At 39.0% G+C, this 57,671-nt stretch carries 40 protein-coding genes, 5 tRNA genes and 1 rRNA gene (1 of these 46 running past the window's edge); 8 read left to right on the top strand and 38 right to left on the bottom strand.

What is annotated here, in order from left to right; all coding sequences use genetic code 11:
• From mfd to G611_RS0105885, 15 genes are all read right to left on the bottom strand, one after another.
• Window positions 1-3,107 carry the 5' portion of a transcription-repair coupling factor gene (gene mfd, locus G611_RS0105955; protein WP_028242843.1) on the bottom strand. The gene continues 421 nt to the left of window position 1, outside the view, so the window shows 3,107 of its 3,528 coding nt (coding positions 1-3,107); the start codon lies at window positions 3,105-3,107; its stop codon lies beyond the left edge, outside the window.
• Window positions 3,108-3,109: 2 nt separating this feature from the next.
• A complete protein-coding gene (locus tag G611_RS0105950; RefSeq protein WP_028242842.1) occupies window positions 3,110-4,756 on the bottom strand; it encodes a SulP family inorganic anion transporter in 1,647 nt (548 codons plus the stop codon).
• A gap of 4 nt (window positions 4,757-4,760) precedes the next feature.
• Window positions 4,761-5,867, bottom strand: coding sequence for a type IV pilus twitching motility protein PilT (locus G611_RS0105945; protein ID WP_028242841.1), 1,107 nt, complete (start codon window positions 5,865-5,867; stop codon window positions 4,761-4,763).
• A 12-nt stretch (window positions 5,868-5,879) separates the two neighbouring features.
• A complete protein-coding gene (locus G611_RS0105940; RefSeq protein WP_028242840.1) occupies window positions 5,880-6,242 on the bottom strand; it encodes a hypothetical protein in 363 nt (120 codons plus the stop codon).
• Between the two features lie 8 nt (window positions 6,243-6,250).
• Window positions 6,251-6,634, bottom strand: coding sequence for a hypothetical protein (locus tag G611_RS0105935; RefSeq protein ID WP_028242839.1), 384 nt, complete (start codon window positions 6,632-6,634; stop codon window positions 6,251-6,253).
• Window positions 6,624-7,019, bottom strand: coding sequence for a DUF4860 domain-containing protein (locus tag G611_RS0105930; protein WP_028242838.1), 396 nt, complete (start codon window positions 7,017-7,019; stop codon window positions 6,624-6,626). Before G611_RS0105930 ends, G611_RS0105935 begins: the two co-directional genes overlap by 11 nt.
• A 119-nt stretch (window positions 7,020-7,138) precedes the next feature.
• The gene (locus tag G611_RS0105925) at window positions 7,139-7,489 is read right to left on the bottom strand and encodes a hypothetical protein (protein WP_242824260.1); all 351 of its coding nucleotides are present in this window, start codon (window positions 7,487-7,489) and stop codon (window positions 7,139-7,141) included.
• 1 nt (window position 7,490) lies between these two features.
• A complete protein-coding gene (locus G611_RS0105920; protein WP_028242836.1) occupies window positions 7,491-8,540 on the bottom strand; it encodes a type II secretion system F family protein in 1,050 nt (349 codons plus the stop codon).
• A gap of 10 nt (window positions 8,541-8,550) precedes the next feature.
• Window positions 8,551-9,516 (bottom strand): transglutaminase-like domain-containing protein, encoded by a 966-nt coding sequence (locus tag G611_RS0105915; protein ID WP_028242835.1) that lies wholly within the window; start codon window positions 9,514-9,516, stop codon window positions 8,551-8,553.
• 29 nt (window positions 9,517-9,545) lie between these two features.
• Window positions 9,546-9,965, bottom strand: a complete 420-nt coding sequence (locus G611_RS0105910) for a hypothetical protein (protein WP_028242834.1) — start codon at window positions 9,963-9,965, stop codon at window positions 9,546-9,548.
• Complete coding sequence (locus G611_RS0105905; protein WP_028242833.1) at window positions 9,965-11,212, bottom strand: BTAD domain-containing putative transcriptional regulator; 1,248 nt, start codon at window positions 11,210-11,212, stop codon at window positions 9,965-9,967. The genes G611_RS0105910 and G611_RS0105905 overlap by 1 nt, the downstream gene beginning before the upstream one ends.
• Window positions 11,213-11,359: 147 nt before the next feature.
• Window positions 11,360-11,935, bottom strand: coding sequence for an aminoacyl-tRNA hydrolase (gene pth, locus G611_RS0105900; protein ID WP_028242832.1), 576 nt, complete (start codon window positions 11,933-11,935; stop codon window positions 11,360-11,362).
• A 5-nt stretch (window positions 11,936-11,940) separates the two neighbouring features.
• A complete protein-coding gene (gene spoVG, locus G611_RS0105895; protein ID WP_028235339.1) occupies window positions 11,941-12,201 on the bottom strand; it encodes a septation regulator SpoVG in 261 nt (86 codons plus the stop codon).
• 4 nt (window positions 12,202-12,205) lie between these two features.
• Window positions 12,206-13,339, bottom strand: coding sequence for a glucose-1-phosphate adenylyltransferase subunit GlgD (gene glgD, locus G611_RS0105890; protein WP_028242831.1), 1,134 nt, complete (start codon window positions 13,337-13,339; stop codon window positions 12,206-12,208).
• Window positions 13,336-14,610 carry a glucose-1-phosphate adenylyltransferase gene (locus G611_RS0105885; RefSeq protein WP_028242830.1) on the bottom strand — a complete coding sequence of 425 codons (1,275 nt, stop codon included), beginning with the start codon at window positions 14,608-14,610 and terminating at the stop codon, window positions 13,336-13,338. The genes glgD and G611_RS0105885 overlap by 4 nt, the downstream gene beginning before the upstream one ends.
• Window positions 14,611-14,871: 261 nt before the next feature.
• Between G611_RS0105885 and murC the strand changes: the two genes are divergently transcribed.
• From murC to G611_RS0105865, 4 genes are all read left to right on the top strand, one after another.
• Window positions 14,872-16,251: a UDP-N-acetylmuramate--L-alanine ligase gene (murC, locus tag G611_RS0105880; protein ID WP_028242829.1), complete on the top strand. Its 1,380-nt coding sequence runs from the start codon at window positions 14,872-14,874 to the stop codon at window positions 16,249-16,251.
• Between the two features lie 213 nt (window positions 16,252-16,464).
• Window positions 16,465-17,571, top strand: coding sequence for a DnaD domain protein (locus G611_RS0105875; protein WP_028242828.1), 1,107 nt, complete (start codon window positions 16,465-16,467; stop codon window positions 17,569-17,571).
• Window positions 17,572-17,585: 14 nt separating this feature from the next.
• Window positions 17,586-18,575, top strand: coding sequence for an ATP-binding protein (locus G611_RS0105870; RefSeq protein ID WP_028242827.1), 990 nt, complete (start codon window positions 17,586-17,588; stop codon window positions 18,573-18,575).
• Between the two features lie 27 nt (window positions 18,576-18,602).
• The gene (locus G611_RS0105865) at window positions 18,603-19,781 is read left to right on the top strand and encodes a ribose-phosphate pyrophosphokinase (RefSeq protein WP_028242826.1); all 1,179 of its coding nucleotides are present in this window, start codon (window positions 18,603-18,605) and stop codon (window positions 19,779-19,781) included.
• Between the two features lie 41 nt (window positions 19,782-19,822).
• On the opposite strand, the gene G611_RS0105860 is transcribed toward G611_RS0105865, so the two are convergent.
• Window positions 19,823-22,003, bottom strand: coding sequence for an LTA synthase family protein (locus G611_RS0105860; protein ID WP_028242825.1), 2,181 nt, complete (start codon window positions 22,001-22,003; stop codon window positions 19,823-19,825).
• A gap of 130 nt (window positions 22,004-22,133) precedes the next feature.
• Here G611_RS0105860 and G611_RS0105855 point away from each other — a divergent pair, with 130 nt between their 5' ends.
• Window positions 22,134-24,683 (top strand): hypothetical protein, encoded by a 2,550-nt coding sequence (locus tag G611_RS0105855; RefSeq protein ID WP_028242824.1) that lies wholly within the window; start codon window positions 22,134-22,136, stop codon window positions 24,681-24,683.
• Between the two features lie 46 nt (window positions 24,684-24,729).
• Here G611_RS0105855 and G611_RS16070 read toward each other — a convergent pair whose 3' ends face one another.
• The 9 genes from G611_RS16070 to G611_RS0105810 form a co-directional block, all read right to left on the bottom strand.
• Complete coding sequence (locus tag G611_RS16070; RefSeq protein ID WP_028242823.1) at window positions 24,730-25,380, bottom strand: lysoplasmalogenase family protein; 651 nt, start codon at window positions 25,378-25,380, stop codon at window positions 24,730-24,732.
• Between the two features lie 12 nt (window positions 25,381-25,392).
• Complete coding sequence (locus tag G611_RS0105845; RefSeq protein WP_028242822.1) at window positions 25,393-27,414, bottom strand: leucine-rich repeat protein; 2,022 nt, start codon at window positions 27,412-27,414, stop codon at window positions 25,393-25,395.
• A 41-nt stretch (window positions 27,415-27,455) separates the two neighbouring features.
• Window positions 27,456-28,634: a class B sortase gene (gene srtB / locus G611_RS15245; protein ID WP_051195101.1), complete on the bottom strand. Its 1,179-nt coding sequence runs from the start codon at window positions 28,632-28,634 to the stop codon at window positions 27,456-27,458.
• A gap of 129 nt (window positions 28,635-28,763) precedes the next feature.
• Window positions 28,764-39,170 (bottom strand): hypothetical protein, encoded by a 10,407-nt coding sequence (locus G611_RS0105835; RefSeq protein ID WP_155942255.1) that lies wholly within the window; start codon window positions 39,168-39,170, stop codon window positions 28,764-28,766.
• Window positions 39,171-39,371: 201 nt separating this feature from the next.
• Window positions 39,372-39,983: a Fic/DOC family protein gene (locus tag G611_RS0105830; RefSeq protein ID WP_051195099.1), complete on the bottom strand. Its 612-nt coding sequence runs from the start codon at window positions 39,981-39,983 to the stop codon at window positions 39,372-39,374.
• A 4-nt stretch (window positions 39,984-39,987) separates the two neighbouring features.
• Complete coding sequence (locus G611_RS15720; RefSeq protein ID WP_155942254.1) at window positions 39,988-40,152, bottom strand: hypothetical protein; 165 nt, start codon at window positions 40,150-40,152, stop codon at window positions 39,988-39,990.
• 171 nt (window positions 40,153-40,323) lie between these two features.
• Entirely contained in the window at window positions 40,324-42,234 is a 1,911-nt protein-coding gene (locus G611_RS0105820) for an ABC transporter ATP-binding protein (protein ID WP_028242819.1), read from the bottom strand.
• A complete protein-coding gene (locus G611_RS0105815; RefSeq protein ID WP_028242818.1) occupies window positions 42,234-43,997 on the bottom strand; it encodes an ABC transporter ATP-binding protein in 1,764 nt (587 codons plus the stop codon). Before G611_RS0105815 ends, G611_RS0105820 begins: the two co-directional genes overlap by 1 nt.
• 3 nt (window positions 43,998-44,000) lie before the next feature.
• Window positions 44,001-44,483, bottom strand: coding sequence for a MarR family winged helix-turn-helix transcriptional regulator (locus G611_RS0105810; RefSeq protein WP_028242817.1), 483 nt, complete (start codon window positions 44,481-44,483; stop codon window positions 44,001-44,003).
• 218 nt (window positions 44,484-44,701) lie between these two features.
• Between G611_RS0105810 and G611_RS15240 the strand changes: the two genes are divergently transcribed.
• Complete coding sequence (locus G611_RS15240; RefSeq protein ID WP_028242816.1) at window positions 44,702-45,262, top strand: TetR/AcrR family transcriptional regulator; 561 nt, start codon at window positions 44,702-44,704, stop codon at window positions 45,260-45,262.
• 44 nt (window positions 45,263-45,306) lie between these two features.
• Here the strand turns inward: G611_RS15240 and G611_RS0105800 are convergent, their stop codons facing one another.
• Both G611_RS0105800 and G611_RS14055 read right to left on the bottom strand, forming a co-directional pair.
• Window positions 45,307-46,245: an ROK family glucokinase gene (locus G611_RS0105800; protein ID WP_028242815.1), complete on the bottom strand. Its 939-nt coding sequence runs from the start codon at window positions 46,243-46,245 to the stop codon at window positions 45,307-45,309.
• A gap of 28 nt (window positions 46,246-46,273) precedes the next feature.
• The gene (locus tag G611_RS14055; protein ID WP_081656981.1) at window positions 46,274-48,454 is read right to left on the bottom strand and encodes a transglycosylase domain-containing protein; all 2,181 of its coding nucleotides are present in this window, start codon (window positions 48,452-48,454) and stop codon (window positions 46,274-46,276) included.
• Between the two features lie 160 nt (window positions 48,455-48,614).
• Here G611_RS14055 and G611_RS0105790 point away from each other — a divergent pair, with 160 nt between their 5' ends.
• Window positions 48,615-49,649, top strand: a complete 1,035-nt coding sequence (locus tag G611_RS0105790) for an aldose epimerase family protein (RefSeq protein ID WP_028242814.1) — start codon at window positions 48,615-48,617, stop codon at window positions 49,647-49,649.
• Between the two features lie 118 nt (window positions 49,650-49,767).
• Here G611_RS0105790 and G611_RS0105785 read toward each other — a convergent pair whose 3' ends face one another.
• The 4 genes from G611_RS0105785 to G611_RS0105770 form a co-directional block, all read right to left on the bottom strand.
• Window positions 49,768-50,706: a transketolase family protein gene (locus tag G611_RS0105785; RefSeq protein ID WP_028242813.1), complete on the bottom strand. Its 939-nt coding sequence runs from the start codon at window positions 50,704-50,706 to the stop codon at window positions 49,768-49,770.
• A gap of 2 nt (window positions 50,707-50,708) precedes the next feature.
• The gene (locus tag G611_RS0105780; protein ID WP_028242812.1) at window positions 50,709-51,533 is read right to left on the bottom strand and encodes a transketolase; all 825 of its coding nucleotides are present in this window, start codon (window positions 51,531-51,533) and stop codon (window positions 50,709-50,711) included.
• 41 nt (window positions 51,534-51,574) lie between these two features.
• Window positions 51,575-53,002 (bottom strand): ATP-binding protein, encoded by a 1,428-nt coding sequence (locus G611_RS0105775; RefSeq protein ID WP_028242811.1) that lies wholly within the window; start codon window positions 53,000-53,002, stop codon window positions 51,575-51,577.
• A gap of 253 nt (window positions 53,003-53,255) precedes the next feature.
• Complete coding sequence (locus G611_RS0105770) at window positions 53,256-54,689, bottom strand: radical SAM protein (protein ID WP_028242810.1); 1,434 nt, start codon at window positions 54,687-54,689, stop codon at window positions 53,256-53,258.
• 240 nt (window positions 54,690-54,929) lie between these two features.
• Here G611_RS0105770 and G611_RS0105765 point away from each other — a divergent pair, with 240 nt between their 5' ends.
• Window positions 54,930-55,925: a zinc dependent phospholipase C family protein gene (locus tag G611_RS0105765; RefSeq protein WP_028242809.1), complete on the top strand. Its 996-nt coding sequence runs from the start codon at window positions 54,930-54,932 to the stop codon at window positions 55,923-55,925.
• A 4-nt stretch (window positions 55,926-55,929) separates the two neighbouring features.
• Here the strand turns inward: G611_RS0105765 and G611_RS0105760 are convergent, their stop codons facing one another.
• The 7 genes from G611_RS0105760 to G611_RS0105730 all read right to left on the bottom strand — a co-directional run.
• A complete protein-coding gene (locus G611_RS0105760; RefSeq protein ID WP_028242808.1) occupies window positions 55,930-56,865 on the bottom strand; it encodes a D-2-hydroxyacid dehydrogenase in 936 nt (311 codons plus the stop codon).
• 112 nt (window positions 56,866-56,977) lie between these two features.
• Window positions 56,978-57,050 (bottom strand) — tRNA-Phe (locus tag G611_RS0105755).
• 6 nt (window positions 57,051-57,056) lie between these two features.
• Window positions 57,057-57,130 (bottom strand) — tRNA-Met (locus G611_RS0105750).
• Window positions 57,131-57,142: 12 nt separating this feature from the next.
• Window positions 57,143-57,224: transfer RNA gene (locus G611_RS0105745), tRNA-Tyr, on the bottom strand.
• A 25-nt stretch (window positions 57,225-57,249) separates the two neighbouring features.
• A tRNA-Val gene (locus G611_RS0105740) sits at window positions 57,250-57,322 on the bottom strand.
• Window positions 57,323-57,344: 22 nt separating this feature from the next.
• A tRNA-Asp gene (locus G611_RS0105735) sits at window positions 57,345-57,418 on the bottom strand.
• Window positions 57,419-57,483: 65 nt separating this feature from the next.
• A 23S ribosomal RNA gene (locus G611_RS0105730) occupies window positions 57,484-57,671 on the bottom strand; the annotation flags it as partial.

Here is a 57,671-nt window from a genome sequence, read left to right as displayed (position 1 = left end):
TAGGTATCTGGAAGATATGCTTCGATATTGATATCCACTGAGGTGTTGAAGTTTTCTTCCTTCACCTCGCCCTTTTCTATCTTTACGGCCTCGTTAAGCATCTTGCAGTATAGGTCGTAACCTACTGCAGTCATGTTGCCGTGCTGCTCCACACCTAACAGATTTCCGGCTCCACGTATCTCCAAATCTCGCATGGCGATTTTGAAGCCAGAACCTAAATCTGTAAATTCCTTAATGGCAGCAAGTCGCTTCTCTGCAACTTCCTTTAGCATCTTGTCCCTTCTATACATTAAAAATGCATATGCGGTACGATTACTTCGGCCTACTCGTCCACGAAGCTGATATAACTGAGACAATCCCATATTGTCAGAATCATGAATGATTATCGTATTTACGTTAGAAATATCCAGTCCGATTTCGATAATAGTGGTAGCCACAAGCACATCAATCTCATGATTGATAAACTGCATCATTACATCTTCAACCTTGGCCTCGGTCATCTGACCATGGATATAACCAACTGTCGCCTCTGGAACCAGGCGCTCTATTTCAGCAGCCATATCCTGAATGCCACGCACTCTGTTGAATACATAGTACACCTGACCGTCTCTTGCCATCTCACGCACGATTGCTTCACGCACCATTTCTTCGTTATATTCAAATACAAAGGTCTGTATAGGAGTACGCTCCATTGGCGCTTCATCTAGCACGCTCATATCTCGTATTCCAACAAGTGACATGTGAAGTGTACGAGGAATAGGTGTAGCAGAAAGAGACAATACATCTACCGTCTTTTTCATCTGCTTAATGCGCTCTTTATGATTAACACCAAATCGCTGCTCCTCATCTATGATAAGAAGCCCTAAATCCTTAAACTCTACGTCCTTTGAAAGCAGGCGGTGTGTACCGATAACGATATCTACCATGCCCTTTTTCAAATCCTCAATAGTCTTTTTCTGCTCCGCAGCAGTTCTAAATCTACACAGCAATCCCATGTTTACAGGATAGCCACCCATTCTCTGGATGAAATTATTGTAGTGCTGCTGGGCAAGGATTGTGGTAGGCACCAGATATGCAACCTGCTTGCCTTCCTGAACAGCCTTAAATGCAGCTCGCATGGCAACCTCGGTTTTGCCAAAGCCTACGTCACCACAGATAAGTCTATCCATGATTTTCTTAGACTCCATATCCTTCTTAACAGCCTCAATAGCTGTAAGCTGACCTTCTGTTTCCTCATATGGGAAGCTCTCTTCAAATTCCTTCTGCCATACAGTATCCGGTCCATACACAAATCCATCCGTATTCTGACGCAAAGCATACAAATCCACCAGCTCCTTGGCAACAACACCAACAGCCGATTGAACCTTCTGCTTTGTTCTGGTCCATTCCTGAGTGCCTGCACCAAGACTGTTAAGCTTTGGCTTCTTGCCATCAGGGCCAGAATATTTCTGTATCATATCAAGCTGGGAAGTAAGCACATACAGATTGCTTCCCTTTGCATACTCAATCTTTATATAGTCACGGATTACCTTGTCCACTTCCATCTGCTCGGTGCCCTTGTACACGCCCAAGCCATAGTTTTCATGAACAACATAATCTCCAACGTGAAGATCCTGGAAGGATGAAATAGATTCCCCTTCGTATTTCTTTACCCTGCGCTTCTTCTTACGAACATGTCCAAAGATATCTCCGTCAGACAGCATTACAAAGGCTGAATCAGGATAATCAAATCCTCTTTTAATATTTCCAACGCATAGCATTGTTTCCCCAGGATTAATCTTGTGATCTAAATCCGTGGTGAAATATGCGTTAAGCCCCTCTTCTAACAAATCCTCTGCTAAGCGCTGTCCCTTGGTAGAAGAGCTGGTCACAAGCAGTACCTTGTATTTACGTTTCTTGTATTGGAGCAACTCCTTAGTTAACAGCTCGAAGGAACCATTGTAGGCATTAACACCCTGCACAGCAATGCTGAAATGGTCTGCTGATTTCAGCAGCTTGTTCTTAGCATCCAAAACAGACATAAGTGTAGTAGGATATTTTTCGATTCTTCCAAATATCTCTGACACGCTATACAACATTTCCATCTGGCCCCTTAGCATGTAGCCTGCCTCAACTCGGCGTGTCATAGCATCAGAAAACTCTGTTTCAGTAACCTCGCCCTTATTTATTACCTTTTGCACCTCGTCAATAAACACGTAGGTTCCCTTTGGCATAAAATCTATAAATGAACCTAGCTTGTCACAGAAGTAAGTGAGATTTGTTTCCAGCTCCTGGGATAATCCCCATTCTCTGGTCTCTTCCACAACTCTGTCGGCATAGGTTTTCAGATGATATGCCTCTTCCGTTTTCATTTCCTTACGATACTGTTCATAGCGCTCATCTCGCTCTGCCTCAATCTTCTTAAGACCAGCCTCCACCTCGTCAGCCCCCAGTATTAGCTCGACCGCAGGAAAAATTAAAACAGAATTTATATTTTCGATAGACTTCTGATTGCTGGCATCATAGGTACGAATGCTATCAACCTCATCACCCCACAGCTCAATACGAACTGGCAAATCCGAAGTAAGTGGGAACACATCGATGATTCCACCTCTAACTGCAAACTCACCTGGATGCTCGCAAGTACCCACATTTTCATAGCCCATGGCAACCAGCTTGCGGCGCAATGCCTCAAGCTCAATTGTATCCGTATCAGATATAGCTACCACACCATCCTCAAAATAAGAAAGTGCAGGTAGCTTATTCATCAACGCATCTATGGTGGTTATTACAGTACATGAATTATTGCTGATAACCGCCTCTATGGCGCTCATACGCTCACGTGTAAGGGCGTTACCTCTGATATCCGACTGGTAAAACAGGAAATCCTTTGCTGGGAAAAATACCGTATTTTCATCGTAAAAACGATATTCCTCCACAAGCTCCCTTGCCTTTAATTCATCTGCTGTAATAATCAGCTTATAATCAACGTCATGGCCTATACCAAAAATAAGGTGCGCCTTATCGGCACACCCTGTTATATCATAGACTTTACCGCGGCGAGAAAGAGCCTCACGAAGAGACTCCACCGCTGTTAGATTTTCAAATGGTTCTAAAAATGTTTTCATAATTATTTGCCTATAATTGTTTCTGCTCTATCAAGTGCTGCATCAATGTTTGGTGCAAAGTTCTCCTCACCTACAACGCTGATGAAATCAGCCTTCTCCATCATATGTCTTGGCTGCTCGTTTACGTGTGAGAATACTACAGTTACGCCCTTAGCCTTAGCACGCTCTACAAGATCTCTTAAAGCTCTAAGAGCTGTAACATCAATAGCTGGAACGGAACGCATTCTGATAACAAGTACCTTTGTGAAGTGCTTTACATTGATTTCATTTGCAAGCATATCTGAAACACCGAAGAAAAGAGGTCCTGTGATTTCGAATACACGGATTTCCTTCTCAACTGGTCTAAGGTCATCAACGAATTCCTCGTCATCTGACTGATATGTCCAACCACTTACATGTGTCTCCTCGCTCATTCTCTTGATGAAAAGGATACATGCAACAATCATACCCCACTCAATAGCAACAACAAGGTCGAATACTACTGTAAGGATGAATGTAAGTACAAGTACAATGATATCTGACTTTGGAGCATATTTTACAAGTCTTACGAATGGTCTCCACTGGCACATGTTGTAAGCTACCTGGAAAAGAATAGCTGCGATACATGGCATTGGGATGAACTTTGCATAAGGCATAAGTACTACAAGTACGATTAAAAGTGTGATTGAATGAACCATACCTGCGATTGGTGTACGTCCACCGTTTTTGATGTTGGCAGCTGTACGTGCGATAGCACCTGTAGCTGGAATACCACCAAATAAAACTGAGCCGATATTACCGATACCCTGACCGATAAGCTCCTGATTACTTCTGTGCTTACTGTTAACCATACCATCAGCAACTACTGCAGAAAGAAGTGATTCGATAGCTGCAAGGATTGCGATTGTAAATGCGTTAGGCATTTCATTTCTAACTATTGCAAGTGAGAAATGTGGTACTGAAAGGCTTGGAAGTCCTGCCTTTAAATCAGGGTAAAGAGTACCTATCGTATTTACGTTAAGATGTAAGCCCTGAACGATTGCGATACTAACAAATACTGCGATGATAGATGCTGGTATCTTTGAGAAAAACTTAGGCCAGATAATAAGCACTGCAAGGCAGATAACACCTACCATCATTGCCTGAACGTTAAGTGAATCAATGTTTGCAAAGAATACCTTTAACTTATCAATTGTCTCAATTGGCTTTTCGCCACGGAAATCTACACCAAAGAAATCCTTGAACTGACCAATAAGAATAGTAACTGCGATTCCGGCTGTGAATCCTGTTGTGATTGTGTAAGGTATGAATTTGATAAGTGCTCCGGCTTTTACCAAACCTAAAATTATCAAAATGATACCTGCCATAATAGTTGCGATGATAAGACCATCCATACCATCTGTGGCAATGATTCCTGCTACGATTGTTGCAAATGCAGCTGTTGGACCAGCTATCTGAACTGTACTTCCTCCGAAGAAGGAAATCAAAAAGCCAGCCACGATTGCTGTATATAAACCTGGCTCTGGGCCAACTCCTGACGCAAGCGCCAAGGCAATAGAAAGTGGCAATGCAATGATTGCCACGATGATTCCTGATACTAAATCTTTAAAGAACTGCTCCTTGCTATAATTTTTCATGCAAGTAAACAGCATAGGTTTAAAACTTTCCATTAAATCAAACTCCTAATCTTCTTCCTAGCATTTCTGCATTAACTGCATACTCCATTGCTGTTTCTTTTGTAATTTTGCCTGCCTTAACAAGCTTGAATAAGCTAGAGTCCATAGAAACCATATCTTCAGTGTCGCTAGAATAAATAACACCTTCGATTTGTGGCACCTTATTTTCTCTAATCATGTTTCTAATGGCTGGTGTAACCGTCATAACCTCAAATGCAGGCACAAGTGTGCCATCTACTGCTGGAACCAGCTGCTGAGATACAACTGCCTTTATAACCATAGAAAGCTGCAATGCTATCTGATGTTGCTGCTCTGATGGGAAAACATCGATAATTCTATCGATGGTGTTAGCTGCGCCAATGGTATGCAATGTAGACAGTATCAAATGACCTGTCTCAGCCGCGGTCATTGCAACGGAAATGGTTTCAGCATCACGCATTTCTCCAAGCAAGATAACATCTGGACTCTGTCTAAGTGAGGCACGAAGTGCTGTCACATAGTTTTCTGTATCTAAGTGGATTTCTCGCTGGGACACTATTGATTTAGCATGCCTGTGAAGGTACTCCACCGGGTCCTCTAATGTAATAATGTGTTTACAATAATTTTTATTTATCTTATCAACGATGCAAGACAATGTGGTAGACTTACCACTTCCTGCAGGACCCGTAACCAGTACTAATCCCTTTGATTCGTTTGATAGCTTGATAACAGATTCTGGTATCATAAGTTCCTTGTAATCAGGCAACGTAAATGTGATTACACGAATGACTGCTGCATAAGTTCCTCTTTGCTTAAATGCATTCACTCTGAACCTTGATACATTCTTTATGGCGAAAGAAAAATCATCATCGCCGTATTCTTTATACTTTAAAATGTCTCTTCCTGCAAGTTCATAAATCTGTGCAACAAGAGATTCTGCCATAGATGGTGTTACAGGGCCATCATCTTCCTCGGATTTTTCCTCATAATTTGCCTCTAATTCAGAGCGTGTCATAACCATATCATTAACTCTGAAGGACACCTCACGACCTGTGATAATAAACATATCTGAGGCTTTATATTTATTTACTGCGTCGGTTAAATAACTAACTATATTTACACTCATATTGATTCACCTTTAGTCTTGAATTGTTAAGAGAGGTTGTGAACTATCAGCCTCCCAATCTGAGGAGTTTTCCACATTAAACTTAACTATCTCCCCTTTATCCACCTTTACCTGCAAAACCTGATCTTCGTTTATATCAACTGTAAACTCCTGGTCGGCCCAATCAGATGCTGCTATTTTCTCCTGCGCCTTATTAGCTGCAGCATAGTACTCAGCAGTGTGGTTTTTAAGCTTCTGACTTAGATTATAGTTATTATAGCTAGATGATATTGTAAGAGCTGCTATTACAGCAAACGCTAATCCAATCAAAATAACCACCATAAGAGAGGTTCCAATATTTATTATTGTCCTGCTTTCTCTTTTGTTTTGTTCCATGGCTTCTCCTACTTAAGCGCCTTTTCAACCTCAAGGGAATATATTTCTTCGTCTAACATTGTGGCCACCACCACATGCATCTGCTGGCACTGTCCCCTTTTTTCTGGTTCGATTACGATGCTTGTCATTTTATAAACTGCATCCTTGTCATCCACCTCTTGCCAGTTTTCGTCATAGTAAATGGTGTCACCCTTGTAATTATAGATAGCTAGATATTCTTCAGCTGCGTTAGTTGCAAGATTTACAGCTGCTGTTATTTCCTTAGCCTGTTTGCTTTTAACATAACTTCCAGCAAAGCACTGAAGGCAAATGGCAGATATTATAATAAAGAAAAATATTGAAAACATCAGCTCCGTCAAAAAGATTCTGGAACCATTATTTCTACTCCTCATCTGATTCCACCTCCGTTGACTTAACACCGATTTTCATGTTCAACTCTTCGCCTGATTTTTCCTGGATTGTCACATTAAGCATACCATCCTTTTCATCAAGACTCATATCATTTATTTCAAGAATTTTGTTTCCAAAATCAGCTGTGGCGCCAGAATTATCCTTTGCCTCAAGCTCCATTAAAAATCCGTCATATTCGTAGATATACAAGCTGTAGCCTTCGCCCTCTGACATTTTGATGCAATCATTTCCATCAAATTTGCCCAAGGTAATAGCGCCAGCTTCGTCATGCTGTCTAACCTGTTCTCTTATATAAGCTGTAGCAATACGTGCATTAGCGTTTGACTCATTGGCAAAAACTACTGATTTATAAGAATTTACAGCCATCAAAAGTACGCTCACCCCGGAAAAGGTGAATATAAAAAACAATACCATCAAAAACAGGATATCTATATTATGTTTTCTTAGCTGCCCTTTTTTCAAAGCTGCTCCTTTCAAACACAATGTTATTTAAGATTAATGATTGTTACCTCTGGTCGCATATTGCTTCCATATATTACATAATCAACTCTAAACTGTTCCTCATCATAGATGATTCCGTAGTTTTCTTTTAAATAATCAAAGCTTTCTGGATACTTTCCTTCTGTAACATAGCATTGAACAATGGCTCTATCCACTGCATCTGTAAGACTTTGTCTTTGTTCTTGGATAGACCCTTCAGATGCCTTTGATACAGCAAACAAAAATACTATAAAAATAAGCACAAAAAGCACAGCAGAAATCACTATAGTTTCTGCCCTGTATTTCTTTTTAATTTCATGTACGCCGTCTAAGCTTCCAAATCTGGTTCTTCCCATACTAAATCATCCCCGACATAATGTTAAGAAGTGGCAACATTACTGAAAGTAAAATGATACCAACGATTACAGAAAGGATAATAACAAGTGTAGGCTCTACTACTGCGATTAAGTCGTTTATTTCCTCATCAGCCTCTTCCTGATATGTGCTGGCAACCTTTTCAAGTACGTTTTCCATGTTTCCAGTTTTAGCTCCAAGGATTGCCATCTTTCCGTATAATCCGCCGAATATTCCAGAAAGAGAAAATGCCTTACCAATATCCATAGATTCTGCAAATGAATCCTTACATTTCTCCACCTTTACTTCAAAGTCAGGCGCATCAACGATTCTGCCACTTACATCAAGTGCCTGCATTACATCCATACCACTTGATAGTGTCATAGCCATAGCTGATGCAAATCTGCTTGTAGCAATTTTTGAATGGATTGATTTGAATCGTCGACTCTTATACAGCATATTAAGACGTCTTGATTTGCCCCAATTAGTTTTATTGAGCAATAACATATATACGACAAGTGCTAAAAGGATAATTAAAAGGATTATCCAGTTAGATTTCATAAAGCTTCCCACTGTCAAAAAGCCTGCAGAAAGTCCATCCATTGTACCGCCTAATTGCTTGAAGACCCTGTTGAATACAGGCATGATTTCCGTTACAAGAACGATAATTATTACAAGCATCATCGCAACCATCATAAGTGGATATGTAACCGCACTTCTAATGGCATTGCTGATAGCCATTTCTCTGGAATAATGAGCTGCAAGATTCTTGAGAACTGTATCCATCTTACCTGTAGTCTCACCCATATTTGCCATTTCAACAAAATAATCTGGGAATACTCCTGATTTATCTATGGCCTTAGATAAAGAACCACTTTCTGCAACCACCTGCTCCATTTCAGTCAATAGCTCTTTTTCTTCTCCACCTGCTGACTCATCTAACATCATTGTGATTGCCTGTATTGAAGAAACACCACTACTTATCATCATTCCCATTTCGTCTGAGAATGCAAATAATTCTTCTGAAGTTAACTTCTTTCTATTTTCACCCATATTAACACCCTTAATATTTATATTTCAGTTGATAGTATGTATCATCTTCCAAATATCTCTTAACCGTGCCACTATTAGCATAAGACCCAAGTGTTGGATCCATCAGTGTCCATGTCTTTCCGTCGAACTGGATAATCTTATCTATCCATCCCGTCTCAGGTGTGTACACTGATATCCACGCATGATATTCCGTACCTGCATAGCCTATCTCAAGTCTTGTTGGTATACCCTGTGACCTTAACATCGCTCCCATTAATGAAGCGTAATCAAAGCAGATTCCCTTTCCAGTTGCCAATGTCTCATCCACCGTAGGAATGTATCCTGATTGGACTGTCGCTGCCTTGTCGTAATCGTAAGTAACATTCTTAATGATGTAATGATAAACATTTTTCACCACATCAATATCAGTGTTGGCACCGCTTGCCAGCTCCATTCCCTTTTTTACTGCATTGGAATTTGCATTGAAATCCACATATGCATTAGGATACAGGAACATACTATATTCATCTTTTAGGGTTACGTTCACTGACTGGGTAAATGCTGCTGCATACTGGTCATCATGTAGGTTCTCATACACGCCAATTTTGTAGGTTCCACTTCCCTCTGATAATGGATAGACATCATACTGCCCATCCAGTGCCATAAGGTAGTTATAGGTGTTACCTGCAGGCGTTTCTATAAGCATTCTTACCTTGGCTGCATCTCCTGTGTACTTCACCATTACATAGCCTTCGCTGGCATTGCTGGCATCTATTGATGCATCGGAATTTCCATATACCTTTACACCCGATGCCTCCGGCACAAGTACTTTGATATTGTTACTGCGACTACCGTTAGAATTCTTCGCCATAGCTTCCTTAGAGCTTGACTCAGAAACCTTCACACCGCCTTCATTGTAGGCTGGCAATTGGTCGCCGCAGGATGTAATACCAAGGCATAGAACAATCAGTGAAAGCAAACAATTAAACCGTCTCATTTGCTTCCTCCAAATTCTGCCCGCTGTATTTAGTTATTTATAATTCTTAGTAATTCAACTTCACTATTAAAGCTATATTCTTTATCTTCTGATTTGTTATAAATCATTCCCTGCCATGTCGCATTATCACGGCCTGTTACCATAATGACAAACGCTTTTTTATCGCAAAGATCAAGTAAATGCTCTGTATTAAAAAGCTTTTCATTTGGGTCTATATCTACAAGCTTAAGTGTAGGTAATGTCTTCTTGAATGATCTGTATTTAACCTTTTGAGCAGGAAATTCCAAAACATCTAAAAACGTATTTACGATATTAAAAAAATCATCTACATCGGCAAATGTTCTAGGCTCATTCTCGAAGCAAGTATATAATTCTCCTTTAAAGCCTTCTTCCTTTAAAGTTATGCCCACGCAATTGGACATTCTTTTCATTCTATCTGAAATTGCCATTATTCCTCACCTCTTACAATATCCTGCAATTCGTCTGTATCATTGTCTGTGCCTGCACTTGCAAGATTAACTGGTGCCAAATGATATTTAATATATCTCTTTCTGGATTCCTTGCTGAGGTTCTCGTTAATTCTGGTCTGAACCAAAACGCAATCCTCCTGAGTAATATCAAGAAGAAGTACAACAAACTGATTGTTGCTGTATCTTGCGTACATATCGCCACCTCTTGCAGATGAACGAATGGCCTCTGAAAGCTCGTCAGAAAGGTTATCCAATCTGTCAGAGTCATTTAAAGCAAATCCCTTACCGTCTGTGATGGTGCAAAGCATAAGCCATGCAGCCTGACCAGAACGACGAATAACTCTTTTAATATATCTATAGCTCTCAACAAATACTGGGTATGTGCAGTAGAATGCACCCTCGATATCTTCCTTTGAGGTATCAAGATTTCTCTTAACCTCGCTAATCATATCTGTATTGTTCTTGACCTGCTCGCCAAGCTTATCAAGCTGTTCTGTCATGCTCTGAGATACTGATACTCCAAGCTCTTCAAACATAAGAGTTTCTGTATCCTCGTAAAGCTTAAGGGCATCCTTTGTGTTACCCTCTTCGATAAGAGCCTCCATCTCATAATTCTGCCAACCATCGTATGGATAAAGCTTGTTAGCCTTGTGGCTAAGCTCATACATCGATTTGTAATCCTTCTGAAGCTTATACATTTCAAGAAGCTGCTTAAGGCATCTGTCGAAAAGCTTCTTTAATCTTACCTGAGTAGTAACTACCCATTCATATCCGCTAAGTGTTGGTAAGAAATCACCGTTGTAAAGATCTAATGCTTCCTCTAAAAGCTTCTGCTGCTCCTTTGCCTCTGCTGCTGCAAGAGCCTTCTTCGCAAGGTCCTCAAACATGACAGCATCGCACTCTATCTTGGCATTAGGATTTATTCGATAAGTGCCTCTTTTAATGTAAACGTAATCCTCGTCAGGAATATCTAGACTTAATAATGCCTTTCTTAGTCTAAATACAATAGCTCTAAGGCTGTTTGATTCATCTGCAATATCTTCATTATGAAAAAGATTGTAGATAACCTGGTCTCTAGCTATTCCATTCTGATAATAAAGTAGCATCTGAAACAGCTGATTAACCTTTGTTGTGTTATTTCTCTCTAATACGATAGGTGTATTCTCACAAGAAATATCCACAGCTCCTAAAAAATTTGCTTTAAAAATTACATTTGGTTCGTACATAGCTCTCCCTTTTTCCCTGTTCTTTATTATTCGCACTACTATAAATATTTTGACTTCATTATATTTTTTAGTATAGAATAATAAATCGTTATTGTAAATAACAACAATATAAAAATTAGCCTGCATAAATTCTATGCAGGCCAACTCTTAATCAATCTTTTCTTTTACATTGTATTTATTCATAGCAGCATCGATGTTGCCCTCTAAGAACAACTCCAACGCTCCAATCACCTTATCAAACGATGCGTCTACCTTTTCACGGTCCTCTGCGTTATAGCGTCCTAATACGTGGGCTACCATATCGCCATTTTCACACTCACCAACGCCCACTCTAATTCGAGGGAATACATTGGTATTCAGTCGTGCAATAATATTTTTCAGACCATTGTGTCCGCCGGCAGAACCCTTTTTCCTAACTCTGATGTTTCCTGTTGAAAGCGATACATCATCAGAAATTACTACAAGCTCTGTTTCTGGATCCACTTCATAATAATCTGCAAGTGGCTGAACGCATTCACCACTAAGGTTCATATAAGTCATAGGTTTCGCCAGAATGACCTTATGGCCATTTATCATGCCCTTGCCAACTATTCCTTTTTGCTCCTTTTGGTTTACTTCTATACCAAAATGCTTTGAAATGGCGTCAATTGCCTCAAAACCCACATTATGGCGGGTTCCTTCATATTTGTGTTCTGGATTACCTAGACCAACTATTAAATACATAAATCTTACTCTGGGAACTCTTCCTTATACTTATTAAGTATCATTGTCTGCATCTGTTCTCTTGTGGTTGAACGGATAGGATGTGCAATATCCTTGTATCCACCTTCAGAACCACGTCTAGATGGCATTGCAATAAAAAGTCCCTTATCTCCTTCAATAATCTTGATGTCGTGAATTACAAACTCCTCGTCAATTGTCACAGAGACAACCGCTTTCATCTTGCCTTCCTTTTCAATCTTGCGAATTCTAATGTCTGTAATCTGCATTTTGTTATACCTCCCCAACTGGCATATCGTATCGATTTTTGTTACCGGTAACTATGCGGATACCATTTTCCCCAATGTATGTTGATCCGCTGAGCAATGTCTCATGGCTTTCAACTATGCAATTCTCCACATGCACGTTGTCTCCAATGTATGCTCCATTTAAGATTACGCAATTCTTAACAACAGAATTGTTGCCAACAAAAGCTTTCTTAAATAGTACAGAATTCTCTACTGTGCTGTTTATAATGCATCCACCAGCAACAAGTGAATTGGTGACCTTAGAGCCTGCATTAAACTTGGCAGGTGGAAGGTCGTGAGTCTTCGAAAATACACCAGGCTCAGTATGGAAGAAGCTATCTCTTACATCCTTACGAAGGAAGTCCATATTGGCTTTGAAATAGCTGTCTACGTCTGCAAGATTTGACCAATATCCCTCCATCTTGTAGCCGTAAATCTTCTTCATATTCTTATATCTAATGAGAATATCTGTTACAAAGTTGTATCTGCCCTCTCTGTTGCATTCTTCCAACAAATCGATGAGAGCTCTTCTTCGGATGACATAAACGCCTGCCGAAACGATATCTGAATTTGCAACCATTGGCTTTTCTTCAAATTCAACGATTCGACCGTCTCTGTCCATCTCTACCACACCGTAACGGTTGATGTCATCTCCCTCAGGAAGCTTTGCACAAACTACTGTGATGTCTGCCTGCTTTTTGATGTGATAATCAAGTACCTTATTGAAATCCAGCTTGTAAACACAATCACCACTTGCGATTATAACATATGGCTCGTGTCTCTTCTTTAGGAAATCAATATTTTGCCAAATTGCATCGGCAGTACCTCTGTACCACCAACTATTATTAGTAGTAACTGTTGGTGTAAATAGGAAGAGACCTCCCTGCTTTCTACCAAAGTTCCACCATTTTGACGAATTAAGATGCTCGTTAAGAGATCTTGCGTTGTACTGTGAAAGTACTGCTACTGTCTGGATGTGCGAATTTGTCATATTTGAAAGAACAAAATCTATACATCTGTAGCTTCCAGCTACTGGCATTGCGGCAATGGCACGCTTCTCAGTAAGCTGCTGCATTCTGCTTGAGTTTCCACCTGCTAGTATAATTCCTAATGCTTTCATAATCGATCACCTGCCTTGATAATGTAGCCGCCACTAGCCAACTGTCCGTCAGGATAATCTGCCTCGCTAGTCTCGCCTTTGATAGCTGTATTTTTGCCAATAGTTACATTTGCTGGTATAACGCTGTTTTCGCCGATAACTGCAAGTCCGAATGAGTATATGCTTGCATTTAACTTGCTTTCAGCTTCTTCACCCTGACCAATCTTGGCCCCTTCACCAACAACGGTGTTTTCTGCGATAATCGATTTATCTATTACGCAATTCTTACCAATGATAGCACCTTCCATTATGATTGAATCTCTAACTACTGTACCCTCATCAATCACAACTCCAGCGCCTAAAACTGAATTGTAAACCTCGCCATAAATCTGTGCACCTGCACCTACAATAGCTTTCTCTACTACTGCTGTGCTAGCAATGAACTGTGGCTCGATGATATTTTGATTAGTGTATATCTTCCAAAATTCTTCATATAAGTTGAACTCTGGAATTAAATCTATAAGCTCCATATTGGCTTCCCAATATGAACCAAGTGTTCCTACATCCTTCCAATAGCTGTTGAATTCGTAGGCATACATTGGTGCCCCCTTTTCATGTAGATAAGGAAGAACATGCTTACCAAAATCACAGTTGCTCTGGTCTTTAAGAGCAAGTAAAGACTCCTTTAATGCTTTCCAGCTGAATATATAAATACCCATTGAAGCAAGATTGCTTCGAGGATTAGCTGGCTTCTCCTCAAACTCACTGATACGCTTTTCGTCATCAGCTATAACAACTCCGAATCGAGATGCTTCCTCGATTGGAACAGGAATTACTGCGATAGTAACATCTGCGCCCTTTGCCTTATGAAAATCTAACATGGCTTCATAATCCATCTTATAGATGTGGTCACCCGAAAGGATAAGCACATATTCTGGATTATAGCTTTCCATGTACTTAAGGTTTTGGAAAATTGCATTGGCTGTGCCGGAATACCACTCACTTGTATCGCTCTTCTCATATGGTGGAAGAACGGTAACACCGCCATTATTTCTATCCAAATCCCAAGGAATACCAATTCCAATATGAGAATTAAGGACTAATGGCTGATATTGAGTTAGCACACCAACTGTATCAATACCTGAATTGATACAATTTGAAAGAGGGAAGTCGATAATACGATACTTTCCTCCAAAAGAAACGGCTGGCTTTGCTACGTCGGACGTTAATACGCCGAGTCTGCTTCCCTGCCCGCCAGCGAGAAGCATTGCGATCATTTCTTTTCTAATCATCCTATCATCTGCCTTTCTCATGGTGTCAGTCAAGGATGTGCTTACAAAAAAACCCATAGCACTCCCCTTTGTAACATTAGTATAGCAAATGTGGTTATTCGTCGCAATATTATTAATACTTTTTACCAAACTATTGTTAATTGTTTGACAATTCACTGTCAAATTCTACAATTATATTTTTTAATCTTGCATGAAGTTCATTTTGGGGGTAGAGTTATGTAGGTATTTTTTGCAAATTTTTAAATAAAGAAGGCTATTAATATGTATAAAATCGATTTTAATAACAAGATTCACGTTCATTTCATTGGAATTGGCGGAATCAGCATGTCTGGTCTTGCAGAGATTTTGCTTGGTGCAGGCTTTACAATTTCAGGTTCAGATAGAAGCGAATCTGATCTTACAAAACACTTAGAGGCACTTGGCGCTACCATTAATTATCCACAGGCAGCTTCAAATATCACATCAGATATCGACCTTATTGTTTATACTGCTGCAATTCACGAGGATAACCCAGAATTCGCTGCAGCAAAAGCTTCAGGTAAGCCAATGCTCACACGTGCTGAGCTTCTTGGCGAAATAATGGAAAACTATGCCAGATCAATCGCCGTTGCCGGAACACATGGTAAAACAACTACAACATCAATGATTAGCCAGATTCTTCTTGAAACAGCTGATGACCCAACTATTTCTGTTGGTGGAATTCTTGATGCCATCCACAGCAATGTTCACGTTGGTGACAGTGATGTTTTCATTACAGAAGCTTGTGAGTATACAAACAGTTACCACTCATTCTTCCCTAAGTACAACATTATTCTTAATGTTGAAGCCGACCACCTTGATTTCTTCAAGAATCTTGAAAACTATCGTGCTTCATTTAAGAAGTTTGCTGGTAACACAGCTGATGACGGAATCTTAATTATCAATAACGAAATAGATGATGTTAAATACTTCACTGAAGGTCTTAAATGTCAGGTAATCACATACTCTCTTAAGGGTGATGCTGATATTTATCCTACAGATATTACTTACAACGAAAAAGGCTGCGCTAGCTTTGTTCCTGTTTTCAACGGCAAGACTTACGATAAAGTAACCCTTAACGTTCCTGGTGTTCACAACGTTTCAAATGCGCTTGCAGCAATTGCTCTTTCTATAGAAATGGGTATCTCTTATGAGAATATCCTTGCTGGACTTGCTAAGTTCGGCGGTGCCCACAGAAGATTCGAATTCAAGGGTACATATAATGGAGCCACAGTTATCGATGACTATGCTCATCACCCAACTGAAATATCAGCCAGCCTTGCAGCTGCTTTAAACTACCCACACAACAGACTTATTGTCTGCTTCCAGTCACACACTTATACACGTACACTCAGCTTCCTTGATGATTTCGCAAAGGCATTAAGCGTAGCAGATGTTGTTCTTCTTGCTGACATTTACCCTGCAAGAGAACCAGATATCTATGGTGTAAGTGCAAAAGACATTGCAGATAGAATAGAAAAATTAGGAACAGAAGTTCACTATTTAGGCTCTTTTGACGCCTGCGAAAAATTTTTACAAAAAAATCTTTTGAACAATGACCTGTTGATAACTATGGGTGCCGGAGACGTCTATTTAGTAGGCGAACATCTACTTGCTGAGTAGTTATCCACATTATCCACATTTTTTACACTAATACGCTGGTGAAAAAATGTGGATTTTTTTATGCCCTTTTTTCAAGGCCTCATAATATTTATCCACATTATCCACATAACTCACAAACCCTTTATTTACAAGGGTTCGCGGCCCTCATGCCCTTTTCTTTTTGATTTCACTTTGCTATAATTTGACTCAGTTTTGAGGGAGAGGATAATAATTATGGCTGACATCATGCTACACACCAGTGCTAATTCTGGTTTTACTTGCATTTCTAATACTTTTATTGACGATTTCATGAAAGATGCCAATGGAGAGTACGTAAAGATTTACCTTTACTTGCTGCGTTGTCTAAATCGAGAGGATTATGATTTTTCCATCTCGCGGTTGGCGGACTGCTTAGACCACACAGAAAAGGATATCATGCGAGCTTTCACTTATTGGGAGAAAGTGGGGTTGCTCCGTCTTGAGTACTCTGAGGATAACGAGCTTTCTGGAATCTGCCTAGTGGATGTGAATGGAAACCGTTCATTCACATCAGTACACAATACTGGGATGCCATCAGTTGCTATAAGCGCTGGTGCTCCTACAGTTTCAAATATCGCTACACCTATTGCTGCACCATTTAAGCCTAGCTACACTGCAGACGAATTAGACGCTTTCAAGGAAGAGGACGAAGTATCGGATTTAATTTTCGCCACTCAGACATACCTTGGCAGACCACTTTCTAATTCTGATACAAACACATTACTGTTTTGGTACGATGGACTTCACATGTCTGTAGATTTAATTCAGTATCTTATAGAGACATGCTTAGACAACGGCCACAGTAGCTTCCACTACATGGATACTGTAGCTCGTAACTGGACTGAAGATGGAATCACAACTGTTGAGGATGCTAGACAGTCTTCTAGCGCACATACAAACACAGTTTACTCAATCAAGAAGGCACTTGGTATTGGAAACAGAGAATTAGTTGAGTCCGAACTCAACTTTATAGACAAATGGGCTAACACATATTGCTTTAGCCTAGACATTATCTTGGAAGCTTGCGAGCGTACTATCGCATCTACAAACAAGCCAAGCTTCAAGTACGCAGATTCTATTCTTACAAGCTGGCACAAAGCATCTGTTAAAACTTTAGATGACGTTGCACGTCTTGATCAGGAATTTACAAAGGCTACTGTATCTAGACTTTCAGATGCATCACGTCTCAAGAACAACAATGCTTCTGATAACAGAACAAGAGCAAACAATAAGTTTTTAAATTTCGAACAGCGCCAGAATTATGATTTCAACGCTTTAGAAAGAAAGCTATTGGGAAATTAAAAAGGAGGTATTATATGGCACTTACTAATGAGCAATATGATGCACTTATGCGTGAATACAATCACAAGCAATCTAGAAACAACCAAATTGTTTCGTTCCGCACAAAGGAATTATATTCTGCCGTACCTTCACTTTCTGCAATTGATGAAGAAGTATCAAGAGTATCTATATCTTCTATCACATCTATCTTTGAAGGCAAGGATGTAGCTTCTGCTTCCGCCGATTCAAAGATTAAACTTGAGGCCCTTAAAAATAAGCGTTTAGAGCTTATGAAGGCCGCTGGTTTTCCAGAGGATTTTCTTGAACCACCTTACGATTGTCCTGATTGTAAGGACACTGGATATATTAACGGAAAGCGCTGCCATTGCTTTAAGCAGGCAGCTCTTAATATCGTCTATAAACAATCCAACATTAACAATATTCTTTCAAAAGAAAACTTCAGCATGTTTGACCTCAATATGTACGATGATGACTATTATGAGCCTGGTTCTGAGGTCAGTGCTCGGGCTAATGCTGAAATAGCCCTTGATAAGGCCACTAATTTTGTGCAAAATTTTCGTCAAAAAGGTGGTAATCTCTTATTATTAGGGAAAACAGGTTGTGGTAAAACCTTCCTGTCTAATTGTATCGCGAAAGCTCTATTAGACCAGGGTATCTCGGTTATTTATTTCACATCAAGCGAGCTTTTCAGAGTTTTTGAAGAACAGACCTTTAAGAAGAATGCCAATGTGGCAGAACTTCATGATCACATATTTGATTGCGATTTGTTAATCATCGATGATTTAGGCACAGAATTCCAAAATTCATTTACTACAGCGCGCCTATTTCAGTGTTTAAACGAAAGATTACTCCGTAACAAATCCACTATTATTTCCACTAACCTCTCTTTAAAAGATTTGAGAGACACTTACAGCGAACGTATTACTTCGCGAGTATTTTCAAACTATGAGATGATTAAGCTCATAGGTAACGATATTCGCATGAAAAAAGTAATATCTAAATAATAATTTAATAGTATCAAGGAGCAAAACATGCCAAATAATGAAATCGTGTTGGAAAACACACCACCTATGGCTGAGCTTGGGTTAATCCCACATAAGAGCTGTACAGCCATCGCGGAGAGAGTTAATGATTACCTTCTTGCATGGAGACAGGAGCGCAAAAGTGACCAGTCTATTATTACACTTGCTGGTTATCGCAGTGATTCCTACATTGTTGATGCTGACTGCCCTCGTTTCGGTTCAGGCGAAGCTAAGGGTATCATCAAGCAGTCTGTTCGTGGACTTGATTTATACATCCTTGTTGATGTAACAAATTACAGCCTCACTTACACTGTTTGTGGTCACGAGAATCACATGAGCCCAGATGATATCTTCTGCGACCTTAAGCGTATCATCGCAGCTGCAATGGGCAAGGCTAAGCGTATTACTGTTATTATTCCTTTCTTATACGAAGGTAGACAGCACCGCAGAAGTGCTCGTGAATCCCTTGATTGTGCTATGGCACTTCAGGAACTCGTTAACATGGGTGTTGATAACATCATCACATTTGATGCTCACGACCCACGTGTTCAGAATGCGATTCCTCTTCACAGCTTTGAGACAGTATCACCTACATACCAGTTCCTTAAGGGCATCTTTAAGAACTGCAAGGACTTAAAGCTTGATAATGATCACCTTATGATTATCTCACCTGATGAAGGTGGTACAAAGCGTGCCGTATATATGGCATCTGTTTTAGGTGTTAATGTTGGTATGTTCTACAAGCGTCGTGATTACAGCCGTATCGTAGATGGACGTAATCCTATCGTCGCTCATGAATTCCTTGGAAATGATGTTTCTGGTAAGGACGTAATCATTGTTGATGATATGATTTCATCTGGTGAATCAATGATTGACGTTGCTACAGAGCTTAAGAAGCGTAATGCTAATCGTATCTTCGTAGTAGCTACATTCGGACTCTTCACAAGTGGTATGGCTAAGTTCGATAAGGCTGTTGAAGACGGTATCATTTACCGCGTTGTTACAACAAACCTTACATACCTTCCAGAAGAAGTTCAGAATAAGGACTACTTCATCAAGTGCGATATGTCTAAGTACATCGCTTACATCATCGATACTCTTAACCACGAGTGCTCAATCTCAGAGCTTCTCAATCCTTATGGACGTATCGAAAAACTCATTACTCGTTACAAAAACGGTGAATATTAAAATAAAAATAAAGCCTCGAGCATTTCGCTCGAGGCTATTTTTTATTCTTCTGAATCTTCTTCAGTTTCTTCTATTTCCGGCTCTTCTTCAACATAGTTAGGGTCATATACCTTAAACTCGTTAGACTCCCTAAATACCGTATTAGAGCTTCCCATCTGGCATACCTTAATAGTGTCACCATTTGTTACGTCCGAAGCATTTATTGACAATACCTGGCCACTCTCGTATTTGGTTGGGACTTGTTCGCCGTTAACAAATACTTTAGACCATTTGGTGAATTGATCACCGTATATGTGCAGCCTTCCGTTAAAGAAGTATGCGCTATCTACTGTTACTTCATTAACACCCATAACCAAATCTGATGGAGTGTATTTTGTGCCATCTTCGTATACATATCTATCTCCGTAGAGGATATCGTACTGAAGCATCTTAAGTGGGGTCATATAATCACTTGTGCCATATTTCTTACCCTCAGCCATTGCTGTCTGGTGGTAAGCATTGATATTACCGTTGTGAATATCAAGTCTGTTTAAGAACTCTGATACAAGCTGATATGAAGCTAAATCTTCATCAATCTTTTCCATTCCAAAGTTGTTCCATGTGAAATACTTTGTCTTGTAAAGATCTCCTGTGGCTACCTCGCTGTCTGTAAGACCCATAGTTGGAAGGTGGTCACCAAACATGATAACAAGTGTATCTTCGCCTCTTGCATCAAGGGCTTCGATATAATTCTTAACAAAATCATCTACGTTGTAGATTCTGTTGATGTAGTAGCTCCAAGCATTCTGCTCTTCCTCTGTCTTACCGTGAGCAATTACCTTGATAGCTGGGTCTTCCTCAACTGGGTAAGTAGGATAAGCGCCGTGGCCTTCTACTGTGATTGTGTAAACAAAATCAGGGTTATCATCTACATCCATGGCATCTGTTGTGGCATCGATAAGGATGTCATCTGTTGGCCAGTTGCCAAGTGGTGTGTAATCTGTAATATCAAGCAATTCCTTTGATGTAAAGCTGTCAAAGCCCATCATAGAAAAAGCATTAGCTCTTGAATAGAAGTTACCACCATTGTTGTGAACTACGTGAGTGCTGTAGCCATTGTCGTGAAGAACATCAGCATAGCTTTCACAGTCTGTTTCCTTGATGATAGTCTTCTGTGGGTATTCGCCTGGGCCAAAGAAGCTACAGCTCATACCAGTAAGTACTTCGAATTCGGAGTTACATGTACCAGCACCTACAACAGGTACGATACAGTGTCCTGTAGAGTAGTTCTTCTCCAATGAATGGATGAATGGGATTGGATCCTCGCTAGTCTCTAGGAATTCCGATTCTGAAACATCATAGAAGGATTCAAGCAGGATAACAACAATGTTAGGCTTTGTTGCGTCATCTGATGGAATCTCTAAGGTGTTAACATAAGAAGCATCCTTTTCAAGGATATCATCTATCTTGTTTCTAGAATAACCAAATGGTCTGTTCATACCTCTATCAAGTACTGAGGTTGAAAAGCCGTACAAATAACCGTAATCCAAATATCCCTGAGCAAGATTGCCGAAGTAAGAAGTCATGATACCTGACTGTCTAAGCAATATTGTTGATGGATAAAGTGAAACCCAAAGTGCTACAACAAGTATAATTCGCTGCCATAATGGCTTTGCATCTGTCTTCTTAGGACCCTTAATGAGGTAAATTACCATTATTATAATATAGATAATAAGGGCTGTTACCGCTATCATGGCTTCCTCTGCTGAGAAGTAGTTGGAATCCTGCATTGTAAGAAGGTCGCCAATCATGTAAAGGTCTGTGTAGCCGAATGGTGATACACGGTTCAACAAAATAATGCAGTTTATAATACCAAGTATTATAAAGAACATACTGATGAATACTCGCCACCAGCCACGTCTCTTGCTTAAGAAAACAATGGACAGCGCTACAAATACGCAATATGAGTTAAATAAATATGGACCTGTGTGGTCTACCACAAAGCCCCACGCTGCAAAAAATGAATGTCTAGACATCCACTCCATTGCAAATACGATAATAAGTGCAAGTGGTATATGCATAAAAAAGGCATAATCGCTCCAAAGCATCATCCATGTCTTATGGAATTTGCTAGCAAGATAGCCCTGTACCAGCTTAGAATTACCAAATTTAACAAAAGGCTTCTTAATGATGCTCCCCACGTGGCCTAAGCCTGTTTTGATCTTCGAAAATAATTTTTTCATGAATCCTCCGTAAAACCTAAGACAGTATGAAAAAATAGTGTTACAATAAAATTTACTCCGATTGAATATTAATCGAAAGTCTAACGGATTATAACACTTTATTATTTATTAAGCAAGAAAGCGAGATTATATGAAATTACAGTTCTATAAAAAAGGCATTCCAACCCAAATAATTAAACGTGCGGGCATTTTACTTGCCATTTTTGTTTGTGCCGTAATCTTCTTTGAAATAGTAACAAACATATCTGAAACAAAGGAAGTAACAAAGCTTGCATCCCCTACACTGCCTGTAGTCTATGTAAACTATCTTAACGATGCATCCACAGAGCTACACGGCTATGTTCAAAAAATGGACCCAGCCTACATGCGAGATGCCATCATTCCTTTGGATTCAAACCGAACAGTTTCATTATCTATAGATGCTAAGAAATACAACATCGACACAGCATCCTACGAAATCCGTTCGCTAGACACCCAACGTAATATTTCTAACAACGATTTAGAATTTACAAACGATGATGGTGTCCTTACAACCAGCTTCCAGGCTGGAAACCTTATCGAAAAGAACGAAGAATATCTTCTTATCATTACTTTAAATGGCAATGGCAAGGATATCTATTACTACACTCGCATCATGCAGCCTGACGGATGTAACGAAGAAGATATACTTGATTTCGCTCAGTATTTCCACAATACAGCTCTTTCAGAAGATGCAACTGACCTTTCCTCATACATCGAGCCTAAATCTACAGAAAGCAATGATTTGAGCCATGTAGACATCAATTCAACTCTATCACAGATTGCCTATGGTACATTTGATGGAACTCAGGTTGGTGATTGCAATGTAGCCCTTACTGATATTACTACAAACTATGTAAGCCTTACACTTTCATATCTCCTTACAAGAGATAATAATGGAAAGAACGAATATTACACCTGCTCAGAGGATTATCGAATTCGCTACACAGCCGATAGAATCTATCTTCTATCTTATGATAGAAACATGAATCAGATTCTCGATGACCAATCAGTAGCCTTCGATGGAAACATCCTTAATATAGGTATTACAGATTCAAATTTACAGTATTTATCAAACGAAACAGGAACCATCGTTTCCTTTGTACAAAACGGTTCCCTTTACGAATACAATCAGACTGACCGCAAGCTCAAGCAGATATTCAGCTTCGTAACAGATGCCTCTGATTCACGTTCAATCTATGATCAACACCAGATTCTTCTATTGAACATAGATGAAAGTGGTACCATGGATTACGTTGTTTACGGATATATGAATTCCGGCAGCCATGAAGGCGAATGCGGTATCAACCTGTTCCACTACGATGCTATCGAGGATACATCTACAGAGCAGGTATTCATTACATCAACAAGCTCTTTCCAGATTTTGAATGCTAACTTCTCAGAGCTTTTGTATGAAACAGCCAACAACGATTTCTATATCATGGTAAACGGTACGCTGGTTTATATGTCACTAAACGAACTTACCACTAAAGAGCTTATGACTGGTCTTGATGATGCTCAGTATGCCGTTTCAAGCTCACGTAGATACTTAGCTTGGATGGACGAGGAAAACATGGCATCTACAATCCACATTATGGATTTGGAAACTGGCCATTCCTTCGATATTAACGCCGCAAAAGGCCAGCTACTTAGACCACTTGAGTTCCTTGATGATGATTTGATTTATGGAACTATTAACAAAAACGATATCACCACAGACGGTGCCGGTTCCACTATATATCCTATGTATAAGCTTACTATTTCTGATATTTCGCAGGGCAGCAACCGTGAGCTTATGAGTTATCATAAAAACGGATATTACATTACAGATACTTCCATCGATTCTTACACAATCTACCTGGATAGAATCCAGATTGGAGAAGACGGAATCATTACGGCTGCCGAGGGCGACACCATCAAAAACAGTGCTGGTGAGCAGAACAAGGCGGTTGATATATCACTTGCTACAGATGATGTTAAACAACAGATTGTCACTCTTACCATGACCCCTCTTGAAGAGGATGAAAAGCTTGGCACTGTTAAATACGATATTACTGGCCTGGTACTTGCAGATACAGCCAGAAACGTTTCTGTATCATCAGCAACCAGCTCAACACAGTACTATGTATATGTTGGTAATAAGGTAGCGCTCGCTACTGACGATTTGCTTTCCGCTATCACACTTGCTGATGAGGAAATGGGAATCGTTCTTGATAACACACCTAAATATATATGGAAGCGCGGCAGAAAATCCTACCAGAATTCCATTACAGGAATTGCTGTTGGTTCTTCAGATTCCGATGCTTCAGCATCTGCAAAAGCATTGTCCGCTATGCTTGTTCAGGCAGGGGAAAATGTGCAGGTACATACACTGTTAGAATCAGGTGAAACTCCTATTTCAATCCTTAGAAAGACTCTTAAGGACTACGACATTCTTGATTTAACTGGTGCAAGCCTAACTCAGGTGCTTTACTACGTCAGCCAGGGTGTGCCTGTATATGCTTACACTGGCGAGGACACTGCGGTACTCATCGTAGGATATGATGCTTCATCTATCACCTACTTTGACCCACAGACTAGTGCCACATCAAAAATGGGCATCACCGAAGCCAACGAATACTTCGCTACCTTCGGAAACGTATTTGTATCTTATATCAAATAATTTAGCCCGCTGGTTACGTCTACAAAGAGAATAAATCCACGCTCATTTAAAGGCTATAGATAAATAATATAATTGCCGCATAATAAGTCGCGAGGTTCACGTAGTGGACCGCGCGCTTATTTTTTATGTGGCTAAAATGATAAAAATATAAAAAGAGAATTGTGAAATCACTAATTAAGAATAATACTCCTGCAACTCCAAGTATATTAAGCCCGTTGAGGCCGCATTCTATGGCTTTTAAGGTCATTGTAGATACAAAGTAGCAATAGATTATGCATGGCACAAAAAGAGAGCCTATATGCAAATGACACCACTTTCTCATGCCTATTAATATAAGGCAGGCAAATACAGGTACTATATACACTCTCACACTTGTGTGTTCAGTAATTCTGCACATATAGTTAAGAAAACCTACGTGTCCTAACATGAAGGCGATGATGCCAATTACCATAAACTGCTTTTTAAGATATGTGTTATACATACCCATCAATATATCGCCCACAAAGCATGCTAGAAGGGCCCACATCAGTAAGCCTAATCTTTCACTGTAATAAAAATTTAAGAAGAAAATCACTAAAAAGGAGGCACTACAGACCACCTTTAAAGGGACGTAGCACCTCCTTGAATATCTATTATCACATACAGCAAATAATGCAATTATTAGTGCTACATAAATAATAGTTTCTAGTATAATCATTTTTTCACCCGACTATTCGTCGTCATCCTCCCCAGCTACTATGGCTTCTAGCTTTCTCTGGTTACCAAATAAGATGGCGCCTGCACCTAGAAGGAAAATAGCTATGCAAAGTAAATATTTGTCATCAAATCCATCTGCTGTCTTTGGTGTTGTATCCTTTGTGTGACCTGCAGAAATAGAACCATCACTACTTACCTTATATGTAACCGTTGTGGTTGTCTTACCCTCTGTTACCTTTAAGCCCGTTTCCGCGTAGCCGTCTACGTATTCAAATCTGACTACGTGGTCACCGGTTGAGAAAAGCTTTACAAAACCGGCTGTGAAGGTAAGGATTGTGGAACCTGATTCTAGTGTATATCTACTTGAATCTATTCTTACATTATCAACAAAGATTCCTGTAAGCTTGTTTAGCTCGCCGTTGCAGACAATCTTTACAGGGCCATTGTCCTTTGTGACTGTTTGATTTGCTCCCTGAGTAACTTGATAAATACCCTTGAGATTAGTATTAATTTCACTCTTCTTTACTGCATTTGTAGCATCAGCAGCGGCTGTTGCATCTGTCTGCTTATAGAAGAAATAAACCTTTACATCACTATAAACGGTTCCTGATTCGTTCTTAGCACCCCAATTCGAATAACCTGCATATGTACTAGGTCCAAATGAATATGTTGCACCTTCCGCATATGTATTACTTGAACGAGTTGTACGCTTAATAAGTGTAGACATATTTGGCTTGTAAAACTCATCGTATACAGTTACTGTGTAGCGCTTGGTTGATGGTGCTGGAGCTGGTGAAGTAGATGGTTTATATGCAAATGTAATTATCGCATTACCCACTACTAAATAAGGGCTTGTATCACCATTGCTAGTATCTAGCTCATATCCACTATAAGTCTTGGCAGTTATTGTCTCATTATACTGATATGTTTTTGATAAATCAGTATTTTTTCTTGTAGTGGTATTTCCAGCCGAATCGGTAAATTTCTCATTTACCTCTACTGTATATGTTGGTAATTCCTCATTTGTTTCAACATATTTATATGTATATGTCTTATTTTCTGTAGCTGGAGCAAATGTAGGTGTAGAATTGATTTTATATACCTTTTCGTTATAACGCTGATATTCAGCATAAGCGTCGTATGATGGTGTAGCGCCAGCTGCAACAGTTAATTCAGCAATTTTATTATTATAATCTGTTGGTAATTCTACTTTTGTTGTTCCATCCTCATTATACAATTCATATACAAGTGTTATTGTATATGTTGTTGATGGTGTAGGGTCATCATCTGATGCATCATCATATAGAATCTGGCATCTTGTTTTTCCATAAGTTTCAACATCATGCTTAAAGAAATTTTCAATAGCATCATTTGCAGTAGGAGCTGTAACCTTCAAATTATAGCTAGGCTCTGCTGCAAACAAAGGCCAATCTTTTTGCAAACCAAATGATGTCAAGGATGAATCTTCAAATGCCAAACGATTTACATTTGAATTTTGGAATGCATTTTCTGCTATAGCTGTTGTTCCTGATTTTACAGTGAGTGATGTTTTGGCTGAAGGCACATAAATCAATGTATTTCCTTCGTATAATGCTCCATCATATGTGCTATATGTTCCAGATGAACCTATGGTTATTTCGCTTAATGAACTACAGCTTCCAAAGGAAGATGTCTGTACGCTTGATACACTTCCAAAATACACTGATGAAAGATTAGTACAGCCATCAAAAGCACTTGCACCAATATTTGCTGACCCCGCAATGGTAACTGTTTTAAGCGATGTACAGTTTGCAAATGAACGATTACCAATATTTGCACCTGCGCCACCATCGTCATCAATTGACACAATGTTTTTATTATCAGCGTATGCTGCGTCTGCTACTGTGTTATTGTCACTAGTAAAGGTGTATGAAGTTCCATCTTCACTGATTCCAGCATCGGAAACTGAGCTGTCAAAGAAAGTCACGCCTGTCAAAATGATAGACGCGCTAATTAGAATACATCCTGTCTTTTTTAAAAATCCCTTTTTCACCATAGCTTCCACCCTTAACCCCAAGTTTATAGACTCTAGTGTTGTTATCTGACTCTCTTGGCCACAACAAACATTCGTCCATCCTCGGTGTAAGAATTGCAGGTGCTGAGAGTCAATATTTTGTCAGTCGCACTGATGTCAATTGTCTCGTCATAAACTGATAAACTTTGGATAGTATTCAAAAACTCCTGAAGCTCACTGCCTGTTACTGCGTTGATAAAATCGTAGTATTTGTAGTTTTCATCGTCATCATAGCCTACCGCCGATAAGCCCACTCCTACAATTTCGTACTCCTGCTCCTCATAAAGAGTTTTAAAGATTATCGTTTTATGCGACTGATAATAATCCTGTTTCAAGTAACGCTTCAATCCACCAAACATGGCTCCTGAACGCATATTATGTCCATAAATGATGGTATTTGTAGTAGGATTTACTATGTCACAACGATAATCGACGAATAAAGTACCAGCAGTACTTTCCTCTCCATAGAAATCCCTTCTCAAATAGTATTCTGGGTCACTTATTGTCTGCATTACTGGATAGTTGATATCTGTTCCCACCACCTCTAGAATGCCTACCAAATCAGGATTATCGGCATATAAGCCAGCTAATTCTGGGAGGATTTCTCTATCCTCAGGTGCGTAATCTGTATCCCATGGGCTAACGATTAAATCTTCAGTAATTTCATTAGCTTCAGATGAGTTACTAGACACATTATCCCTATTTGAGTTCTCTACAGAATCTATATCGTCATTTTCATTATTAATATTAACGTTTTTTTGTGAATTATTAGTGTCCTGAGCGGACTTGACCTCTTCCTGGATTTTGGCGAGACGCCTGGTCTCCATTACCTCTTTTATTTCTACAGTGGCATAAAATCCCACAAGTACTACGGCAACAGCTACAAATATGATACCTAGTCTCCTGGAGCTCTTTGCCTTTGTGGCTGCTTCTTCAATGATTTCCCTGTCATCTAACAAGCCTGCAGATTTGTTGGCAACAATATCTGCCACATGCTCTGTATACTGTGCCCCAATAGGACTGTTAAAGGTGATAATACCGTCGCGAATATCATTATAAAGGCGCAAAGCTACCTCTGGATCTTGGATATCAAGTTCCTCATTGATGCACTCTATTTTCTTTACGTCCTCTTGGGCTGCCCGATATTCATAGTGATTTTCAAATTCAAAACCGCCTATGATGAACCTTTTTTTCTCCGCCATATACTTTTACCTTCTAATAAAATTCTAACCAAAAGTGTACCTTTCAGCAATTATTTTTATTAGAAAATATTGTGAACAAGCAAAAGAGGCCAAAAGCCATAAAGCTCTTAGCCTCTTCATTTTGCCTGATTATTGCATTACTGTTACATGCATCTTTTCAGAAGTACTTACTAATGTCAGCTCGTTGTTGATTATAGCGTAGCCTTCAATGTAGTACCAGTAATCAGATACATATGGTGACTTCTTGTCCAGATTAGAATTTGTATATACTCCAGTTGAAGCTGGGAATACCGCAATCTTAGTGCCCTTATCACTTGCGTCAGCACTTTCTGCTCTGTAAATCTTGTAAATTACAACATCCCCATCTGGATCCCATTTGATCGTAACTTTACCTACTGCGTTACTCTCAACACTCATCTCAGATGTTGCAATGCCAGTTGTTACTGAAGACTGCTTTGCATTATCCCAATCACTACTATACTTAAGCTCTTTACTTTCGCCAATGTATTGGTAGCTTCTAATCTTTACAATGTAATTTGTTACATTCTCAAGTCCATCAAATGTGCATGTACCCTTAGTACCCTCAATCTTCTTAAGAGCTATCAGCTCATTTGTAGATGCCTTGATAATCTCTACTTCTTCACCTGCAGTATAGATATCATGTACCCATGTAGCTGTTACAGATGAACCATCAGCTGTTGTCTTGAGATTAACTGGAGCTCCTAAGTTAATCTTAGGGAAGTATGTCTTACTGCTTGTAATCTCATCACAGCAGCCTGTTACCTTAAGTGTACATAATGAGTAGATATTTTCTCCATACTCAACCTTGTACTGTGTACCCTCTTCAAGAGTCTTAACACCATTATCCGATACTATAAATACTGATACACTTGGCTTAATCTGGTAGCCTGTATATCTATTATTCTCAGTATATACTACCTTACAATCATAGATTGGACGTGGAACAATTTTGTATGTCTTTTCAATTTCACCACTTTCTTCGCCTAATTTATACTTAATAACTGCGGTTATGGTTCCAATCTTTACGAAATCATCATCAGAATCTAATAATTCCTGATTTTCTTTACCATAATTTCTGTAATATATAGTAGGCTCAGCCTTTGCTGTAGATACATTTAACGTCATTTCTGGTTTAATAACATCTCCAGTGTACTTGAACTCTTGTCCTTCAGTTATGCCATCTACATCAATCAAAGATTTATCAAATGTAACTTTATAATCTATTGGGCCCTTATCACCTACCCAATACTTAGTAGAACCCCTATATGTTATGCTTCCTCCAGTTAAAAAGGCATTATCTGATTTTGGATTAATTGCATAATAATCCTTACCTTCTATAAGTGGCTTTATTTCTGTTACATTATTTTCTATTGGAAGCGCCAGATATATTCTTGGTACACCATAATCAATTGCTTTTCCAGTATATAACTGTTCAGGTGTGCCTTGAACATATACTCCTTCTGATTTGTAATATATTTCTGTATCTGCCAAATCAGCCCAAATTGTATAATGTAATGTCTTTGTTCCCATATAATTGTTTACACCAGTTACCGTAACTGTAGCCTCTCCAGGTCGTACATTGTTCTCGTATTCGAGAATATAATCATTATCCTGGCCTTCAGTTAATACTTGTGTTCCATTAGTAACTTTAACCTTTGGTCTAAACGCTTTTCCGTTATCATACTTGAAATTAGGTTCAGTTAGTTCATCTCCTGTTTCATTTAATAGCTGTGCATAAAAATCCTTAGATAGATTATGTATAACTATTAAGAATTCAATTTGATAAGTAGATGTCGTTCCCTCTGGTACATAGTAGTTTCCACCACTTGTGAAATCGTTAGCTGCACTACCCTTAAAGCTTACATTTATAATTGCAGGTGTGTAATTTGATACCGCATTTGATGCAATTACAAATTCTGAAACCTTATTATTATTTGCATATGTGAGCTCAATATCTTTATCAGTAAGTACCGCTGAAGATGTACCATGTATACCTAAAGTATGATCCGTAACTGTTACTGTCGGTTTAATAGGGTCCTTATCATAAACTGCATAGTAGTATCCTGCAAATTTATCTGCTTCTGTCTGGTTCATTTTTTTTGTATCAACTAAATATGTTTTAGCTGTATTTGTTGTTGTTGATGAACCAGTCATTCTACTTACTGAAGATCCGCTAACTGCAAATGATAAGACCTTTTTACCAGTCGCTGTACCATCACTAGTGGCTATCATAGGATTTTCATTAGTAAATACTTTATTAGCTGGGAAATTATTATTTGTCTTATTAATAATAGCTGTTATTGATTTTCTATTAATCTGATATCTCTGACTAATAGTTCCACAATAATCACCCTTACCAGTAATGGTTATGTACTTATATCCTGCATCTACCGAAGCATCTTCATTTCCATTTACGTTTTCGTAAGATATATCATAATTGTCTGTAGATAGAGGTACTTCTGATGTAGCGCCTACAGGTTTGTATTTCACGCTGATATTTGTAGGTTTTTGTTCAACACCATTATATGTGTATGCCCACGCAGCTTTATCCTTATTAGCCTCAACATAAGTATATGTTGGCTTAGATATAGCCGTATTAGCAACATCTACAGCACCAGTTATTGTATAAACTACTGTTAATCCCAGGTTATTAATATTCTTTCCAATGTTGAAAGGAATACTAATAGAATCCATATATCTACCTGTTCCTGTAATAGTTACAGTTGGGCAACCATCGGCAACAGTTGCATGTTTATCAGCTGTAACTGTACGATTCCATATTGCAGAACCAGCAGTCTTAGCGTTTGTTACAGATACTGTAAAGTCCGTACCACTTACTAGTTGATAATCCTTTCCACTATCCTTTACACCGCTATCTACAATTTCTACCTTAGGAATATTATCTACACCGTCGTTAACTGTTGTGCAATCATACACCTTGATTGTTAAACATTCAGGAACATCATTTCCATTTGAATCAGTATAAGAACCTTGTGTAATGTAACCAGGCTGTGCTCCATTTGTTGTATCTCCATCCAAATCCTGCATATATGTCCATGTACCAATAAAACCTGTTGATGTAGAAGATGAACTGTAATAATAGTGATAATTGTTTGCAAGTGAACGGGCTGTTATCTCAAATGGAACCTGCAAATATCCAGTACAATTATTCTTTCCTTCTATTCTTAGCTGATATGTGCCCTGCTCTTTTAGCATTGTTTTTGTATTAGCGTTATTAAGTACTTTGATTATATAATCATACGCTGTCGAATCGTCTTTCTCAGATCTAAGTACTATTCCACTAGAAGTGGTTACAGACTTGATGATATCTTCAACTTTTAATTCTTCTCCTGTCCATTCGGCAGATTTAGGATCTATTTGGATTTTTGCTGTAGCTAAATCAAGCTGCAAGATATCATATTCAATCTTTAATCCGTTAGGGTTAGTCACCTTATAATTACCTGATGTACCCGCTTTGATAATTACACTGGCTTTTGTATTTTCTGTGGTAATGGCCTTATTATTGTTATAGTCTCCTAATTTATAATCAGTATCTAAGAGTAAGGTGTGATTACCATTTTTAATGGTTACTGCAGGCTTTACTTCCTGATCATATCCCTGATAATATCCTGTCTCTACACTTACCATTTCGCTTGTAATTTCTACAGGTGTTATTGTAAATGTTATAGGATTTGCATATACACCAGAATAACCATTGATTCCTTTTAAATTAATTGTTGCTGTTCCAGCATCTAAATTATTTACGAAATCTAATGTATAGTCTGTATTTCTAGTTAATGTCTTATCATTAAACTTAACAGTCACTCCTACTGCTGATTCCTCTATAGGGTTTCCAGTATAAGGCACAGATGGATGAGTTAAGGTTACTGTACATCTATTAATATCAATACCTGAAACATAAAAATCAGGACTTATTAGCCTTCCACATACCTGATTTTCATCCTTTGGGGTAGCAATTATTGTATATTTTCCAACTAACTCTACTGTAGATTCATTTAAGCTTACCAATGGATTATCAGAATTATTATAGTTATATATTGGTACATTATCAGAACCTACTGTAATTATTGCCGGTACAGGCATAGGCCTTCCTTCATATGGTATTGTATTATCATTTACCACCTGACCATTGTGATAATATTTAATTGTTGCAGTAGAAAGATCGTACTTAATCTTAAACGAAAGTTTATTTCCTGTATTTGACTCAGGTATAAAATATTGACTTTGCCATATATTTGCAGCTGGAGCTTTGACTACAACGTAATATGTTTTTACAGCTATAGGTTCAACACTTGTATTTATAGCTGTAGGATCCGTCGTATAAACTATAGAATAATCACCTTGTAGTGCATCGCTCTTCATTTCTACAGCATCACCTAATCCAGATACTGTTGCTGTTACCGGACTGCCAGTATAAGCACGTTCTGTTCCGCTTGTAAGTTTAATTATTCCCTGTTCTGCTAAATTAGCTAAATCTGCTCTAAAGCAAACTGGATAGCTTGTATTAGTAGACGTATCGTAATACTTTACTTCTGTTGCTGTATTCTTACAGATATTCTTACCTTCTACAGCTAAATTAGGGTCTGGACCTGGACTGTTTTTCTTATCAGCGGATCGTATTACTGTGCAATTATCCTCCGGCTTATCTAATGATACCCATGTCGTCTTATCTTGTGCTAGGTACTTAATATCTGGCACAACTGGGTTAGTCGTTGTTAAGCCATCTTCCTTCAAATTATAATAATGATTTGGTATTGTTACCTTTGCATATGAAGAATTCAAATCAAGCACTATATTAAAGAATACCTGTAAGTATCCATCATAAGTTCCTTTTCCTTTAATAAAGAACCAGTTAGTCTGTCCACCTGAAGGTGTGCTATTCGAACCAATAATACTTAATACACCCGCATAGCTTGCAATCTCATTAATTTTTGTTATTTCTGTAGTGGCTGTAACTATTTCATAATCTTTATCATAAGTTAATGTCTTATTGGTTACACCAACTGTCAATTTAAGTGATTTTTCGTCCACATAATGCTTGATAATATCAGCTGTATAAACTCCACCATCTACATTAGTGTATGTAATATCACCGATATTTACTGTATAATTTGAATCAATTGTATTCTTAATAATCTTATAAGTGAGTTTTACAGTCTTATTTTCATAGTTTGCACCTGTAATATTTACTGTTATTGTATATGTACCAACCTCTGTAGACTCTGTAGGCATAGTTACTGTATAATTGCTTTCTGCAACAGGCGTACCTGCTGCATTTGTGTTCTTTACATTGATTTTAGATGGAACCTGATTTTCGCCATTATATATATACACAATCCCTGTATCTATTGGCTGAGTTACGTCATCAGCAGTATTAACAGTTTTCTTTACATCACCCTTATCTTCTATCTCAATTTTCACGTATCCAGGCTTGTAGTATAGATTATTTAATTCATAAGTATCCTTAAAGTTACCTACTCCAGTGATACTAACTGTTGGCACTTTATAATCCGCTGTCTGTGGAACAGATTTGCCTAAATCTATATTTTCTGGTACAAAATCTGTTCCTCCTACTAATGAATAAGGCTCTGTTCCACCATATGTATATTTGAACTCTGGTGCAAATATTCCGTTACCACCATCATAATATATAGTGCTGGTATTGTTAGTAAGCGCCACGTTTGCAAGTATACTTTGTGGTTGAATCTCATAGTAAACCGTAGTGCTGCCATAATATCCTTCTGCAGCTGCTGTAGCGGTAGCGGTATATGTAATCAAATTATAGTTGGTATCATTTATATCCGCAGTTTTTCGTGAAGGATATTCTGTTGGGTTATCTCCTTTTAAGCTACTGTTTATACTTATCTGTAACTTATCATTACCTATTTCTGCACCATTTTCACCGTATAGCTTTACTATAGGCTCCTTATTATTTCTCCAATATGCCGTAAATGGATTATCCTTTGTAGATGTATTTTCAGACAAAGTAACAAATGCATCCGTAGCATCATATGGATTATAAATGGCAACCTTTGCCTTGTTGAGGTTTGTTCCAACTGTGTAATTTTTGGTCAGACTTCCCCTGTAATTGTTTATACCAGTAATAGTAATACTCTTCTCGCCTGCACTGGTTTTATCATCATTATAAGTAACTGTATAATCACCTGTTATTCCATCAGTGCTCATTGTAAGAGGCTTGGTACCAACATTAACTACAAGATTTTCCAGCTCAACTGGACTACCTGTATATCGCTTTGCAAAAGAATCCTTCTCAGTGAATGTTACTGTTGGTTGAACTGTTTCGCTTGAAATATCTATAGGCTTAATAGAGAATAGTACCTTTGCAAAACTATTCTTATAATTGCCCTTACCTTGAATTAATACATAAGGACTTTTATCTGTGTTCGTTACATCAGTGTCATAATCCTTCGCATTCTTTGCATTTACATATGCATAAGTATAATCAGTCCTATACGTTAACTTTTTATCATCATAGTAAACCGAAACACTTCCATTAAAATCAGAGCCTGTATATTCTACAGGTATTTTACATGTATAATATCTGGTTATTCCCTCTCCATTTGGCACATCACGCCCCTGTAAATAATCTGCAGGATAGTCTCTGATTTTAATGCTTAATACTTTTTGTGTATTACTCTTTATAGAGAAAGGTAAAATAACGGTTCCTGTAAGATTTCCTGACCCTGTTACAGTTGCTGTGGCAGTATCTGTACCTACAGCAGTATTATTGTCATAAACTACACTGTAATCATTACTTACAGGCTTATTATTTAGATAAACCTGTACTTTAGGCTTTTTTTCTGTTCCTGTATATACTATATTATCTACTGGATCTGCGAAGCTTACCAAAGCCTTTGTGCTATCGCCAGTATCTTTAGTTATTATTGCAGGCAATATATTAAACTTAAAGTTAGAAGATGTAAGTGTACCTGTATAGTTACCCATGCCTTCAATAGTAAATGTGGCTCCTGTACTGCTAACATTTACATTATTTTCGCATGTTAACTTGTAATCGCTATCTCTGTTAAGGGTATTGCCATTGTAGCTTACCTTTACATCATAGCTATCACTTGCACTGCTGCTAGAAGAAGCTGTTACTACGTCAATGGCACTACCTGTATAACGTATTTCCTTTGACAGTAAGTTTGAAATATCAACCATGCTGGTTGTTAATGGACGTTTTCCAACTTCATAGGTAGCAATAATCTTTGTTGTTTGTCCTTTCAGCCTGCTGATATCAGTGTTTAAAGGTGTTATTGTAATTACCTTTGTTCCAACATTTGCAGACAGAGTAGTACCGTCTTTATCCACCACTGTTTTGGTATAGTCTGTACCTTCTGTATATGTGGTACCATTCATCATTAATATGATATTTGGAGCTGTAGAATTACCGTCATATACCTTTGTATAAGGAATCACGTAATTCTTATCTGTAGTACCATCATAATTAGTTGAGCCTACACGTATACGAACTATTGCATCCATTGCAAAGTTAGCAACAATCTTATATGTTGTGTCTGCATCTTCTTTTTTGGTATCACTATCAAAGTTATTTCCCGCACCTTTGATTATTACCTGAGGTACATTTGAAGAACCTGTTATATCAACATAATTTCCTGTTGGCGAATAATCTACTGTATAGTCGGTATTATAAACTAAAGGTTGTTCATTGAATGAAACAGTAAAGTCTTCACCTGGCGCAGCTTTGTGCTCTTTTCCATCATGTAAAAATTCCTGATTTTTCCAATTTATAGTAGCCTTGCTAATATCAGCTTTAACAACTACAAAATCAACCTTTATCTCTATTCCTGTCAAGCCACCACTAGTAATAGTAAACACAAGCGTCTTATCCCCTGCATTCTTTGCTATTTCCTCACTAGTGGCTCCACTTCTATCTGTAATCTTGTATTCAGCAGTGTTTTTGCTAATGTAATCAATTACTTCACCGTTGCCATTTCTAAATGTTACTACTTCACTCCAGTTTTCAGGCAAGGTTATTGCTGTACCTGTATATACATAAGGGTCAAAGGTTGATCCACTTACTATTTCTGCAGTTATTCCCACATTATCTGTAGTAGATTTTGTCCATATAATTCCACCATCAACAGTTTTGAAATTTCCATTTGCTACAGCATTAATTCTTACACTGTAAGTTAAACCTTCTAGTGATGTTGTTGTTGATGCTATTGTTGCTGTAAAATCCTTATTAAATACTGGCTTTGCAGTTGCTGCTAATGTTCCATTAGGATCTATATTGCTAATATCTGTAATAACACCATTTTCAACTGTAATGTTTGTAGCATCTGTAAAATACGATGATACTAACTCTATCTTTTCTATTGCAAAAGTTCTATTAAACACAAAACTTTTGCCATTAAGAGTGTATGTTATCGCCACTTTTGCACTATTTGTTACGTTTATATTTCGATCTGGATATGAAGCTGTTACTGTTACTTTAGAACCATTCTCCCTATCCTGATAAGCAACAACTGCTGGTTCTGCTACTACACCTGAATAAGCTATACTTGCAGTTTGTGTATCTGGATCTTTTTCATTTATTGTAAACTCAATAACTGTTACATTTATTTCCTTTTCCTTATCTCCGCTTGCGTTTGTATATGTAGCTTTAACGGTTGTAGTACCTGATTTTTTTGCAACAAATTCTCCTGTATTTTCATTAACCTCAATGACAGAAGGATTGCCTGAAGACCACTTAATAGTTCTTGTTGCTGCAGCATTTGATAGATTTGCAACAAAGGTACCTTTATCCCCTTTACTATACAAATAGCTATCCTTCTCACCTGTTGCATAAGGATTTAGCTTTGTTCCACTTGTTGTTGCACTAGATGGATCTGGACCAGTAATGCTTGTGATGGAATATGTATCTGTTGTTTTATCTAAAACTTCAATATTGTTTGCTGCGTCTTCAATAAATACACCACTCTGCTCAAGCTCTTGCCATCCCTCATCCAAAACAAATGTAGGAATATCACCTGTACCATAAACAAGATTTATATTCGAACTTGGCCCCTGTATCAGATTGATTATAACTGCATAATAATCATTATATGCAATATAATCATCCTGACTAGGAAGCGTAGACAGTTCTATTTCTACATCTTGTTTACCAATAGCTGTAGGAGTAATGGATGCTGTACCAGTTGCTACTGCTGTAGCTTCAGATATCTTTGTTGTTGTTGAAACATTCTTATAAACTGTTGCTCTAAATTGATAATTCTCAATATCATCAGCATAAATAGCAAACTTTGCCTTCTTTAATCTGATATATGGATTAGGTGAAGTTTGAGATGCTGCATCATTTTGCTTGATATATCCAAAACCATCTGTCAAGCCTAACGCAACTGTCATGTAAGGAACAGTCTGGTTTGTACCGGTTACATATATTGAGAAGTGCTCAGCATCAAAGCTTACATCCTCACCTGATGCATCAGCTTCAATCTCAGTTACAGTATTATCATCTTCAATTCTAAATACAGTTACTTCCTCATCTGGGACCTCGTCCAGCTTGTGTACTGATTCAAATGTAACCTTTACTGCGTTGTTGTCATAGTCTGGTTGATACTTGTTTCCATAACGGTCGTAGATTGTGATGTCGTACGCAGCGTATGCCTTGAATACGCCCTCTTCCAGACTATCATTTACAATATTTTCAATAGCCTTCTTGCCTACGTAGTAAATTGTTACGTCTGCATTTCTTGGCATATTACCTTCTACTGTTACAGTTGTTCCAAGGATTTCCTTAGAGAATGTCTGGAACACTAGCGAATTATCTTCGTAACCACACTTACGGCATACTCCGTTTTCATCGTAATCGCAGTCCTCCTGCTCTCCTTCCTCGTCGCACTTTGTGCACTTTCTGATATGAGTGCCATCTCCATTAGAAACATAATCCCAATCGTGCTCACACTCTTCTTCCTCTTCTTTAACTAATTCCTCTTCATCCTCTGCTTCTTCATCATCAATTCCCTCTTCCTTATCTTTCGCATCAGGATCTTCTATATCTTCTTCATTAGTCTTATCAGTTTCTGGTTTATCTATATTTTCAGGGTTAGGGGTAACTTCTGCATCATCAATAGACTCCTTTGGTTCTGATGGAGTCTCTGGGTTTGATTGTTCTTCAGTTGGAACTACTATAGGATTTCCATTTTCATCTACTGTAGGCTGTGGCTCTACCGGTATCTCTGAGTCAGCCGTAGTTGGTTCCACTACCTGTCCTTGCTCTGATGGTGCCTGCTGCTCTTCTGTTACAGGCTCCTGTGGTATATCCACTGCTTCAGGCGCAGGCGCAGCTTCAGGTGCCGAACTACTGTCATCTGTTTCCACACTTTCCTCCGTAATTATTTCATCGCTTGTTGCCAATGAGAAGAAATCATCTCCCATCATTGTTGTCACAAGCAACATGGCCAGCAAGAATGCTGTCAATCTTTTGAAGAAATCTAATCTGTTGTTCATAGGCCAATTCCCCTTTGCGTTACCCATTTCTAACATCTTTTCTAATAAGTGTTTTGCAGTGTTTGCCCTAATTTTGGATACAAAAAATAGACATGGACATTCCACTACAATTTCCATATCGGAAAATCTCATTATTAAGTTTACAGACAACTGGCGTTATAACTATGAATTTTTTATGAATTTAGTATTAAGAATTTAACTCTAGATTTCTACTAGGCATTTAAATAAAAGCTCCTCGAATGGCTCATAATTCAGCACAGAGCTTTCCTTACTTGCAAGAATCATATCGTTCTTGGTTGTTTTTGAAAAATCGATATCGAAATGCTGGCTGTTTTTGCAAATGTATTCAATGAACACACGCTGGGCCCTGCCGTTGCCCTCTCTAAATGGATGAATCATGTTTATCTCACCAATCAGGTAAGCCAGTCTTTTAGACATAACCTCCTTGTCATCCACATCCAGCAGATAATTGTTCTGAATTATCCACTCCTGTACTCTTTTAAATTCGATTTCTATGAATTGTGTCAGGCAGAAAATGGTGCCCTTTGAAATGTCGACTGTGCGAATCTCCCCTGCCCAATCATAAATATCCTGGAACAGATAACGATGAATGGCCTGAAGATGCTGTAAAGAAAAATCGCCAGGTATAGGACGCTTGACGATTTCAAAATAACGCGCTGAACTAAGCTCCTGTTCTACCTTAAAGAGCTCCTCTTTATCGCGAATATCCAATTTGTTCTTGAGGATATGAGTGTGTGGATAACAGTACTGGCCGTTATCTTCATACTCATAACGGTAATATTCATCCATCATATGCTTATCCTACTGAAACATACCTAGATGTAATCTCACGGACCACATCCTCTACATCAACCTCGTTCTCGATAATCATCCTTCCACGCTCTAGTTCCTTAGCTGTAAGAATCATGTCCTCCATCGCAAATGAAGCTGATACACTAGCGATCTTCTCGTCTGTTGACATTAGTCTCTCCTTATTTATCGGCCTAATCTTCATATTATCTAACCATTTCCCCTATATCAACCCACATTACCTTCAAAAAACTTAAGCTTATTATATCATATAATGATTTTCTAAAAAACCTCATTAACAAAAAGGTTGTAGTTGATATTCCTATCAACTACAACCTCTATTTTAAGCATTCTGAATCTTACCTGTATATAACTGGTAGTACTTACCACCTTCGGCGATAAGCTCTTCGTGGTTACCACGCTCTATAATGCGGCCCTGGTCAAGAACCATGATGCAATCAGAGTTTCTGATAGTTGAAAGTCTGTGGGCGATAACAAATGTTGTACGTCCGTGCATCAGCTTATCCATACCATCCTGTACAATCTTCTCTGTACGGGTATCGATAGAAGATGTAGCCTCGTCAAGGATAAGTACTGGTGGGTCTGCGATGGCAGCTCTGGCAATAGCAAGCAGCTGTCTCTGGCCCTGTGAAAGGTTTCCACCATCACCGTTGATTACTGTATCATAGCCCTGTGGCAATCTGCGGATAAAACTATCTGCATTAGCAAGCTTAGCTGCTGCAATAACCTCTTCTTCTGTAGCATCCAGCTTTCCATAGCGGATATTGTCAGCAATAGTGCCTGTAAACAGGTGTGTATCCTGAAGCACGATACCAAGTGAACGACGTAAATCTGCCTTCTTAATCTTGTTAATGTTGATTCCATCGTATCTGATTTTACCATCAGCGATGTCGTAGAATCTGTTGATAAGGTTTGTGATTGTTGTCTTACCTGCACCTGTTGCACCAACAAAGGCTATCTTCTGGCCTGGTGTTGCAAACAGCTTGATATTGTGAAGTACTGTCTTATCTGGGTTGTAAGCGAAATCTACATCATCAAATACGATATCACCAGTAAGCTTCACGTAAGTAGTTGTGCCCTCTGCCTTGTGATAGTGCTTCCAAGCCCACATTCCTGTACGCTCCTCGCACTCAACGATTTCACCGTTTTCTTCCTTAGCATTTACAAGCATTACGTAGCCTTCGTCTGTCTCTGGCTTTTCGTCAATAAGGCCGAATACACGCTCGGCACCAGCCATAGCAAGTACGATAGACTGGAACTGCTGTGATACCTGCATGATAGGCATAATAAATGAACGAGTAAACTGTAGGAATGATACAAGTGCTCCAAGTGTTAGGCCTGTCCATCCGTTAAGAGCAAGTGTTCCACCTACTACCGCACAGATTACGTAGTTTACGTTACCCATCTGGGCGTTAACTGGTCCTAAGCAGTTTGCAAGTCTGTTAGCCTTGTAGGCGTTGTTGTAAAGCTGCTCATTAAGCTCCTGGAACTTCTCCATTGCTTCTTCTTCATGGCAGAATACCTTAACTACCTTCTGGCCATTCATGATTTCTTCAATGTTACCGTTTACTGCACCAAGTGCCTTCTGCTGCTGGCGGAAATACTTTCCTGAGGTACCAGCAAGTGTCTTTGTAATAAGGATGATTACTACAATCATCGCTATTGTTACGCCTGTAAGTGTAGGCGAAAGAAGTAGCATATATACAAATACTGTTACGATAGTGATTGCACTGTTGAACATCTGTGGGAATGACTGTGAAATCATCTGACGGAGTGTATCAATATCGTTTGTGTAGATAGACATGATATCGCCGTGTGCATGTGTATCGAAGTAGCGGATTGGTAAATCCTCCATCTTCTCAAACATCTCATCACGGAGGTCTCTAAGTGTTCCCTGACCTACGAAAATCATAATCCAGTTGTATGCAAATGTTGCTGCAATACCTACTGCATAATATCCAATCAAATGGAAGATGGCATCCTTAAGTGGGCCGAAGTCTTTGCTTCCGCTATCAAGCATTGGAAGGATGTAGGAATCGATAAGCTGCTGCATAAATGCTGTTCCCTTGGCATTACATATTACCGAAAGGAAGATGCAGATTACTACTGCAACAAGGTGGATTGGATATCTTCCACCAACATATTTTACAAGGCGGCCAAGCACTCCACGTCTAGCGGCCTTCTGTTCTTTTGTCAGCTTTGGTACTGATCCTGGTTGTGGTCCTCTAGGCATTAGTCCTCGCCTCCTTCCTCTGCTTTATCGAAGTCGCCACTTCCGGCGCCTGTCTGCTGCTCAAAGATTTCCTTGTAGATTTCATTTCTGGCCATAAGCTCTTCATGAGTACCGAAATCATTAAGCTTTCCATCGTCCATAACGATGATTCTGTCTGCATCCATAACGGATGAAATACGCTGTGCAATAATGAGCTTTGTTGTGTTTGGAATCTCTTCTCTGAAAGCACGTCTGATGCTTGCATCTGTAGCTGTATCAACAGCAGATGTTGAATCATCAAGGATAAGAATTCTTGGCTTCTTAAGAAGAGCTCTGGCGATACAAAGTCTCTGACGCTGTCCACCAGATACGTTAGTTCCGCCCTGCTCGATATAAGTATCATAGCCATCTGGGAACTTCTCGATGAATTCGTCTGCGCATGCTAGCTTTGCTGCACGTCTTACTTCTTCATCTGTGGCATTCTTGTCGCCCCATCTAAGGTTTTCTGCAATAGTTCCTGAGAAGAGCACGTTGTTCTGAAGCACTACAGAAACCTGGTTTCTGATTGTCTCCACATCATAATCCTTTACATTGTGGCCACCAACGATTACCTCGCCTTCGTCCACATCGTAAAGACGTGAGATCATAGATACAAGTGTTGATTTTGCTGAACCTGTTCCACCAAGTACTCCGATAGTCTCACCTGACTTAATCTCAAGATTTACGTGGTCAAGCACTGGTCTTTCAGCTGTCTTGTTGTAACCAAATACAACATCCTTAAACTGGATTGAACCGTCTGGTACGTCATAGATTGGGTTCTCGCCGTTTGTGATAGTAGTCTTTTCTTCAAGTACCTCGTAGATACGCTTGATGCTGGCTACTGACATTGTAATCATGATGAAAATCATAGCGAAGAACATAAGTGACATAAGAATGTTCATGCAGTATGAGAACAATGATACAAGCTCACCAGTTGTAAGTGTGCCATCAACAACAATGAAATGTGCACCGAACCAGCTTATTAGGATGATACATACGTATACCACGAAGTTCATCATTGGCATTGTTGTAGCAATCATCTTTTCTGCAGATGTGGCAGCCTTATAAATGCCCTGGCTGGCTGTTGTGAACTTTGTCTTTTCGTAAGCCTCTCTAACGTATGCCTTAACTACTCTGATACCAGTAATGTTTTCCTGAACTGAAGCGTTCAAATCATCATACTTTCTGAATAAGATTTCAAAAAGCTTTCTTGTCTTAAACATTACAAATCCCATAAATGCAAGGATAATAATCATTGCAATTAAGAAGTTTGATGCAAGGCGGGCGTTGATTCTAAATGAAAGCACCATAGCAACAATAACTGTTACTGGCGCTCTAAAGCCCATTCTTAACACCATGATAAATGCGTTCTGCACGTTTGTAACATCTGTTGTAAGACGTGTTACAAGTCCTGCAGTTGAAAACTTATCAATATTTTCAAATGAGAATGTCTGAATGTTTTCAAACATCTTGTTACGAAGGTTCTTAGCAAGGCCTGCTGATGCTTTTGAACCAAGCACAGCGCCCATGATACCTCCAAACAAGCCGATTACCGCACAGATAAGCATGTATCCACCTATGCGATAAATCTCGCTCATATTTCCGGCTTCTACTCCTTTGTCCACAAGGTCTGCAATAAGAAGTGGGATAACCATTTCCATCGCAACCTCGAGAATCATGAATACAGGTGTGAGCAACGCTGAAAGAGTGTACTCTTTAGTTTCCTGTAATAGTCTCTTAACCAATATCTAGTCCTCCTTTTTCAATACTATATGTGATTTATACTTTCTTACGTTCTGCTGCAATCTATCAAGAACCTTAACTACAGTTTCCATATCCTCACTAGATATGCCCTCTTCCATAAAATCCTCGACTTCCATAATCTTAGCTTCATCCCTAAGAATCTGCTGCTGTCCCTTCTCAGTAACAACAATCTGCTTTTTTCTGCCGTCACCATCTACAGGAACCTTTTTAATCAAATTATCTTTTTCAAGAAGCTGCATCATATCTGCTAATGTAGACTTTGGTAGATGAAAAATGTTTTCCAAATCCTTCTGAAATACAGGTTCACTTTGACGTGTTATATAGGCCAATAACCAACCATTTTTAGAAGAAGCGTTTTCGCCATTATCTTCCTTGAGGCCTCTGTTTACGGCGTTTTTCACCTCTCTACTAAGGCAATCACAAAGGAACCCTAAATGTATTCTACTGTCAAATTCTTTATGATCCATATCTCTCCTTTCGTCCGATTTCGGATAGTTCGAATCCGTTTTGTCCGAATACGAACTATTTGGAATTATACACCCGCAATTGTGTCCAATCAATAAACAAATTCTAAAAAATCTATTAAAAATTCCACGAGGGGTTTATTCCGTGGTATAGTAGACAGGAATAAAGGTCTCTGCTTTTGTCAGTATAAATAATTAATATAGAGAAAAGGAGTGTGCAAATGAGAGAAAGAAGTAAAGATTTAAGAGTAAGGAGAACCCTCACAGCAGTCAGAAAAGCTTTTAATGACTTAGTATTGGCTCGTAATTACAATGAAATCTCTATCACTGACCTCACTGAAAAAGCCGGAATTAACAGAAAAACATTTTACTTACACTATTCTTCACTTGATGATTTAGTATCTGAGGTTGAAGAAGAAATGACTAAAGAGATTCTTGATAATATAGGTGAGTATGCCAGAAAGCTTGACTTAGATGGCTGTATCACTTATTTCTATAAGTACTTAGAGTCATGTTCAAAAGTTGAAAAGAAGCTTATGTGCGATGAGCACTACTCATTCTTCTACAACAATGTAGTTGATATGGTTTTAAAGAGCGATGATTTTTCTAGATTCTTCTCAATGACAGAACATCCTTCGATTGTTCGTTCTTACACAAAGGCTATCACAGCCATTTATAAGGATTGGCTTTTTGAAGGTAGAGAAACTGATTTTTCAGTTCTTACAGAAACCGCAAGCAAATTACTTGGAAGCGGTTATTCTGGAATAATTAATAGGCAGTAAAAGAAAAACTCTAGCAGCTAGATAGTTGCTAGAGTTTTTTTATATTAAAGTATTAATTTCATTGCTCCAAAGATTCCTGCGTCATTTCCAAGTGATGCAAGAACAATCTTTGTATTGCGGCAACCGTGGAATGCAATCTGGTTGAATCTGTACTCAACTTCATCTACTAAATACTGACCAGCCTTTGAAACACCGCCACCAATAACGAATGCCTCTGGGTTTACAACACATGAGATAACCTGTAATCCCTGTGCAAGATACTCACATGCTCTCTTTGCAATCTCCTTTGCAACTACATCACCCTTCTTAGCCTCATCAAATACAGCCTTAGCATCAAGCTGCTCTACTGATCTAAGTGTGCTTGCATCATCGTTCTGAGCAAGACGAATCCTTGCAAGACGTGCAATACCAGTAGCTGAGCAGTACTGCTCAAGACATCCGTGGTTACCACATCCACAAGTGTTTTCCTCTGTATAGTTAACTCTGATATGTCCGATCTCTCCTGCTGCACCATGTGCGCCTGAAACGATGTTATCATTAATGATTACACCGCCGCCAACACCTGTTCCAAGTGTTACCATAACTGAGCTAGAATATTCCTTTGCAGCTCCCATCCAAGACTCGCCAAGTGCTGCTACGTTAGCATCGTTTCCAGCCTTGACCTTGATTCCACCAAGGCACTCTGAAAATTCCTTTTCTACGTTAAATACGCCCCATCCGAGGTTAACGCATCTATTTACTACACCTTCATCTGAAACAGGGCCAGGAATACCGATTCCTACGCCAAGGATATCATCTGCTGTGATATTCTTTTCTTCCATCTTCTTAACAACTGTCTGTGCTAAGTCCTTAAGGATATTAACACCACCGTTAGAAGTATCTGTTGGAACCTCCCATTTCTCTAAAAGCTCACCCTCTGCAGTGAATAAACCACATTTACATGTTGTGCCACCTAAATCTAGTCCAAAACCATACTTTGCCATTACTTACATAATCCTCCATTAAATATAACTATTCCTCAACCACAGGCTCTACTGTGGTAGTAATCTGAACGTCTGTAGCATTATCTGGTATCGCCCCTTCAGGAATCTCCGTTCCGTCAAAGGTTTGCGTTACTATCTGATAACTGCCTCCCACTCTTTCTTCAGGATTTTCCTCATCGAACTGCCCATATGATTCCTCATCCAAGCCCTCTAAATCAGGATCCTCCTGCTGTTCCTCAGTGCCGATAAATTCAACTGGCTTTTTAAACTCAGCTGCGACCTTACCCTCATGGATAATCGTCATAAAATCCTGCCAAATGGCTGCTGGATAAGATGAACCAGTAAGCCCTGGGACTGATTTTGGCTGGTCGTAGCCTACCCAAATGCTTGTTGTGTAGTATTTACTGTATCCAACAAACCAACCATCTCTATTATCGTTTGTAGTACCTGTTTTACCTGCTGCAGGCATTTCACCTAATGATACACCCCTAGCCGTACCGTCAGTCAATACAGATTGTAGCATATCTGTCATATTTCGTGCAGCATTTTCTTCGTAAACTTTAACATTTTCTTGGTTCGCCTCGAAAATAACCTTGCCCTCTGTGTCTGTTATTTTTTGTATGCAGGTGGCATCTCGCATATAACCATCGTTGTACAATGCAGCGTAGCCTTTTGCCATTTCTAGAGGGCTCACACCCACTGTCAATCCACCTAGGCATGCGGCCATGCCATAATCAGCCTTTTCTATACGTGAAAAGCCTAATGTCTTTAGGTATTCCATGCCTTTATCTGGTGTGATTTCTGAATACAGCTGCCATGCGATTGTGTTTTTAGATGTGGCAACTGCAGTTCGCAGGGTAATCTCGCCACTATATTTTCCTCCCGCATTCTCAGGACCATCCTCTATTTTTTCATCCATCACCATCGTATCTGGAGTGTATCCCATCTCAAGGGCCGGAGTGTACACTAGAAGCGGTTTAATGGCGCTTCCTGGCTGTCTAAAGCTCTGGTATGCGCGATTAAGCGTGTATCCCGTTACATCCTGGCTTCTACCACCTACAATGGCGTTTACCATGCCTGTCTCATTATCTATACATACACCGGCCGATTGCAGAGCATATATGCCCTCTTCATTTACATCCGTGAAATTCTCCAGCTTCTTGTCTATAGACTCCTGCAGCTTGCTTTGCATATTCAAATCTATGGATGTATATATCCTGTAGCCAGATGTAAACAGGCTCTTATTGCACTCATCATAGGCCTCCTCATAAGACTTTTCATAAGTGCTCTTTTCACTGTCCTTCTTAAAATCGTTCTTGAACTCAAATCCATTTGCTGCCATTAATGCTTTCGTCGCACAGTAATAGACATAGGTTTCCACGTAATTGTTCTTTATACTGTCCGGTCTTGAAAGGACTATTTCCTCAGCTTTTGCCTTTTTTGCGGCCTTCTCAGACAGCTTTCCATCGTTAACCATGGCATCTATAATACGGTCTGCTCTACTCTTTGTATTATTTGGATTTACAACTGGATCATAATATGTTGGTGAATTGGGAATGGCAAGCAGATAGCACAGCTGCGCCAAATCAAGCTTTGAAACATCCTCGCTAAAATATCCCTTGGCTGCCGCCTCCAAGCCATAATATCCATTTGCAAAATAAACATTGTTCAAATAAAACTCTAATATCTGTTCCTTTGAATACTTCTTCTCCAACTCAGTTGCTATAAATATTTCCTCAACCTTACGCTGCCAGGTCTTTTCATTGTTTAGGAATATGGTTCTTGCCAGCTGCATTGTAATGGTACTTCCGCCCTGGGTCATCTGTTTGTCCTTAAACATTACATATGCAGCTCTTATTATGGCTTTATAATCCACTCCACCATGCTCAAAGAAATTTTTATCCTCTATGGATACAAGAGCCGAAATGGCATCTTCAGGAATTTCTTCATAGGAAATGTAGTAAACGTCTTTTTCACCCTTTAGCACCGAAATAGTGTTACCGTTTTTATCATAAGCCTCACTGGTTTCTATCTGCCTAAAGGTGTTTTCGTTAGATTTGCGCACTAAAAGACTAGCCTCTGTCTTTAGTTCAGAGACCTGAGAAGCGTAGCCACTCACATAGTAATAAGTAACCCCAGTTATAAGTATGAGTAGCAAGATGATTTGCAGTTTAATTAATCTAAGGATTTTCTTATCCCTGGATTTCATTCCCCGCACCCCCAAAATTGTGTCCTACTTCTATAGTACCATAATGTCATTTCTTTGACATTTTAACCTTTAAATTTTTGTTTTTTATTTTTATAATCTTGTATTTAAAGCCTTATACTCGTAATATAGTTATAGTCTATAAATAAGGGAGGTTTTTACCGTGGAAAAAGAAAAAATTGGTGTCACCAAAAACGGTGAAGATATTATTGCATACACACTCATTAATAAGAACGGTATGCAGGCAAAGATAATGAACTTCGGCTGTAATCTACTTGAACTTTGGGTTCCAGATTCAGAGGGAATTCTTTCAGATGTTGTTTTAGGATATGAAAATATCGAAGATTATTTTGTTAATGGACCTGGCTTTGGCTGCTGCATCTGCCCTAACGGCAACCGCATCGGCGATAGCAAATTCACACTCAACGGTGTTGAATACAAGCTCGATGCCAACGATGGCAAGAACAATCTTCATTCAGGCTTCCATCCTATGCACAAGCGCATTTGGAATGTTGAATCAGTAGATGATAAGCACATCACATTCACATGCCACAAGGCTGATATGGAATGTGGTTTCCCAGGAGAAATGGACATCACAATCACATATACATTAGGTGATGACAACTCAATTCGCCTTGATTATTCAGGCATTTCAGATGTTGATACAATATTCAACCCAACTAACCACAGCTACTTCAATCTTAACGGTCATGATACTGGTTCTGTTATGGATCACATCGTTTGGGTTGATGCAGACAGATATACTCACACAGATTCAGAGTCTATCCCACATGGCGAATGCCGCGAAGTTAAGGGCACTCCAATGGATTTCACTACTCCAAAGGCTCTTAGCAAGGATACAGATGCTGATTACGACCAGCTTAACTGGGCAGGCGGATTTGACCACAATTACTGCTTAAATCATCACACATTAGATAAACCAAGTTGCACACTTGAGTCAACTCAGAGCGGCAGAAAGATGGAAGTTTATACAGATTTACCTGGTATGCAGCTATATGCTGGTAACTACCTTGATACATCTCACATCGGCAAGGGCGGATGCGTTTACGACAAGCGTCACGGCGTATGCTTCGAGTCACAGTTCTTCCCAAATGCTATCAACGTACCAGAGTTTGACCAGCCAATCGCAAAAGCAGGCGTTAAGGCTCACTCAACTACAATTTATAAATTCGTATAAAAAAGGCTTCCCCCTATGGGGGAAGCTGGCACCGAAGGTGACTGATGAGGGCATTACTACAATTGACCCTCATCCGGCTGCTTCGCATCCACCTTCCCCCAGAGGGGGAAGGCTTTTTTTATATAAATGCTTTAATCTGCTTGTAGATACCTGCTGCATCAAGCTCATACTTAGCAAGAAGCTTAACAGCTGGGCCTGACTCTCCAAATGTATCCTTTACGCCAATGCGAAGCATCTTTGTTGGGCACTTCTCTGAAAGAACCTCTGCAACTGCTCCACCAAGACCACCGATAATAGAATGCTCTTCAACAGTAACAACCTTTCCTGTCTTAGATGCGCTCTTAACGATAAGGTCAGCATCAATAGGCTTGATTGTGTGGATGTTGATAACCTCTGCATCAATTCCATCCTCAGCAAGCTTCTTAGCAGCCTCAAGAGATTCGTTAACCTCAAGACCTGTTGCGATGATTGTAAGATCCTTGCCCTCTCTAAGAACAACACCCTTACCAATTTCAAACTTGTAATCTGGTCTGTCGTTAATTACAGGTACTGCAAGACGGCCAAATCTAAGGTAAACTGGACCATCCATCTTGTAAGCAGCCTCTACAGCAGCCTTAGCCTCAACATCATCAGAAGGATTGATGATTGTCATGCCAGGGATTGTACGCATAAGAGCAATATCCTCGTTACACTGATGTGAAGCACCATCCTCACCTACTGAAATACCAGCGTGAGTAGCACCAATCTTTACGTTAAGGTGTGGGTAACCAACTGAGTTACGTACCTGCTCAAAAGCACGTCCTGCTGCAAACATAGCGAATGAAGAGCAGAATGGAACCTTTCCTGTTGATGCGATACCAGCAGCGATACCAACCATGTTTGACTCAGCAATACCACAGTCGATGTGACGCTCTGGGAAAGCCTTTCTAAAAATACCTGTCTTTGTAGCCTCTGCTAAATCTGCATCAAGAACTACTAAATTATCATATTTCTCACCGAGAGCAACAAGAGCGTTACCGTAGCTCTCACGAGTTGCGATTTTCTTTACGTCTGCCATTCTTACTCACCAGCCTTTCCTAATTCTTCCATTGCGATAGCATACTCCTCGTCGTTAGGAGCTTTTCCATGCCATCCTACCTGGTTTTCCATAAATGAAATGCCCTTACCCTTAACAGTCTTCATGATAATAGCTGTTGGCATTCCCTTTGTTTCTCTTGCCTCTTTGAAAGCGGCACGAAGCTGGTCAAAGTCATTACCATCTGCAACTTCTACCACGTGGAAGTTGAAAGCGCGGAACTTATCTGGAATTGGGTATGGTGTATTAACAACATCTACAGGTCCATCAATCTGAAGACCATTGTTGTCAACGATTACTACAAGGTTATCAAGTTTCTTAGCGCCAGCAAACATAGCTGCTTCCCAAACCTGACCTTCCTGAATCTCACCATCACCTAAAAGTGTGTATACTCTATATGAATCGTTTGAAAGCTTTGCAGAAAGTGCCATTCCTGTTGCAACAGAAATACCCTGGCCAAGTGAACCAGATGAAGCATCAATACCTGGTGTGTGCTGAACACATGGATGTCCCTGAAGGTGGCTTCCGATGCTACGAAGTCCCTTTAAATCTTCTACTGGGAAGAATCCACGCTGTGCAAGTGTAGCATAAAGTCCTGGTGCTGTGTGTCCCTTTGAAAGCACGAATCTGTCTCTGTCTGCCTTCTTTGGATCCTTTGGATCGATATTCATCTCCTCAAAGTAAAGGTATGTGAATACCTCTGTTGCTGAAAGTGATCCGCCTGGATGTCCAGCTTTTGCAGCATGAACACCTTCAATGATGCCTTTGCGAACCTCAGTAGCAATTTTCTTTAGCTCTTGGTTTGTCATTTTTCTCCTCCTATACAATTAAATGGCTGAGCCATTGTATATTATCTCATTTCGTCTAGAGTGATCAGCATGATGTTCTTAATAGCTGACGAAATGGTAATAGCATTTTCATGAAATCCTACATTTGAAAAGACTAAGTAAAAGGCGTCCCCCTGCCTATGTAGCTGCTTTGTCTTCTCGATAAGTGATTTAAGCTGTGCAACCTCTATTGGTTCATCGATATAATAACACTGTGCAAATATCGTGGCTGGCTTGCCTTCGCATGTACCCAGTGATACCAAATCAAATCCATCTGTGGTGCCCGCTTCATCATCATTAACCCACCAATTACCGATTTCTTCAATTGTAAATGGTAACATGTTTTTATCGCTTCTATCCCTAAGATATTCAGCGCATATCTTGATGAATACGTCCTTCATATATTCATCCATGACCGCCTGTGCCTTTTCCCATATGGCATCGGCATTTCCTAATATATATTCATCGTAATTAGGAACTACTACCTTATACCAGAATAGTGTACTTAAATTAACGATTGAATAGCGTGTTTTTTTCCTGTTTGTAATCTCTGTAATGGCGGTATCCTTTGTGCAAACACCTATTGCCATAAGAGAATTCAGGTAAGGAACTACAACATCCTTTGGTTTTTCGATTTCAGCAGAAATCTGGTTAACTCTGTTAAGTCCCTTTGCCAATGTGGCAAGCATATAGTTATAATAGGCAAGTTCCCTAAGCTCTGTGGCCATTACAATCTCCGGGTTAAGCCCAAGCCTGGCTTCCTTGTCTAGGAATAATCTTTTTGTTACTTCTTTTATTTTGTCCTCAGATTCTATCGGATGAATGTTAAGCTCTGTAAATCCATCTACTCCAAGCAAGGCTGCAACCCTTGAGAGATTGTAAGGTATTCCACCTGTAATTCCATATAAATAAGCTGCTTCCTTTGGACTAGAATCTGCAAAAAACTGGCAAGAATCATAGAAACCAAGTGGCTTTAATTCTAAATCAAGAGATATGGTATCTCGCCAAATGGCCTTCTTCCCCTTTATATATTTATCTACAAGCATGAACGCATCTGAACATAGTACTAGCTTTACAGGTAAATCCTTCCATTCGCCTGTGATGCATGTATGCAGCATTTTATCAAAATCTGGATCTGCTTTCACAATATGAGGATATTGATCGATAATAATGAGTTGCTTGGTTTCTGTAGCTCGTTTTGTTATCTCCTTACAGAACCCTTCAGCATCTAGAATTGTTTCAGAACCCATAATATGGCTTATAAGTTCAAACTGGTGCTTGCTTGTGGTTTCATATGCTTCAAAAAAAAGACCTTCTTTTCCTACATAAAATTCCCTTAGCAAAGATGTCTTGCCAATACCAATCTGACCAGAAATTATGGCTACTTCAGCATTATCTCCCTCATAAAACTTGTTTAGCTTTCCTAACTCTTCACTTCTACCTTTAAACATAACACCTCTCCTTTACACAGCCATTAGCGCGTGCAAATTCATGGTATCACGTTTCAACTATTACTGCAATAAGGCCAGAATTATTTTTGTTATTTCTAAACTATTTTAAATTATCCTGTTTACATCTTCTTTACTTTAGCATTATCTCTTATTTTTAGCAATATCGTAATTATTTTTTTTACCTTTTAATGGCGAAAAAAAGACCTGACAGCTGTCCTCTGCCAGGCCTGGGAAAATCCTCGTTTTGATACCTTTATTCTACCTTATACGCATAGCCCTTTTCTTTGGCATTTGCATAGTTAATATAGCCTTTTTGTCTGTATGGGTGCGACATCCATAATCTATCTGCAGTTTCTTTCCAATTAGCTGCGTACTCAGCACACTTTCCACATAGATGCTCTACTGGCTCTTCCTCCTGAACGTCTGTTGAATGAGCCCCTGAACGCTTTACCATTTCCTGAAGTATCTCAGGATTCTCTAACATTGGACAAGGACGCAACATGTTATCGTTGAACGGCTGGCCCTTTCTATATTCCATAAATAATGGTTGCTGCAATGCCTCTAATAATGTATTCTCACGAATGTTTGCTCCTGAATAGTGAATAAATACGCATGGCTCCACATCTCCCTTTGGATTGATATGGCAGTAATTACGTCCACCGGCAATACATCCACCTACAAACTCGCCATCATTCTGGAAGTCCATAACATAGATTTCCTTTCCGCCCTTGTTTCCACGGACCTCACGGAGTCTATGATAAATATATTCTCTTTGCTCTGGAGATGGCATTAACTCTGGTGTTGCATTCATACCAACTGGCATAAGGTGGAAATACCAAGCAAATCTTGAACCATGCTCGATTAGTAAATCAAAGAACTCATCAGATGTTACTGATTCCATGTTCTTTGCTGTATAGCATACTGAATTGCCAAATATTAATCCGTTCTCATGTAGCAAATCCATTGCTTTAAGAACCTTAGCATATACACCATCGCCTCTTCTGAAATCATTAGCATCCTCAAATCCTTCCAATGATATTGAAAGCGAAAGATTACCAACACGCTTCATCTCATCACAGAATGCCTGATCTATCAAAGTTCCGTTAGTATAGCTGTGGAATGCGCACTCGTTATGCTTCTCACAAAGCTTGATAATATCATCTTTTCTAACTAATGGCTCACCACCTGTTAACATATAAAAGTATATTCCGAGCTTCTTGCCCTGTGTTACAATGCTATCTAATTCTTCAAATGTAAGGTTAAGCTTGTGGCCATATTCGGCAGCCCAGCATCCTTTGCAACGAAGATTGCATGCACTTGTTGGATCCATAAGAATAAGCCAAGGTATATTGCAATTATATTTTTCTCTATTTTCTCTTATCATTTTTGTGCCTTTAAATGCAGCCTGATATCCTAAATTCAAAGCTGTCATCTTGGCCACATGTGGATCTGTTTCTGTAAGAAGTCTTGTTACATAATTCATCCACTTGGAATCTTCCTGATTAATTAAATCTCTAGCTCCTGCAAAAGCAGCTGAACGGAAGCCTTTAGCATTTCCACCCATCATCTTTTCTGTCAAATCTACCAGTTTTAAAAGATTAGTCTTTGGGTCCTTTTTGATATTCTTAAGAACACCATCAATTGCTGCACCAAAAGCAGCACGTTCAACACTATCTTTTACTCCCATTCTTAATCCTCCTCTTACGTATCTTTATAATCTTAGTATAGAAAAACCTTTATTTTTCACCATATACAAATATTTTTTTTGTTATGTGCTCTAAAACAAATTTACTTTTTTGTTTTGTTTTTTTATACACATTCTTTTTTTTGTATTCACATTACCTTCGCATTTAGGTTGCTGTTATTGTGCTATAATAATGTAAATTTAAAGTTAAGTTAGTTGTGTTTTGTTTTTTTAGGAGTTATTATGCCTGGTTTCATTACTCATTTGCTCTTTGGTGAACAATCAATTTCTTTTATTGAATCTACTGATACTAGAACTTTAATTGAAAAACATCAGACTGCCTATTCATTAGGCTTAGAAGGTCCAGATATATTTTTCTATCATATTCCTGCTTACTTGTTTTACAAAAGAAATATTGGAAAAGTTATGCATGATGAAAATGTAATGCTTTTTTTTGACTATCTTTTTGATGCAAGAAACTCTTTCGAGGATGCACATTCAAGAAGAATATGCGATGCTTATATCTTAGGATTTTTAGGCCATTATACTCTTGATACTGCCTGCCATCCTTATATCTATTACAAAACTGACCATCTGGAAAATATCAAGAAAAGTGGTGTATATGATTTCGGCAAACATGTTTCTCTCGAAACTGATATTGATCATATAATACTTAATCATTACAAACATATATTACCAAGTGAATATGATTATGCTACTGCAGTTTGCCCATCACGTAATGAAAAACGGGTGATTTCAGAATTGCTTTATATCGCTATAAATAAGACATATCCAAGAAACAAAATTAGGCTTAGAACCATTAAAAATTCAATTAACACCTTCATTAGGCTTAATCACAAAATGAACGACCCACAGGGAAAGAAAAAACGACACATAAGAAGCATTGAACAATTCTTCTTCAAATGTGCCGTTATATCATCTATGATACCAAGCGATTCTTACATAAAATATCCAGATCCATGCAATGAAAAGCATAACACCTGGTATAATCCATGGAATCCTGCCAAAGTTCATGATGAGAGTGTTTTTGATATTATGAACAAATCTATGCCAACATATATCGAACGTATTGAATTATACATGAAAGCCTGCGGCAATACTTCATTTATCGATTCTGAAAGCAATGTAAAAGAAGAGACTAACCAGTTTCTACATTACAGGAATCTTTTGCTTAGCAATCTAAGTGATTTAAGCTATTTAAGTGGCTTACCCCTTTAATAGCTTATTCGCCTAGAAATTCTTTAATTTGATTATAGATTATTTCCATTAATCTGATTCTAGCTTCAACAGCTGCCCAAGCTATATGTGGTGTAATTATAAGCTTGTTGCTATCCTTTATTAACCTAAGTGGATTATTAGCAGACATTGGTTCCACATCAAGAACATCAAGGCCTGCGGCAGCAATTATCCCCTGATTTAAAGCATCAGCCAAATCTTTTTCAACAATAATAGGTCCTCTTCCAACGTTGACCAGGATTGCTGATTTTTTCATCTTATTAAAGGCATTTGCATCCATTAAATGCATTGTGTTTTCATCTAATGGCGCGTGGATAGAAATAACATCTGATGTGGATAACAGTGTTTCAAAATCCACCTCTTTGTAGATATCAGAGTGATTTTTTCCACTTGTAGAATAATAAATTACATTAGCTCCTAAACATGTTGCTATTTCAGCTACTCTTTTTCCAATAGCTCCTAATCCGATAATTCCCCATGTTTTTCCATAAATTTCATTAAAATGCATTTCAAAATGAGTAAACATCTTATCTTCAACATACTGTTCTGATTTTACATAATTGTCATAGTAGTTAAGATGTTCTAATAGGTACATAGTTAAAGCTAATGTGTGCTGCGCTACAGCTTCTGTTGAATATCCAGCAACATTTCGCCATTCTATTCCCCTACTAGCTAAGTATTCTTTATCAAGGTTATTTGTTCCTGTTGCTGTGACACATACCAATTTCAAATTCTTAGCATTGCCTATTGATTTCTCATTAATTGGAACCTTGTTAAGAACTATAATATCCGCATCTACTGTACGTTCTGCTGTTTCCTCAACTGTAGAATAATCATAAATAACAACTTCACCGAATTCATTAAATGATGTTAGATCGATATCTTCACCAATTGATTTTCTATCGAGAAATACTATTTTCATATCGTTCACTCCTTCTCAAATTCTGTAGCTATTATGACACATATGTTTATCCAGAAAAAGACCTATATAACAAAAAAACTCTCCAGCTAAATGCTGAAGAGTAAAAAAATAGTGCCCAGAGTCGGAATCGAACCAACGACACGAGGATTTTCAGTCCTCTGCTCTACCAACTGAGCTATCTGGGCACGTAGTTGCGGGAGATGGATTTGAACCACCGACCTCCGGGTTATGAGCCCGGCGAGCTTCCAGACTGCTCCATCCCGCGATATTAAAAAGATGGGCGGTGGTGGATTCGAACCACCGAAGCAATTTGCAGCAGATTTACAGTCTGTCCCCTTTGGCCACTCGGGAAACCGCCCATATTATTAACTTTATTCAATTAAGTGGGACCTACAGGGCTCGAACCTGTGACCCCCTGCTTGTAAGGCAGATGCTCTCCCAGCTGAGCTAAGATCCCACGGTAAATATTAGATTTTTAGCGACCCCAGAGGGACTTGAACCCTCGACCTCCGCCGTGACAGGGCGGCGCTCTAACCAACTGAGCCATGAGGCCATTTAAAGTTGATAACAACTTCAAAACTTCATACAGATTAAGAATTAATGCTACATTTTCTTTTTTAGAATAAACCTTCGATCTATTAGTATTCATCAGCTGAATGCGTTACCGCACTTACACCTTGAACCTATCTACCTTATCGTCTATAAGGGATCTTATTTCCTTGAAGGAAGGGGATATCTCATCTTGAGGGGGGCTTCACGCTTAGATGCCTTCAGCGTTTATCCCGTCCAGACTTGGCTACTCAGCT

The organism is Pseudobutyrivibrio ruminis AD2017 (assembly GCF_000424305.1).
In the GTDB taxonomy this organism is placed as follows: Bacteria; Bacillota; Clostridia; order Lachnospirales; family Lachnospiraceae; genus Pseudobutyrivibrio; species Pseudobutyrivibrio ruminis_B.
The sequence above is the reverse complement of the archived record's forward strand: the minus strand, read 5'-3'. Positions and strand labels throughout refer to the sequence as shown.

Bases quoted from the DNA above. Each gene is read 5' to 3' on its own strand.
- G611_RS0105920 (WP_028242836.1), bottom strand. From the start codon at position 8,540: ATGGGTGAAAATAGAAAGAAGTTAACTTCAGAAGAATTATTTGCATTC.
- G611_RS0105775 (WP_028242811.1), bottom strand. From the start codon at position 53,002: ATGTTTAAAGGTAGAAGTGAAGAGTTAGGAAAGCTAAACAAGTTTTAT.
- G611_RS0105945 (WP_028242841.1), bottom strand. From the start codon at position 5,867: ATGAGTGTAAATATAGTTAGTTATTTAACCGACGCAGTAAATAAATAT.
- srtB (WP_051195101.1), bottom strand. From the start codon at position 28,634: ATGGCGGAGAAAAAAAGGTTCATCATAGGCGGTTTTGAATTTGAAAAT.
- G611_RS0105870 (WP_028242827.1), top strand. From the start codon at position 17,586: ATGGCACTTACTAATGAGCAATATGATGCACTTATGCGTGAATACAAT.
- G611_RS0105810 (WP_028242817.1), bottom strand. From the start codon at position 44,483: ATGGATCATAAAGAATTTGACAGTAGAATACATTTAGGGTTCCTTTGT.
- G611_RS15240 (WP_028242816.1), top strand. From the start codon at position 44,702: ATGAGAGAAAGAAGTAAAGATTTAAGAGTAAGGAGAACCCTCACAGCA.
- G611_RS0105835 (WP_155942255.1), bottom strand. From the start codon at position 39,170: ATGAACAACAGATTAGATTTCTTCAAAAGATTGACAGCATTCTTGCTG.
- G611_RS0105800 (WP_028242815.1), bottom strand. From the start codon at position 46,245: ATGGCAAAGTATGGTTTTGGACTAGATTTAGGTGGCACAACATGTAAA.
- G611_RS0105915 (WP_028242835.1), bottom strand. From the start codon at position 9,516: ATGAGACGGTTTAATTGTTTGCTTTCACTGATTGTTCTATGCCTTGGT.
- G611_RS0105860 (WP_028242825.1), bottom strand. From the start codon at position 22,003: ATGAAAAAATTATTTTCGAAGATCAAAACAGGCTTAGGCCACGTGGGG.
- G611_RS0105930 (WP_028242838.1), bottom strand. From the start codon at position 7,019: ATGGCTGTAAATTCTTATAAATCAGTAGTTTTTGCCAATGAGTCAAAC.
- spoVG (WP_028235339.1), bottom strand. From the start codon at position 12,201: ATGCAGATTACAGACATTAGAATTCGCAAGATTGAAAAGGAAGGCAAG.
- G611_RS16070 (WP_028242823.1), bottom strand. From the start codon at position 25,380: ATGATTATACTAGAAACTATTATTTATGTAGCACTAATAATTGCATTA.
- G611_RS0105940 (WP_028242840.1), bottom strand. From the start codon at position 6,242: ATGGAACAAAACAAAAGAGAAAGCAGGACAATAATAAATATTGGAACC.
- G611_RS0105875 (WP_028242828.1), top strand. From the start codon at position 16,465: ATGGCTGACATCATGCTACACACCAGTGCTAATTCTGGTTTTACTTGC.
- G611_RS0105780 (WP_028242812.1), bottom strand. From the start codon at position 51,533: ATGACAAACCAAGAGCTAAAGAAAATTGCTACTGAGGTTCGCAAAGGC.
- G611_RS0105925 (WP_242824260.1), bottom strand. From the start codon at position 7,489: ATGGGAAGAACCAGATTTGGAAGCTTAGACGGCGTACATGAAATTAAA.
- G611_RS0105950 (WP_028242842.1), bottom strand. From the start codon at position 4,756: ATGGAAAGTTTTAAACCTATGCTGTTTACTTGCATGAAAAATTATAGC.
- G611_RS0105785 (WP_028242813.1), bottom strand. From the start codon at position 50,706: ATGGCAGACGTAAAGAAAATCGCAACTCGTGAGAGCTACGGTAACGCT.
- G611_RS15720 (WP_155942254.1), bottom strand. From the start codon at position 40,152: ATGTCAACAGACGAGAAGATCGCTAGTGTATCAGCTTCATTTGCGATG.
- G611_RS0105760 (WP_028242808.1), bottom strand. From the start codon at position 56,865: ATGAAAATAGTATTTCTCGATAGAAAATCAATTGGTGAAGATATCGAT.
- G611_RS0105845 (WP_028242822.1), bottom strand. From the start codon at position 27,414: ATGGTGAAAAAGGGATTTTTAAAAAAGACAGGATGTATTCTAATTAGC.
- G611_RS0105905 (WP_028242833.1), bottom strand. From the start codon at position 11,212: ATGTACGAACCAAATGTAATTTTTAAAGCAAATTTTTTAGGAGCTGTG.
- G611_RS0105935 (WP_028242839.1), bottom strand. From the start codon at position 6,634: ATGAGGAGTAGAAATAATGGTTCCAGAATCTTTTTGACGGAGCTGATG.
- glgD (WP_028242831.1), bottom strand. From the start codon at position 13,339: ATGAAAGCATTAGGAATTATACTAGCAGGTGGAAACTCAAGCAGAATG.
- murC (WP_028242829.1), top strand. From the start codon at position 14,872: ATGTATAAAATCGATTTTAATAACAAGATTCACGTTCATTTCATTGGA.
- G611_RS0105885 (WP_028242830.1), bottom strand. From the start codon at position 14,610: ATGATTAGAAAAGAAATGATCGCAATGCTTCTCGCTGGCGGGCAGGGA.
- G611_RS0105770 (WP_028242810.1), bottom strand. From the start codon at position 54,689: ATGGGAGTAAAAGATAGTGTTGAACGTGCTGCTTTTGGTGCAGCAATT.
- G611_RS14055 (WP_081656981.1), bottom strand. From the start codon at position 48,454: ATGAAATCCAGGGATAAGAAAATCCTTAGATTAATTAAACTGCAAATC.
- G611_RS0105765 (WP_028242809.1), top strand. From the start codon at position 54,930: ATGCCTGGTTTCATTACTCATTTGCTCTTTGGTGAACAATCAATTTCT.
- G611_RS0105820 (WP_028242819.1), bottom strand. From the start codon at position 42,234: ATGCCTAGAGGACCACAACCAGGATCAGTACCAAAGCTGACAAAAGAA.
- G611_RS0105855 (WP_028242824.1), top strand. From the start codon at position 22,134: ATGAAATTACAGTTCTATAAAAAAGGCATTCCAACCCAAATAATTAAA.
- G611_RS0105910 (WP_028242834.1), bottom strand. From the start codon at position 9,965: ATGGCAATTTCAGATAGAATGAAAAGAATGTCCAATTGCGTGGGCATA.
- pth (WP_028242832.1), bottom strand. From the start codon at position 11,935: ATGTATTTAATAGTTGGTCTAGGTAATCCAGAACACAAATATGAAGGA.
- G611_RS0105830 (WP_051195099.1), bottom strand. From the start codon at position 39,983: ATGATGGATGAATATTACCGTTATGAGTATGAAGATAACGGCCAGTAC.
- G611_RS0105865 (WP_028242826.1), top strand. From the start codon at position 18,603: ATGCCAAATAATGAAATCGTGTTGGAAAACACACCACCTATGGCTGAG.